52 protein-coding genes and 1 pseudogene (2 of these 53 running past the window's edge) are annotated in these 56,663 nt (G+C 66.7%); 19 read left to right on the top strand and 34 right to left on the bottom strand.

Annotated features, from left to right (window positions below):
• The 8 genes from era to rpoE form a co-directional block, all read right to left on the bottom strand.
• Nucleotides 1-847, bottom strand: partial view of a GTPase Era gene (gene era / locus K5L01_RS01015; RefSeq protein WP_250061123.1) — the 5' portion only. 53 nt of this gene lie to the left of the window's left edge; the window shows 847 of its 900 coding nt (coding positions 1-847); the start codon lies at nt 845-847; the stop codon falls past the left edge of the window.
• Nucleotides 844-1,506 (bottom strand): ribonuclease III, encoded by a 663-nt coding sequence (rnc, locus tag K5L01_RS01010; protein WP_425603805.1) that lies wholly within the window; start codon nt 1,504-1,506, stop codon nt 844-846. Before rnc ends, era begins: the two co-directional genes overlap by 4 nt.
• A 4-nt stretch (nt 1,507-1,510) precedes the next feature.
• Entirely contained in the window at nt 1,511-1,879 is a 369-nt protein-coding gene (locus K5L01_RS01005; protein ID WP_250061119.1) for a DUF4845 domain-containing protein, read from the bottom strand.
• A 28-nt stretch (nt 1,880-1,907) separates the two neighbouring features.
• Complete coding sequence (gene lepB, locus K5L01_RS01000; protein ID WP_250061117.1) at nt 1,908-2,726, bottom strand: signal peptidase I; 819 nt, start codon at nt 2,724-2,726, stop codon at nt 1,908-1,910.
• A gap of 106 nt (nt 2,727-2,832) precedes the next feature.
• Nucleotides 2,833-4,626, bottom strand: coding sequence for a translation elongation factor 4 (lepA, locus tag K5L01_RS00995; RefSeq protein ID WP_250061115.1), 1,794 nt, complete (start codon nt 4,624-4,626; stop codon nt 2,833-2,835).
• A 155-nt stretch (nt 4,627-4,781) separates the two neighbouring features.
• A complete protein-coding gene (locus K5L01_RS00990; RefSeq protein ID WP_250061113.1) occupies nt 4,782-6,305 on the bottom strand; it encodes a DegQ family serine endoprotease in 1,524 nt (507 codons plus the stop codon).
• 128 nt (nt 6,306-6,433) lie between these two features.
• On the bottom strand, nt 6,434-7,291 hold the full coding sequence (locus K5L01_RS00985) for a sigma-E factor negative regulatory protein (protein WP_250061111.1): 858 nt from the start codon (nt 7,289-7,291) through the stop codon (nt 6,434-6,436).
• On the bottom strand, nt 7,288-7,908 hold the full coding sequence (rpoE, locus tag K5L01_RS00980) for an RNA polymerase sigma factor RpoE (protein WP_250061109.1): 621 nt from the start codon (nt 7,906-7,908) through the stop codon (nt 7,288-7,290). Before rpoE ends, K5L01_RS00985 begins: the two co-directional genes overlap by 4 nt.
• A 321-nt stretch (nt 7,909-8,229) precedes the next feature.
• Here rpoE and K5L01_RS00975 point away from each other — a divergent pair, with 321 nt between their 5' ends.
• On the top strand, nt 8,230-10,293 hold the full coding sequence (locus K5L01_RS00975) for a 3-hydroxyacyl-CoA dehydrogenase NAD-binding domain-containing protein (RefSeq protein WP_250061107.1): 2,064 nt from the start codon (nt 8,230-8,232) through the stop codon (nt 10,291-10,293).
• 192 nt (nt 10,294-10,485) lie between these two features.
• On the opposite strand, the gene K5L01_RS00970 is transcribed toward K5L01_RS00975, so the two are convergent.
• The 3 genes from K5L01_RS00970 to K5L01_RS00960 form a co-directional block, all read right to left on the bottom strand.
• Nucleotides 10,486-11,475, bottom strand: coding sequence for a cation diffusion facilitator family transporter (locus tag K5L01_RS00970; protein WP_250061105.1), 990 nt, complete (start codon nt 11,473-11,475; stop codon nt 10,486-10,488).
• 88 nt (nt 11,476-11,563) lie between these two features.
• Nucleotides 11,564-12,379 carry a thiol:disulfide interchange protein DsbG gene (dsbG, locus tag K5L01_RS00965; protein ID WP_250061103.1) on the bottom strand — a complete coding sequence of 272 codons (816 nt, stop codon included), beginning with the start codon at nt 12,377-12,379 and terminating at the stop codon, nt 11,564-11,566.
• 29 nt (nt 12,380-12,408) lie between these two features.
• Nucleotides 12,409-13,212, bottom strand: coding sequence for a TlpA disulfide reductase family protein (locus K5L01_RS00960; RefSeq protein WP_250061101.1), 804 nt, complete (start codon nt 13,210-13,212; stop codon nt 12,409-12,411).
• Between the two features lie 207 nt (nt 13,213-13,419).
• Here K5L01_RS00960 and K5L01_RS00955 point away from each other — a divergent pair, with 207 nt between their 5' ends.
• The 5 genes from K5L01_RS00955 (at nt 13,420) to K5L01_RS00935 (ending at nt 18,414) form a co-directional block, all read left to right on the top strand.
• The gene (locus K5L01_RS00955; RefSeq protein WP_250061099.1) at nt 13,420-14,853 is read left to right on the top strand and encodes a GGDEF domain-containing protein; all 1,434 of its coding nucleotides are present in this window, start codon (nt 13,420-13,422) and stop codon (nt 14,851-14,853) included.
• 193 nt (nt 14,854-15,046) lie between these two features.
• A complete protein-coding gene (locus tag K5L01_RS00950) occupies nt 15,047-16,156 on the top strand; it encodes a hypothetical protein (protein ID WP_250061097.1) in 1,110 nt (369 codons plus the stop codon).
• Nucleotides 16,157-16,740: 584 nt separating this feature from the next.
• On the top strand, nt 16,741-17,424 hold the full coding sequence (locus tag K5L01_RS00945) for a hypothetical protein (protein WP_250061095.1): 684 nt from the start codon (nt 16,741-16,743) through the stop codon (nt 17,422-17,424).
• Nucleotides 17,425-17,559: 135 nt separating this feature from the next.
• Nucleotides 17,560-18,132 carry a hypothetical protein gene (locus K5L01_RS00940; RefSeq protein ID WP_250061093.1) on the top strand — a complete coding sequence of 191 codons (573 nt, stop codon included), beginning with the start codon at nt 17,560-17,562 and terminating at the stop codon, nt 18,130-18,132.
• A gap of 3 nt (nt 18,133-18,135) precedes the next feature.
• Nucleotides 18,136-18,414: a hypothetical protein gene (locus K5L01_RS00935; protein WP_250061091.1), complete on the top strand. Its 279-nt coding sequence runs from the start codon at nt 18,136-18,138 to the stop codon at nt 18,412-18,414.
• A 150-nt stretch (nt 18,415-18,564) separates the two neighbouring features.
• On the opposite strand, the gene K5L01_RS00930 is transcribed toward K5L01_RS00935, so the two are convergent.
• From K5L01_RS00930 to K5L01_RS00905, 6 genes are all read right to left on the bottom strand, one after another.
• A complete protein-coding gene (locus K5L01_RS00930) occupies nt 18,565-19,134 on the bottom strand; it encodes a type 4 pilus major pilin (protein WP_250061089.1) in 570 nt (189 codons plus the stop codon).
• A 131-nt stretch (nt 19,135-19,265) separates the two neighbouring features.
• Entirely contained in the window at nt 19,266-19,862 is a 597-nt protein-coding gene (locus K5L01_RS00925) for a type 4 pilus major pilin (RefSeq protein ID WP_250061087.1), read from the bottom strand.
• A 79-nt stretch (nt 19,863-19,941) separates the two neighbouring features.
• Nucleotides 19,942-20,208: a plasmid mobilization protein gene (locus K5L01_RS00920; RefSeq protein ID WP_250061085.1), complete on the bottom strand. Its 267-nt coding sequence runs from the start codon at nt 20,206-20,208 to the stop codon at nt 19,942-19,944.
• Between the two features lie 11 nt (nt 20,209-20,219).
• Complete coding sequence (locus K5L01_RS00915; RefSeq protein ID WP_250061083.1) at nt 20,220-20,468, bottom strand: hypothetical protein; 249 nt, start codon at nt 20,466-20,468, stop codon at nt 20,220-20,222.
• A 444-nt stretch (nt 20,469-20,912) separates the two neighbouring features.
• Entirely contained in the window at nt 20,913-21,836 is a 924-nt protein-coding gene (locus K5L01_RS00910) for a hypothetical protein (RefSeq protein ID WP_250061082.1), read from the bottom strand.
• The gene (locus tag K5L01_RS00905) at nt 21,829-22,077 is read right to left on the bottom strand and encodes a hypothetical protein (RefSeq protein ID WP_250061081.1); all 249 of its coding nucleotides are present in this window, start codon (nt 22,075-22,077) and stop codon (nt 21,829-21,831) included. Before K5L01_RS00905 ends, K5L01_RS00910 begins: the two co-directional genes overlap by 8 nt.
• 1,068 nt (nt 22,078-23,145) lie before the next feature.
• On the opposite strand from K5L01_RS00905, the gene K5L01_RS00900 reads away from it, so the two are divergent.
• The 6 genes from K5L01_RS00900 to K5L01_RS00875 all read left to right on the top strand — a co-directional run bounded on the left by K5L01_RS00900 (nt 23,146) and on the right by K5L01_RS00875 (nt 31,764).
• Nucleotides 23,146-23,385 carry a hypothetical protein gene (locus K5L01_RS00900; RefSeq protein WP_069139113.1) on the top strand — a complete coding sequence of 80 codons (240 nt, stop codon included), beginning with the start codon at nt 23,146-23,148 and terminating at the stop codon, nt 23,383-23,385.
• Nucleotides 23,386-23,553: 168 nt separating this feature from the next.
• Nucleotides 23,554-25,608, top strand: coding sequence for a type I restriction-modification system subunit M (locus K5L01_RS00895; RefSeq protein ID WP_250061080.1), 2,055 nt, complete (start codon nt 23,554-23,556; stop codon nt 25,606-25,608).
• A complete protein-coding gene (locus tag K5L01_RS00890; RefSeq protein ID WP_250061079.1) occupies nt 25,605-26,882 on the top strand; it encodes a hypothetical protein in 1,278 nt (425 codons plus the stop codon). Before K5L01_RS00895 ends, K5L01_RS00890 begins: the two co-directional genes overlap by 4 nt.
• Before the next feature lie 8 nt (nt 26,883-26,890).
• Nucleotides 26,891-30,151, top strand: coding sequence for a type I restriction endonuclease subunit R (locus K5L01_RS00885; protein WP_250061078.1), 3,261 nt, complete (start codon nt 26,891-26,893; stop codon nt 30,149-30,151).
• The gene (locus tag K5L01_RS00880; RefSeq protein ID WP_250061076.1) at nt 30,148-30,645 is read left to right on the top strand and encodes a hypothetical protein; all 498 of its coding nucleotides are present in this window, start codon (nt 30,148-30,150) and stop codon (nt 30,643-30,645) included. The genes K5L01_RS00885 and K5L01_RS00880 overlap by 4 nt, the downstream gene beginning before the upstream one ends.
• Before the next feature lie 144 nt (nt 30,646-30,789).
• Nucleotides 30,790-31,764 carry an Abi family protein gene (locus K5L01_RS00875; RefSeq protein WP_250061074.1) on the top strand — a complete coding sequence of 325 codons (975 nt, stop codon included), beginning with the start codon at nt 30,790-30,792 and terminating at the stop codon, nt 31,762-31,764.
• Between the two features lie 44 nt (nt 31,765-31,808).
• Here K5L01_RS00875 and mobF read toward each other — a convergent pair whose 3' ends face one another.
• Both mobF and K5L01_RS00865 read right to left on the bottom strand, forming a co-directional pair.
• Nucleotides 31,809-35,432, bottom strand: a complete 3,624-nt coding sequence (gene mobF / locus K5L01_RS00870; RefSeq protein ID WP_250061072.1) for a MobF family relaxase — start codon at nt 35,430-35,432, stop codon at nt 31,809-31,811.
• 14 nt (nt 35,433-35,446) lie between these two features.
• Entirely contained in the window at nt 35,447-35,827 is a 381-nt protein-coding gene (locus K5L01_RS00865; protein WP_250061069.1) for a hypothetical protein, read from the bottom strand.
• A 920-nt stretch (nt 35,828-36,747) separates the two neighbouring features.
• On the opposite strand from K5L01_RS00865, the gene K5L01_RS00860 reads away from it, so the two are divergent.
• The 3 genes from K5L01_RS00860 to K5L01_RS00850 are packed head-to-tail and all read left to right on the top strand — an operon-like array spanning nt 36,748 to nt 37,663.
• Nucleotides 36,748-37,230, top strand: coding sequence for a hypothetical protein (locus K5L01_RS00860; protein ID WP_250061067.1), 483 nt, complete (start codon nt 36,748-36,750; stop codon nt 37,228-37,230).
• Nucleotides 37,227-37,523, top strand: coding sequence for a hypothetical protein (locus K5L01_RS00855; protein ID WP_250061066.1), 297 nt, complete (start codon nt 37,227-37,229; stop codon nt 37,521-37,523). The genes K5L01_RS00860 and K5L01_RS00855 overlap by 4 nt, the downstream gene beginning before the upstream one ends.
• Nucleotides 37,523-37,663, top strand: a complete 141-nt coding sequence (locus tag K5L01_RS00850; RefSeq protein WP_250061065.1) for a hypothetical protein — start codon at nt 37,523-37,525, stop codon at nt 37,661-37,663. Before K5L01_RS00855 ends, K5L01_RS00850 begins: the two co-directional genes overlap by 1 nt.
• A 271-nt stretch (nt 37,664-37,934) precedes the next feature.
• On the opposite strand, the gene K5L01_RS00845 is transcribed toward K5L01_RS00850, so the two are convergent.
• The 5 genes from K5L01_RS00845 to K5L01_RS00825 all read right to left on the bottom strand — a co-directional run bounded on the left by K5L01_RS00845 (nt 37,935) and on the right by K5L01_RS00825 (nt 42,010).
• Nucleotides 37,935-38,354, bottom strand: a complete 420-nt coding sequence (locus K5L01_RS00845; RefSeq protein ID WP_250061064.1) for a hypothetical protein — start codon at nt 38,352-38,354, stop codon at nt 37,935-37,937.
• Nucleotides 38,338-39,225 (bottom strand): hypothetical protein, encoded by an 888-nt coding sequence (locus K5L01_RS00840; protein WP_250061063.1) that lies wholly within the window; start codon nt 39,223-39,225, stop codon nt 38,338-38,340. Before K5L01_RS00840 ends, K5L01_RS00845 begins: the two co-directional genes overlap by 17 nt.
• A gap of 139 nt (nt 39,226-39,364) precedes the next feature.
• Complete coding sequence (locus tag K5L01_RS00835) at nt 39,365-39,694, bottom strand: helix-turn-helix domain-containing protein (RefSeq protein ID WP_250061062.1); 330 nt, start codon at nt 39,692-39,694, stop codon at nt 39,365-39,367.
• Nucleotides 39,691-40,188 carry a hypothetical protein gene (locus K5L01_RS00830; protein ID WP_250061061.1) on the bottom strand — a complete coding sequence of 166 codons (498 nt, stop codon included), beginning with the start codon at nt 40,186-40,188 and terminating at the stop codon, nt 39,691-39,693. Before K5L01_RS00830 ends, K5L01_RS00835 begins: the two co-directional genes overlap by 4 nt.
• The gene (locus K5L01_RS00825) at nt 40,118-42,010 is read right to left on the bottom strand and encodes an integrase family protein (RefSeq protein ID WP_250061059.1); all 1,893 of its coding nucleotides are present in this window, start codon (nt 42,008-42,010) and stop codon (nt 40,118-40,120) included. The genes K5L01_RS00830 and K5L01_RS00825 overlap by 71 nt, the downstream gene beginning before the upstream one ends.
• Before the next feature lie 217 nt (nt 42,011-42,227).
• Between K5L01_RS00825 and mutS the strand changes: the two genes are divergently transcribed.
• Nucleotides 42,228-44,783 carry a DNA mismatch repair protein MutS gene (gene mutS, locus K5L01_RS00820; RefSeq protein ID WP_250061057.1) on the top strand — a complete coding sequence of 852 codons (2,556 nt, stop codon included), beginning with the start codon at nt 42,228-42,230 and terminating at the stop codon, nt 44,781-44,783.
• Nucleotides 44,784-45,615: 832 nt separating this feature from the next.
• Here mutS and K5L01_RS00815 read toward each other — a convergent pair.
• Nucleotides 45,616-46,170: pseudogene (locus tag K5L01_RS00815) on the bottom strand (glutathione S-transferase family protein); the annotation flags it as partial.
• A 66-nt stretch (nt 46,171-46,236) separates the two neighbouring features.
• Nucleotides 46,237-46,929 (bottom strand): helix-turn-helix transcriptional regulator, encoded by a 693-nt coding sequence (locus K5L01_RS00810; RefSeq protein ID WP_250061055.1) that lies wholly within the window; start codon nt 46,927-46,929, stop codon nt 46,237-46,239.
• Nucleotides 46,930-47,236: 307 nt separating this feature from the next.
• Here K5L01_RS00810 and K5L01_RS00805 point away from each other — a divergent pair, with 307 nt between their 5' ends.
• Both K5L01_RS00805 and K5L01_RS00800 read left to right on the top strand, forming a co-directional pair.
• Nucleotides 47,237-48,880: a catalase gene (locus tag K5L01_RS00805; protein WP_425603804.1), complete on the top strand. Its 1,644-nt coding sequence runs from the start codon at nt 47,237-47,239 to the stop codon at nt 48,878-48,880.
• Nucleotides 48,881-49,045: 165 nt separating this feature from the next.
• Complete coding sequence (locus K5L01_RS00800) at nt 49,046-49,651, top strand: DUF937 domain-containing protein (protein ID WP_250063390.1); 606 nt, start codon at nt 49,046-49,048, stop codon at nt 49,649-49,651.
• A gap of 776 nt (nt 49,652-50,427) precedes the next feature.
• Here the strand turns inward: K5L01_RS00800 and K5L01_RS00795 are convergent.
• Entirely contained in the window at nt 50,428-50,835 is a 408-nt protein-coding gene (locus K5L01_RS00795) for an RNA-binding S4 domain-containing protein (RefSeq protein WP_250061053.1), read from the bottom strand.
• Nucleotides 50,828-51,088: a hypothetical protein gene (locus tag K5L01_RS00790; protein WP_250061050.1), complete on the bottom strand. Its 261-nt coding sequence runs from the start codon at nt 51,086-51,088 to the stop codon at nt 50,828-50,830. The genes K5L01_RS00795 and K5L01_RS00790 overlap by 8 nt, the downstream gene beginning before the upstream one ends.
• 353 nt (nt 51,089-51,441) lie before the next feature.
• Between K5L01_RS00790 and K5L01_RS00785 the strand changes: the two genes are divergently transcribed.
• A complete protein-coding gene (locus K5L01_RS00785) occupies nt 51,442-52,920 on the top strand; it encodes an MATE family efflux transporter (RefSeq protein ID WP_250061048.1) in 1,479 nt (492 codons plus the stop codon).
• Between the two features lie 281 nt (nt 52,921-53,201).
• Here K5L01_RS00785 and rplS read toward each other — a convergent pair whose 3' ends face one another.
• The 6 genes from rplS to K5L01_RS00755 form a co-directional block, all read right to left on the bottom strand.
• Complete coding sequence (gene rplS, locus K5L01_RS00780; protein WP_250061046.1) at nt 53,202-53,609, bottom strand: 50S ribosomal protein L19; 408 nt, start codon at nt 53,607-53,609, stop codon at nt 53,202-53,204.
• 137 nt (nt 53,610-53,746) lie between these two features.
• Complete coding sequence (gene trmD / locus K5L01_RS00775; protein WP_250061043.1) at nt 53,747-54,526, bottom strand: tRNA (guanosine(37)-N1)-methyltransferase TrmD; 780 nt, start codon at nt 54,524-54,526, stop codon at nt 53,747-53,749.
• Between the two features lie 5 nt (nt 54,527-54,531).
• Entirely contained in the window at nt 54,532-55,047 is a 516-nt protein-coding gene (rimM, locus tag K5L01_RS00770) for a ribosome maturation factor RimM (RefSeq protein ID WP_250061041.1), read from the bottom strand.
• A 36-nt stretch (nt 55,048-55,083) separates the two neighbouring features.
• Complete coding sequence (gene rpsP / locus K5L01_RS00765; RefSeq protein WP_250061039.1) at nt 55,084-55,344, bottom strand: 30S ribosomal protein S16; 261 nt, start codon at nt 55,342-55,344, stop codon at nt 55,084-55,086.
• 95 nt (nt 55,345-55,439) lie between these two features.
• Nucleotides 55,440-56,234 (bottom strand): aminotransferase class IV family protein, encoded by a 795-nt coding sequence (locus K5L01_RS00760; protein ID WP_250061037.1) that lies wholly within the window; start codon nt 56,232-56,234, stop codon nt 55,440-55,442.
• A protein-coding gene (locus K5L01_RS00755) for an NAD(P)H-dependent flavin oxidoreductase (protein WP_250061035.1) crosses the window boundary here: on the bottom strand, nt 56,231-56,663 show its 3' portion. Its footprint extends 641 nt past the window's final position; 433 of the gene's 1,074 nt are visible here — the last part of the coding sequence; its start codon lies off the right edge, out of view; the stop codon is at nt 56,231-56,233. Before K5L01_RS00755 ends, K5L01_RS00760 begins: the two co-directional genes overlap by 4 nt.

The raw sequence follows: 56,663 nt of genomic DNA, 5'->3' as shown, positions 1-56,663 counted from the left end.
CGCGCACCCGCACCCAGGTCTCCAGGAACACCTTGGCGCCGAACAGCCGCTCCATCTGCAGCCGGGCCTTGCCGCCGATCTCCTTGAGGCGCACGCCGCCCTTGCCGATGACGATGGCCTTCTGGCCTTCGCGCTCGACCCAGATGACCGCGCCGATGCGCAGCAGGTTGCCGTCCTCGGCGAAGCGCTCGATCTCCACCGTGGTCGCATAGGGCAGCTCTTCGCCGAGCTGCCGCATCAGCTGTTCGCGCACCAGCTCACCGGCCAGGAACCGCTGGCTGCGGTCGGTGATCTCGTCCTCGCCGAACATCGGCGGGGCTTCCGGCAGCAGCGTGAGCACGTCGCGCACCAGTGCTTCCAGACCGTTGCGCTTCTGCGCGGAGATCGGGTGCACGCCGGCGAACTCGCGGCCCGCGGTGACCTCCTGCAGGAACGGCAGCAGCGCGCTCTTGTCCTTCAGCCGGTCGACCTTGTTGACCACCAGCACCACCGGGACGCCGGCATCGCGCAGCACCTTGAAAGCCAGCGTGTCCTCCTCGTCCCAGCGCCCCGCCTCGATCACCAGCAGGCCGGCGTCCACCCCTTCCAGCGAACTGCGCGCGGCACGGTTCATCACCCGGTTCATCGCCCGCTTCTGCTGGCGGTGCAGCCCCGGGGTATCCACCAGCACCAGCTGGCCCCCGGGGAAGGTGGCGATGCCCAGCAGCCGGTGGCGCGTGGTCTGTGGCCGGTTGGAGACGATGCTGACCTTGGCCCCGACCAGGGCGTTGGTCAGGGTCGACTTGCCGACATTGGGGCGTCCGATGACGGCGACGCTGCCGCAGCGATGGGAGGGGGTGTCGTTCACTTGGAATCCAGTTGCTCGATCGCGGCCGCGGCCGCCTGTTGTTCGGCCAGCCGCCGGGAGCTGCCTTCGCCCTCGGTGATCGCGGCCGGATCGGTCAGGCGGCAGCGTACCCGGAAATGCCGCGCATGGTCGTCTCCGGTCTCCGAGACCAGCTCGTAGACCGGCAGCGGTTTCTGCCGTGCCTGCAGCCATTCCTGCAGGCGGGTCTTGGGGTCCTTGCCGGGCTTGCCGACCGGCACCGCGGCCATCGGCGCCTCGAACCAGGGCAGCACCCGCGCGCGGCAGGCCTCGAAGCCGGCATCCAGGCAGATCGCCGCCACCACCGCCTCGAAGGCGTCGGCCAGGATCGAATCGCGGCGGTGGCCGCCGGACTTCATTTCGCCCGGGCCCAGGATCAGGCGCTCGCCCAGCTGCAGCTCGCGCGCCAGCGCCGCCAGCGCGCTCTCGCATACCAGTGCCGCGCGCGCGCGGGTCAGCGCGCCCTCGTCGGCCTTCGGCCAGCGCATGAACAGGGCCTCGGCGACGATCAGGTTGACGATGCTGTCGCCCAGGAACTCCAGCCGCTCGTTGTGCGGCGCACCGGCACTGCGGTGGGTCAGGGCCTGCTGCAGCAGGCCCTGGTCGCGGAACGGGTGGCCGATGCGGTCACCCCGCGTCACTGCCCTATTCACCGCGCGAGGTCAGGTCCTGGGCATTCTCGAACCGGCCGACGATGTCCAGGTTGCCGACCAGCGGCCGCCGTACTTCGTAGTTCACGCTCATGCGCACCCCGCCGTCGATCCGGTCGAAGCGGATGCTGTCGCGCTTGATGCTGTCCGAGTAGTTCATGTCCATGCGCCGGTAGAACATCTCCAGCGCGCGCGCCGGATCGGCGTTGCCGGGCTCGCGCGCCAGCGCCTTCATCGACGTCTTGACCGCGTAGAACTCCTGGTACATCGGGAACAGCTTCATGCCGATGTACAGGGCGAACCCGGCCACCGCCAGCACGCCCAGGAACGATGTCAGCGTCATGCCGCCTTGCTTGCGCTTCATAGCCTTCTCCCCCGATATGCGCGCTAGGTTACTGGATGCCCGAGCCGATCCGCGAAGGGTCGAAACCGTCCTTGCAGAACCAGCCACTGCAGTTGAGCCAGATCAGGAAGGCCTTGCCGCGCAGGTTGCGCTCGGGCATGAACCCCCAGAAACGGCCATCGTCGCTGTTGTCGCGGTTGTCGCCCATCACCAGGTAGTGGCCCTCGGGCACGTTCCAGTCGCCCTGCCCGGCCGGATTGGCGCGGCCCAGGTATTCCAGGATGGTGTGCGGACGGCCCGGCAGCGCCTCGCTGAGCAGGGTCGCGCCGTTCATCTCCGCGCCCCGGCCCTTGCCGACGTAGTCGCCCTTGACCTCGTACTCGACCGGCTCGCCGTTGATGGACAGGGTATCGCCGTGGAAACCGATGCGGTCCCCGGGCAGGCCGATCACGCGCTTGATGAAGTTCTCGCCGCGCTGCGGATCGTCGGCCATCTCCGGATGGCCCGGAAACTGGAACACCACCACGTCGCCGCGCTTCGGCTCGCCGGTCGGGATCACCTTGGTGTTGGTGACCGGCAGGCGGATGCCGTAGGCGAACTTGTTGACCAGGATGAAGTCGCCGATCAGCAGGTTGGGCATCATCGAGCTGGACGGGATCTTGTACGGCTCGGCGATGAAGCTGCGCAGCACCAGCACCACCGCCAGCACCGGGAAGAACGCCCGCGAGTAATCCACCACCGCCGGCTCGCCGCCGTCCAGCAGCCCGCCGCGGGCTTCCCGGCGCTTGGCCAGGAACAGCCTGTCCAGCAGCAGGACCAGCCCCGAGCCGAGGGTCAGCACCACCAGTGCGATTTCAAACCATTTCATTGCAGGGTCCTCGTATCCGGAACCGTGCACCGGGAAACGCGGGGCGGGCAACGGCGGCGCGGCGCGCCCCGACCGTACCGGCCCACGCCATCCGGCGCCGGCCCGCTTATTTGTTGTCCATCTGCAGCACGGCCAGGAACGCTTCCTGCGGGATCTCCACGCGGCCCACCTGCTTCATGCGCTTCTTGCCTTCCTTCTGCTTCTCCAGCAGTTTCTTCTTGCGCGAAACGTCGCCACCATAGCACTTGGCCAGCACGTTCTTGCGCATCGCCTTGACCGTGGTGCGGGCGATGACCTGCGAGCCGACCGCGGCCTGGATGGCGACGTCGAACATCTGCCGGGGAATCAGGTCCTTCATCTTCTCGCACAGCTCGCGGCCGCGGCGGTCGGCATGGCTGCGGTGCACGATCAGCGACAGTGCGTCGACCTTGTCGCCGTTGATCAGCACGTCCACGCGCACGAACGGGCCGGCCTCGAAGCGGACGAAGTGGTAGTCCAGCGACGCGTAGCCGCGGCTGACCGACTTGAGCTTGTCGAAGAAGTCCAGCACCACCTCGGCCATCGGCAGTTCGTAGCCGATCTGCACCTGGCTGCCCAGGTAGTTGATGCCGATCTGGGTGCCGCGCTTCTCCTCGCACAGCTTGATGACGTTGCCGATGTACTCCTCGGGGGTGAGCACGTTGGCGCGGATGATCGGCTCGCGGATCTCCTCGACCTGGTTGACCGGCGGCAGCTTGGCCGGGTTGTCCATCATCACGATGGCGCCGTCGCTCTTGAGCACCTCGTAGACCACGGTCGGCGCGGTGCTGATCAGGTCCAGGTCGTACTCGCGCTCCAGGCGCTCCTGCACGATCTCCATGTGCAGCATGCCCAGGAAGCCGCAGCGGAAGCCGAAGCCCATCGCCTCGGAGCTTTCCGGCTCGAAGCGCAGCGCGGCGTCGTTCAGGCGCAGCTTGTCCAGCGCCTCGCGCAGGTCGGGGTAGTCGTCGGCGTCGACCGGGAACAGGCCGGCGAACACGCGCGGCTGCATTTCCTGGAAGCCCGGCAGCGGTTCCGGTGCCGGGTCGCCGCTCAGGGTCAACGTATCGCCGACCGGGGCGCCGTGCACGTCCTTGATGGAGGCGGTGATCCAGCCCACTTCGCCGGCCGACAGCATCCCGGTGACCTTGCGCTTGGGCGTGAACACCCCGACCGCATCGACCTGGTGGTTGCGCCCGGTGGACATCACCTGCAGCTTGTCGCCGGTCTTGATCCGGCCCTGCATCACCCGCACCAGCGACACCACCCCCAGGTAGTTGTCGAACCAGGAGTCGATGATCAGCGCCTGCAGCTTGTCGGTCGCGCGCCGCGTCGGCGGCGGGATGCGGTGGACGATGGCCTCCAGCACCTCTTCCACGTTCAGCCCGGTCTTGGCCGACACCGCCACCGCGTCGCCGGCGTCGATGCCGATCACCGCCTCGATCTCGGCCTTGGCGCGGTCGATGTCGGCGGTGGGCAGGTCGATCTTGTTCAGCACCGACACCACTTCCAGGCCCATCTCCACCGCGGTGTAGCAGTTGGCCACCGACTGCGCTTCCACGCCCTGGGCGGCATCCACCACCAGCAGCGCGCCCTCGCAGGCGGCCAGCGAGCGGCTGACTTCGTAGGAGAAGTCCACGTGCCCGGGGGTATCGATGAAGTTCAGGTGGTAGGTCTCGCCGTTGCGTGCCGTGTACGGCAGCGACACCGAGTGCGCCTTGATGGTGATGCCGCGCTCGCGCTCGATCGGGTTGTTGTCCAGCACCTGCGCTTCCATCTCGCGCGCGGTCAGGCCGCCGCAGAGCTGGATGATGCGATCGGCCAGGGTGGACTTGCCATGATCGACATGGGCAATGATGGAAAAGTTGCGGATGTTCCGCATCGGATCGGCAGACATAGAAGGTGGCGGCGGCGCGGCGCGTCGTCAGGATAACGGCGCATTATCGCATGCCCGGCAGCCCGGCCGCATGCCCGCCGCCGCGGACACCGGACGGCGCCCGCGGGCGCCGCCCTGTCCGCCGGCGGCCCGGCCCGGGCTCAGCCCTCGGCCTTGACCGCCACGAAGGCGCTGTTGCCGCCGGCGCGCACCAGCAGCATCACCACGTCGCCCTTCTTGTAGCCGGCCAGCTCGCGGTTGAGCGCCGCCACGGTGCCCACCGGGGCACGGCCGACCTGCAGGATCACCATGCCCGGGCTCAGCTGCGCCTCGCGGGCGGCCTGGCCGTTGACCCGGGTGATGCGCACGCCCTCGCCCGCCGCCAGCCCCAGCTGGCGGCGCTCGGCGGCGGCCAGCTCGGTCACGTCCACCCCCAGCAGCGCGCTGGCGCCGGCCTGCGGAGCGGCCTCCGCCGCACCGCTCGGCGGCGTGGCGGCACGCGCGGCGTCCTCGGCCAGCTCGGTGAGGGTCACGCTGATCTCGCGCTCGTGGCCGTCGCGCAGGATGCCCAGCCGGACCCTGCTGCCCGGCGCCATCGCACCGATCAGCGGCGGCAGGTCGCTGGCCGCGCCGATCTCGTTGCCGTTGACCGAGCGGATCACGTCGCCCACCTGTACGCCCGCCTTGGCCGCCGGCGAGTCCTCGACCAGCTGGTTGACCAGCGCGCCACGGCTGTCGGGCAGCTTCAGCGCCTGCGCCTTCAGGGCATCCACCGGCTGCACCACCGTGCCCAGCTGGCCGCGGCTGACCTTGCCGGTCTTCTTGATCTGTTCCACCGCGCCCATCGCCAGGTCGATCGGGATCGCGAAGCTGATGCCCATGTAGCCGCCGGACGCGGAGAAGATCTGCGAGTTGATGCCGACCACCTCACCGCGGGTATTGAGCAGCGGGCCGCCGGAGTTGCCCTGGTTGATGGCCACGTCGGTCTGGATGAACGGCACATAGCGCTGTTCGGCATAGGGATTGCTGCGCCCGGTGGCGCTGACGATGCCGGCGGTCACCGAATGGTCCAGCCCGAACGGCGAGCCGATCGCCACCACCCACTGCCCGGGCTTGAGCGTGTTGGAGTCGCCCACGCGCACGATCGGCAGCCCCTTGGCCTCGATCTTCAGCAGGGCCACGTCGTACTGCTGGTCGCTGCCGACCACCTTGGCGTCGAACTCGCGGCGGTCGCTCAGCTTGACCTTGACCGTCTCGGCGCCGTCGACCACGTGGTGGTTGGTGAGCACGTAGCCGTCGGCGGAGAGGATGAAGCCCGACCCCATGCCGCGCCCGCGCGGCCCGTTGTCGGGGCCTTCGCCGGGCATCTGGAAGCCGGGGCCGAAGAAGCGCCGGAAGAACTCGGGCATCTGGTCCATGTCCGGACGGCCGCCGGCCATGCGCGGGTCGCGCCGCGGACCGATGACGGTCTCGACGTTGACCACGCCGGGGCCGACCTGGTCCACGAGCTGGGTGAAGTCCGGCAGGCCGCTGACCAGCTGCGGCGCAGGTGCCGCCGGCCTCGCGGCGGCCGCCTGTTCAGCCGCGGCGGCCGGCGCGGCGGGGGGGTCGTTCTGGGCGCATGCGGCCAGCGGCAGGGCCATGGCCAGCAGGCCGGCCAGGCGCATAGGGGTACGGTGGGTCATCGGCTCGACTCCATGTGAAGGGGAAGACGGCTCCCTGCGTCCGGCGGCGGCCGCCGGACGGGAAGAATCCTGGAACGGGGCGCGCGGCGCCCTCGGCGTGGAAGGACGCCGTGGCCGCGGCGCGGGGATCAGTGCGGAACCTGCGGTTCGTCCACCGCCGGTGCGTCCTGTACCGGCAGCCGCGGCTCGAACGGGTAGAACGCCGTACCGCCGCCCGCCGCCGGCAGGCTGGCACTGAAACCGCTGCCGGTGAGCGCCGGCGACAGCGCCGAGCGCGGCCATGGCCGGGCCTGCAGCGCCATGCCGGCGTCGGCGAAGGGGTCCTCGCGGTGCCGGGCCGGCGCCTGCACGGCCAGCGCGCGCTCGGGGACCGCCTGGCGCGCGGCGGCGGCGCGCGCCACCTGCTGTTGGCGGGTGGCGCTGCCGCGCGGCGGGGCGTTGCCGCTGCGGCGTGCGCTGGCGACCGCGGCGGCCGGCGGCGTGACCGCGGCAACGACCGCCGGGCGCGCCTCGCCCGGCCCCGGCACCGGCACCGGCATCTGCGCCGTGGTGGCGATCACCGTCTCGGGCAGCACCGGAGCGGCCACCGGGACCTGCTCGCGCGCCATGAACAGGGCGACCGCGGCTACCGATGCCGCCAGCGCGGCACCGCCGCTCCAGCGCATCCAGCTGCCGCCCCGGGCACCGCCCGGCGCGTTGCTGCGTGCCGCCGGTGCCGGCTCGGCGGCGACCGCCGCGCTGACCCGCGCACCGAAATCCGCCGGCGCCGGCGCGCAGGCCTGGCCGCGCAGCACGTCGCCCAGCACCTGCCAGCGCTCCTGGCAGGCGGACAACACCTCATCGTGCTGCAGCCGGCGCAGCAGGAACCGCCCTTCGTCGCCGGACAGCTCGCCGTCGACCAGCGCCGACAGCTGCTGCCGGTAGTGCAGTTCGAACTTGTCCGCGGACCGCGGCAGGGCGTCCCCGGTATGCCTGGACCCGTTCATGCGCGGCTCCTCTCGCGGGTCGCGCTGGCCGTGTCCAGCAGCGGCCGCAGCTGTACGTCGATCGCCTCGCGGGCACGGAAGATCCGCGAACGCACGGTGCCGATCGGGCATCCCATCTTCTGCGCGATTTCCTCGTAGCTCATGCCTTCCACCTCTCGCAACGTGATGGCCGAACGCAGTTCCTCGGGAAGCGCGTCCACCGCCTTCATCACGGTCTGTTCCAGTTCCTGGCGCATCAACTCGCGCTCGGGCGTATCGGTGTCGCGCAGGCGCGCACCGGCGTCGAAATGCTCGGCGTCGCCGATCTCCACATCGTCGGTCGGCGGGCGCCGGTTGTGCGCGGCAAGGGTGTTCTTTGCGGTATTCACTGCGATTCGATGCAACCAGGTATAGAACTGGGCGTCGCCACGGAAATTCCCGATCGCGCGGTAAGCGCGCACGAACGTCTCCTGGGCCACGTCCTGACATTCACTCCAGTCGGCGATGTAGCGCCCGATCAGCGCGACGATGCGGTGCTGGTACTTGCGCACCAGGACATCGAACGCCGCGCTCTCGCCGCGCTGCACGCGCCGGACCAGCTCCAGATCCAGCTCCTGCGGTGTTTCAACCTCGGCCATAAAGGGCCGCACTCCTGTCAGCCCAACCGACGTCGGGCAATGAGACCGCCTGGGGCGGAAAAAGTTCAGCGCCCCGTTCCCGGGACACCGCACCGGCTTTCAGACTGTGTTTACGCTTGGCGGTGCGCCGGCGCCGGCCTGCGGCGACCGCGGCCGGCACTGCACGGTGTAAACACCTTCTAACGTGGGTTCGGCTAGCCTATCGGCGTTGATCGGCCGGCGCGAACGCCCATGCTCGACCAGAGCATTGGGATTTGACGCCGGGGAAACAACCTCTGGATCATAGCGATCTTCTCCATACACAACCGGATGGAACCTCCCATGCTTTCAGGTTTCGATGGGCTCCGCTTCACTCACTGGCAGGCCGAGATCCGCGACGACGGGATCGTCGTGCTGGCCCTGGACCGCCGCGATGCGCCGGTCAACGCGATGTCGCAGGACGTGCTGCTGGAACTGGGCGACATCGTCGAGCGGCTGGCGATCGACCCGCCCCGGGGGGTCGTGCTCCGTTCGGCCAAGGCCGCGGGCTTCATCGCCGGCGCCGACCTGAAGGAATTCCAGGAATTCGACCGCCGCGGCACCGTCAACGACGCCATCCGCCGCGGCCAGTCCACCTACCAGAAGCTCGCCGAGCTGCCCTGCCCCACGGTGGCCGCGATCCACGGCCACTGCCTGGGCGGCGGTACCGAACTGGCGCTGGCCTGCCGCTACCGCGTGGCCTCCAACGACCCCTCCACCCGCATCGGTCTGCCCGAGACCCAGCTGGGCATCTTCCCGGGCTGGGGCGGCAGCGCGCGCCTGCCACGGCTGGTCGGCGCCCCCGCGGCGATGGACATGATGCTCACCGGGCGCACGCTGTCGGCCTCGGCGGCGCGTGGCATCGGCCTGGTCGACAAGGTCGCGGCGCCGGCGGTGCTGGTGGATGCGGCGGTGGCGCTGGCGCAGTCGGGCGCCACCCGGCCGTTCAAGCAGCGCGCCACCGCCTGGGCGACCAACACCTGGCTGGCGCGCAAGCTCCTGGCCCCGCAGATGGCCAAGCAGGTCGCGCGCAAGGCCAGGAAGGACCACTATCCGGCGCCGTATGCGCTGATCACGACCTGGGAACGCAGCGGCGGCAGCGGCATCCAGGCACGCCTGGACGCCGAGCGCCGCGCCGTGGTCAAGCTGGCCGGCAGCGCGACCGCACGCAACCTGATCCGTATCTTCTTCCTGACCGAACGGCTCAAGGGCCTGGGCGGCAAGGACCCGGGCATCCGCCACGTGCACGTGGTCGGCGCCGGGGTGATGGGCGGCGACATCGCCGCGTGGGCGGCCTACAAGGGCTTCGACGTCACCCTGCAGGACCGCGAGCAGCGCTTCATCGACCCGGCCATGGCCCGCGCGCAGGCCCTGTTCGAAAAGCGCGTGAAGGACCCGGCGCGGCGCCCGGACGTGGCGGCGCGGCTGAAGGCCGACCTGGCCGGCGATGGCGTGGCCCAGGCCGACCTGGTCATCGAGGCCATCATCGAGAATCCGCAGGCCAAGCGCGAGCTGTACCAGTCGCTGGAGCCGCGCATGAAGGCCGACGCGCTGCTGACCACCAACACCTCCTCGATCCCGCTGGTGGAGCTGCGCGAGCACATCGCCCAGCCGGCCAGGTTCGCCGGCCTGCACTATTTCAACCCGGTGGCGCAGATGCCGCTGGTGGAGATCATCCACCACGACGGCATGGCCGCGGACACCGAGCAGCGGCTGGCCGCCTTCTGCAAGGCGCTGGGCAAGTTCCCCGTGCCGGTGGCCGGCACCCCGGGCTTCCTGGTCAACCGCGTGCTGTTCCCCTACATGCTGGAAGCGGCCACCGCCTATGCCGAGGGCATTCCCGGCCCGGTGATCGACAGGGCCGCGGTCTCGTTCGGCATGCCGATGGGCCCGATCGAGCTGCTGGACACCGTGGGGCTGGACGTGGCCGCGGGCGTCGGCGAGGAGCTGGCCCCGTTCCTGGGCCTGGAGGTGCCGGCGGCACTGGCGACCGTGGAGCCGGGCCGGCGCGGCAAGAAGGACGGCCAGGGCATCTACAGGTGGGAAAACGGTCGCGCGGTGAAGCCGGAGGTGGCCAAGGACTACCAGGCCCCGGGCGACCTGGAAGACCGTCTGGTCCTGCCGCTGCTCAACGAAGCGGTGGCCTGCCTGCACGACGGCGTGGTGGCCGATGCCGACCTGCTCGATGCCGGGGTGATCTTCGGCACCGGTTTCGCGCCGTTCCGTGGCGGTCCGATCCAGCACATCCGCGCGACCGGCGCCGACAGCCTGGTCGAGAAGCTCAAGATCCTGCAGGCGCGCCACGGCGACCGGTTCGCCCCGCGCCCGGGCTGGGATCTGCCGGTGCTGCGCGAACCGGTGGTCTGAGGCCCACCGGCCCGCAAGGCCAAGCCGGATAGCGGAAACGGAGCATTCCCGGGCTCCGTTTCCGTTTGAACCGTGCCGCGGCCGGCGCCCCCGGCGTCAAGCCGGACCATCCGGCCCCTGCCCTGCGGACAGCCGGGCGGGAGCGTGCAGGCCGCCGCGACGCGCCGGCGCCCCCTCACCGCGGCCGTCCCTTCAGCGGTGCACGTGGCCGTGGTGCCCCTGCCTGTCGGCGCCCGGCCGACCATGGTCGTGGTCGTGGTCGTGGTCGTGGTCGTGGCCAGCGTGGTCCTTCACGTCCGCGCAGTCGTCACCACAGTGGTCCAGCTCGACCTGCAGGGTCACGTGGTCGATGCCGAAGCGGTCGTGCAGCAGGTCGGCCAGCCGGCGGCGCAGCGCGTCCGGCGCCTGCCCGTCCCGCATCACCACGTGCACGGTCAGCGCCGGGGTGCTGGACGCCAGCGCCCAGACATGCAGGTCGTGGATGCCCGCCACGCCCTCGTGGGTACGCAGCGCCTGCTCCACGTCGCCCAGCACCACGCCCTTCGGCACGCCTTCGAGCAGCACGTTGATGGCATCGCGCAGCAGCACCCAGGTGCGCGGCAGCACCCACAGGCCGATCAGCACCGCCAGGATCGGATCGACCAGGGTCCAGCCGGTGAAGTGGATGACCAGGCCGCCGGCGATCACCGCCACCGAGCCCAGCATGTCGCTCCACACCTCCAGGTACGCGCCCTTGACGTTCAGGCTCTCGCCGCTGCCGGCGCTGAGCAGGCGCATCGCGATCAGGTTGACCACCAGGCCGAACACCGCCACCCACATCATGCCGGTGGAGGCGATGGCCTGCGGGGCGCGGAACCGCTGCACCGCCTCGAACAGGATGTAGACGCCCACGCCGAACAGCAGCAGGCCGTTGGCCACCGCGCCCAGCGCTTCCAGGCGCGCATAGCCATAGGTACGGCGCGCGTCCGGCGGCCGCCGGCTCAGCCGCACCGCGGTCAGCGCGATCATCAGCCCGATGGCGTCGGTGGCCATGTGCGCGGCGTCGGACAGCAACGCCAGGCTGTTGGTCCAGAACGCACCGACCACCTCCACCACCAGGTAGGAACTGGTCAGCCCCAGCGCCCACCACAGCGGCTTCTCGTGGCGGATCTCGCTGGGCAGGTGGTTGTGGTCGTGGCTCATCGGCGTCGCTCCTGGAGAACGCCGCCAGCTTAGGCAGCGGCTCCGGCGGAGACTATTACATCGCCGCCGGGCGCCGCGCGGGCGCGCCTCAGCGCGGCCCCAGCACCGCGTCCAGGTCGTTGCCCTGGGGCAGGCCCGAGCGGGTCTGCACGCTGCCGTCGGCATCCTTGAAGACGATGCCCGGGGTGCCCTGGAAACCCAGCTCCATCATCGCCAGCTCGTTGTCGCGCAGCTTGGCCTCCACGGCCGCCGGCACCTGCGGCAGTCCCTTGATCCCGCCGCTGGCGAAACCGCGTTCGTTCTGCAGCAGCGCCTGGCCCGGCGAGGCCGCGCCCAGGATCGCCGCCGCCTTGTTGGCGCTGTCCTCGCGGATCACGCCCACCAGGATATGCCGGATCTGCACCTTGCCCGCGTCCACCCACGGCCGCGCCGCTTCCCAGAAACGGTTGCAGTACGGGCAGTTGGGGTCGCTGAAGGCGTACACGATGCGCGGCGCGTCGGCCTTGCCGTCGGCCACCCAGTGGCTGCTTTCCACCCGCTGCCACATCTTGGTACCCATCGGCCCGGACACCAGCTCCTTGAGCTTGGCGGCGCTGGCATCCTCGCCCTGGGCGTTCACCAGGGTGCCGACGATCGCGTACTGGCCGTCCTGGGAGACATAGACCGCCAGCGGCCGCTGCCCGGCCACGCCGGCGTAGCCGGTCAGGCCCACCGGGGTCTGGAAGGTGCCCATGAACTCGACCCCCTGTCCGCGCAGCGTCTTGACCACCTCCGGCTCGGCCGTCGCGGTGGCCGCCGCGGCAGCGGTGGAGGCGGTCGCGGCGGCATCGCCGTCGCGGGCACAGGCGGCCGGTGCCAGCAGCGTGGTCGCAAGCAGGAGCAGGAGGGGACGGGAACGGATCATCACGGTTCTCTTGGAAGGAAAGGGGAAAGTCATTGCAGCTCGCGCAGGCGCGCATTCAGCGTCGCCCGCGAGAGTTCGCCCATGTGCGCGTTGCGCAGGCGGCCATCGGCATCGAAGAACAGCGTGGTCGGCAGCGCCCGCGCGCCGGTCTGGCGCATCAGCTCCGACTCCGGATCCAGCAGGATGTTCCCGAGCGTCAGCTGTTCCTCCTGCAGGAACAGCCGGATCTCCGCCGCGTCCTCGCCCTGGTTGGCGAACACGAAGCCGACCTGCGGGTGCTCGGCCTGCGCCCGTGCCAGCACCGGCATCTCACGCCGGCATGGACCACACCAGCTCGCCCACAGGTTGACCACCAGCGGCTGCCCGGCCCGGGAGGACAGCGGCACCGCGGTGCCCTGCAGGTCGTGCAGCACCACGTCCGGCAGCGCGATGGTCGAGCGCTGCACCGCGAACAGGGCCATGCCGCCGATCGCCCAGAGCGCGGCACCGGCGGCCAGTCCCAGCATCACCGGCTTGCGCGGCGCCTGGCGACGGGTCCGCCACCAGGCGTAGGCCACGGCCACGGCCAGCCCGGCGGCCACCGAATAGCCGCCGTCACCGAGACGGATGATCGACACGGGATCGGGCAGGTAGTCGCCGGCATGCCACAGCACATGCGCCAGCCGCGCCCCCAGCACCCCCAGCAGGAAGGCATCGGTCACCACCGCGCCGACACGGCTGCGCGCACCGTCGGCGGGCGTGGCCAGGCCGCGCGCGAACAGCCAGGCGACGAAGGCCGCCAGCAGCCCGAGCAGGGCCATCAGCGGGAACGGGCCGGCACTGATCACGGACATGGACCGGCCTCAACGGGCATGGGCGGGCGGAATGCAGCGGAACCGGCGGAAGGTGCCGGGACACCGGGGTGCGGACGGAGCCACCGCGGCGTGGAAACCAGGGCGTTGGACGTCAACGGGACAGGACCTTTGCGGACAAGCCCTGAAACAGTACCGGCAACCGCCGATAATGTCTCCCCGCCCGTCCTGCCTGCCCCCACCGTGTCCATGATTCCCGCCCCCCCTCCCACCGCCCTGGACGACAACCACGGCCTGGCCGCCGACTGGCGCCGGAGCCTGGCCGACGCCGGCCCCGAGGCGGCGCAGGTGCTTGCCGCGCTGGCCGCCAGCGATGCCGCGGCGATGGCCGCGCATTTCTACCACGTGATGATGGACGACCCGCGCGCCTCGCGGCTGCTCTCCCACGAGCAGGTGCGCACCCGCCTGCAGCCGGCGATGCAGCGCTGGGTCCGCGACCTGCTGTGCGCGGCGCCGGACACCGTCGAAGGCCTGGTCGCCGCGCAGCGGGTGGTCGGCGACGTGCATGCGCGGGTCGGTATCCCGGTGGACCTGGTGACCCGCGGCACCCGCATCCTCAAGCAGCGCCTGTTCCAGTCGATCGCCGAGCAGGCCGGACATGGCCAGGCGGCCCACGCCGCCATCGCCAGCCTCACCGCCTCGTTCGACATCGCCCTGGAAGGCATGACCCTGGCCTATTCCAGCGCGCGCGACCGCTCCTCGCGCACCGACGCGGCCTACCGCCTGTTCTCGCTGGTGCAGAACGTCGGCGCCGAGCGCGAGCGCCAGCGCGCACTGCTGCTGGACTGGGAAAACACCCTGCTGTACACGCTGGCCAGCCAGTGCGACCCGCTCGGCCTGCCGTCGCTGTCGCGCTCGGAATTCGGGCTGTGGGTCACCCACAAGGGCATCCCCAGCTTCGGCGAGAGCGACGAGACCCGGCAGATCAGCGCACTCATCGCCGACGTCGACCGCGCGCTGCGGCAGACCCAGGCGGACGGCGACGATCCGCGCGCGCGCGCCGCGCGCCTGCAGGAGATCCGCACCCGGGTCGGACAGATCCGCAGCCTGCTGGGCATGATGTTCGAACGCATCGGCGAGATGGACGCCAGCTGCGACGCGCTCACCAACCTGCTCAACCGGCGCTTCCTGCCGACGGTGCTGCGCCGCGAGATCGACCTGGCGGTGAAGTCGCGCGGCAGCTTCGCGGTCCTGCTGCTGGACCTGGACCACTTCAAGTCGATCAACGACGCCCACGGCCACGAGGCCGGCGACCGCGCCCTGCAGCACGTGGCCGCACTGCTCAGCCAGTTCACCCGCGGCAGCGACTACGTCTTCCGCTATGGCGGCGAGGAATTCGTCGTGGTGCTGGTATCGGTGGACGAGTCGCAGGCGCTGGCGATCGCCGACGGCCTGTGCCGGCGGGTGGCCGAGTCGCCGGTGGCGTTGCCGGGCGGGCACACGCTGGCCGTGACCGCCAGCATCGGCGTGGCGCTGTACGATGGCCACCCCGACTATGAGCGGGTGATGGCCCGCGCCGACGCGGCCATGTACCAGGCCAAGAAACGCGGCCGCGACCGCGTGGTGCTCGCCGACGGCACGCAGCCCGAGGCGCCGGGACGGGTGTCGCTGCAACGTCCCTGAACCGCTGCGGCCACGCGTTCCGGGCAGGCCGCACGGCCGCAGTCCACGCCGCCCTCACCGGCACTCCCGAAAATGCAGGGCCGCGGCCGGGCGCCGGGCAGCGCCGGCCGCCGGGACTGGCCGCTCGCCCCCCGCCATGGCCCGGCAGCACCGCGGCCGTCATCGATGCCCCCAGGAGATCCCCATCACCCCCTTGTCACCGCTTCCCCTGTTGCTGGCCACGGCGCTGACGGCCGGCACACCGTCCGCCCCCGAGGCTGGCGCGGACGTGCAGGCGTCCCCCGCCCTGGCGCCGCGCCTGGACCTGGGCGGTGCCGTCCGCTTCAACTACGGCTGGCTCGACTACGGCCCGACCAACCGGCTGCAGCTGGAACTGCTGCGCCTGGACCTGGACGCCGAGGCGGGACCGCTCAGCTTCTCCGCGCAGTACCGCTGGTACGACGGCTTCAATGCCGTCCACCACGCCTTCGCCGGCTGGCGCCTGGACGAGCACGACCAGCTCCGGGTGGGCATCCAGCAGGTGCCCTTCGGCCTGCTGCCCACCGCCTCGCAGAGCTTCTGGTTCGGCTCCGGCTACTACCTGGGCATCGAGGACGACTACGACCCCGGGCTGCTGTTCGTCCGCAGCCGGGACGCCACCACCTGGCACCTGGGCTGGTTCAGCGGCGATGAATACGGTTCCGCCGGCCGCTATGGCCGCTACTCGTTCGACGTGGCCGACACCGCGGCCCTGCCGTACCGCGAGCGCGGCCGGCTGCACGCGCGCGTCGAGCGCTCGCTGCACTGGGCCGAGGGCGAGCTGTTGCTGGGCATGTCGGGCTTTTCCGGCAAGGTGCAGAACACCCGTACCCGGCGCCACTACAGCCACCGGGGCGCGGCGGTCCATGCGCAATGGCGGCGCGACGGCTGGACCGCGCAGCTGCAGTGGGCACGCTACCGCTATGGCGTGCCCGGGCGCAGGATCGCGCTGTCCGCCTTCCAGGCCCCGTTCGAGATCGCCGCGCAGGCCGACGTCCCCAGCCTCAACCTGGCCTACTCGCTGGGCGCGCGCGGCCGCCTGGACGACATCACCTGCTACAACAACCTCAGCATGACGCGACCGCCCGGCCACGCCGCGGGCACCCGCGACTCCTGGCAGAACGTCACCGGCTGCAGCCTGCAGAAGGGCATCATGCTGGCCTACGTGGACTGGATCGCCGGCAAGCACATGTGGTTCGCCGGCGGCGACGGCATCGGCATCGACAATGGCGGCCCGTCGGGCTGGCATTCCCGCCTGAACCTCAACATCGGCTTCTATTTCTGAGCCGGCGCGCAGGATGCCGCGTGCCGATCCTGCGCGCGCAGCCTGGGCCGCCGCCGGAGACGCGTCGTTCCGTCCCCCGCGCCGCCCGCGTGCAGCGCCCTTCTGAGCCTCCGCGGCGCATTCCCGCCGCGGGACCGGGCACCGGTGCCGGAGGCCTGCCGAGCCGGCGTTGCCCGTCTGGCGGGGGTGCCCGCATTCCTTGACCCTGGCCGTCCGGAGCGCCACCCTTCGGGGCTGCCTTCCGACGTATACGCCGTGGCAGGGAGGTGCGCTGCACAGCGGATCGGCCGCCGCCCGGCATCCCGGCGCGGGCATGGCCGGACAGCCGCCCGCCCGAGCCCGGATCAGACAAGACCAGAGTCCATGCAAAAAACCACCAAGAGCGGCTCCGCCAAGAGCCGCGAAGAACACACCCCGCTGATGAAGCAGCAATTGGATTACTGTTCCCGCCGCACTGAGAGTGCTTATTTTTAGCGATATCGTTACTGAACCTGGATCACACCAGTTGCCATGGTCCATCTGTGGCCCATTGGTTCTGGGCTAGCTTGGTGGTCGCCGGGCATCCTCGCTGGCATGCTTGGACCATGACGACGCACACTAATCGCGAAGCGTATTACGACGAAGGCCGCGCCCAAGCGGTGAAGTTGTTCAACGAGCTCTACCCGCGCACCAGCCATGGCGTGACGATGGTGATCTCAGCGGCCGAGCTACGTCAGCGTTTGCACAAGCTCCCACTGACGCAGAAGTTCAAGGCGGCACTGGCTGACCTGTACTTGGCGTTGGATGTGTTTGAGGGACGCGCCCGGCGAAAAGATGAGCCGCCCGAGAGCCCGTTTGAGCTGGGGCCACGCAAGTCCCTCATGGCCGAGCGGGGCAAACTCCTGGAATGGGATGCGGCGTGGCGCCTGAAAGAGGCCGCCCAGGTGATTGCTCAGAAGTTCGAAGCGGCAGGCGCCACCGAAGTCCAGGACTATGGCCGTCGTCTCCGACAGAAACTGCTCTGGCTGGTGGCCCATGGGCAGGTACTGGGTTCCGTCGATGATATGCCCGTCGTGGCCCTAGATCAGGCCGACGTGGCCGAATTGGATGTCATGGAGTGGACGGCCGAGGAAGCGCTTATGCAGCCCTGGCTCGATCCGGATGAGCGTGCCCTGTGGGTCAACCGCTACATTGCCGGCAACCGCTACATCGAAAGCGCCGTCCAGCGTGCCGCCCTCGACCAGGTGGCAGACGCCCCACCCATCCCAGACCCGCCACCCCTGCTGTAATAGGAATTTAGGGGGGCGCCCTCTCTGCCCCTCGGTCTATGCCCTCGCCACCGGGCTCTAGGTGGTAACGCTGCAACCCAGTCGGCCTCGTATCAGGCAAGACCATAGCGTCTCCCAACCAACAGGAGATAGCCAATGGGTCTGGATATGTACGCGTTTTCCCTCGATCGCTCGGCGGCATTTCGGTTTGCAACCGATGTTCTCAACTACCGCATCCCGAAGGATGGGAAGGATCTTCCAACGGGCGCGATTACGACCGGGCGCCCCTCGGAAGTAGAGGCCTACTTGGTAGACCCTAGCTTGAACGGGCTGCTCGGTCTCCTTGCCATGCCGGTGTCACACCTGGCCACCTCGGACATTGGCGCAGCGTTCCTGGATAGCAAGTATGTCCTCCCTGGAAGCACTCTGCTCCATCGCTGGCGCAAGCACCCCAACCTGCACGGCTGGATGCACCGTCGCTGGGCCAGTCCCCTCGCCACTCCGTCGCAAGCTAAGCGCCTGTTCAACCAAAGGCATCGGGTCGTCCTGAGCACACGCTCTCTCATCGAACTCGAACGCGCCGTCTTGCGCGGCAAGCTTCCTCGCACGACGGGACCCGGCTTTGGGGAAAGCGACGGCTCGGAACGAACCGGCGACCTCGAGTTCATCGCAAAGGCACGCGAAGCGCTGGCCGCTGACAAGTTCGTCTACTACACGAGCTGGTGGTGAGCCATGAAGAACACCCTGAAAGCGTACTGCTTGATGACTTACCTCGACCGCCACCCTATGGCCGAGGCCAGCATTGGCGCTCGCATCCGGATTGCCGCTCTGCTGCTGCAAAAGACCGAGGACGCAATCGAACGGCATGGCGTGGCTGACTGGGAAAAGATCCTCCACATCGTGCATAAGGAAGTGCGCCCCCTCGCCCGCTACGACCTTGAAACGGATCAGCTCGCCAAGAAACGGGCAGAAACACACTGCGAGAAACAGAAGGAGGACTGCGATGCGTAAGCGCAAGAAACGGAAACGAGGAAGACCAACGGCGCCCCAGGGCGCCGTTGGTCGTACGCAAAATCTGGAATGAGCAAGCCCGACTCGAACAGACAGAGCGAACAGAAGATTAGCCCCAGGAAATCCACTCAGTTTTACGCATAGGCTCAATCAGTCAGATATGAATACAATATTGGCCTTGCCATTGGTGCCACGACATTTAGTAGCAACCTTCGCCTCGTCCAATTCAAAAATAGGCCTCCCCGGATAAATATTTCGGACAGTAGAGCCAGCCTCCCAATCCTGGGTACTGACATCTACCCTCCCAAAATTTTTGACAGCCGCACCCACCAAGCGGATGCACACGTCAGTTGGAACACCTGTGTAGTCGATCTTGAAATAACGATTCGACCCACCATGCTCGGCCGGCAGAATTGATACCCACCCCCCCCATTGGTTCCGGATCTGACCCGTGCTGATATTCATATCTTTCGGAAAAAGATCAGCATTTTGGGCGACCTCATTACTGAGATGGGTGTAGTTTCCAGAGGTGAACAGCGCCCTGGCACCAGCCTGAGCCGCGGTTAGAACCTTGAGCTCGTAGTCAGCACTACGACCAGCTTGTACGCGCGGGTACACGATGAATGAAGCCACAGCCAGTGCGGCGATGATGGCAAGTACGAGCAGCAGTTCGATCAGCGAGAAGCCGCCCTGGGAGCGAGCCTGTTTGAAGGCTTTCATGGAATAGGTCTCTGAGTAGGTTATGCGTCTCCGCTAGCTGACGGAAAAGCAAAAAACCAACGGCGCTTTTGGCGCCGCTGGTTTCCTCTCGTGCATGGCGCTTACCCGCACATCTGTCGCTGATGGAAAAATCAGTTCGACACGAAAGTGATCGAGGCGCCAACCTGGGCGGCTGCCTTGCAGTTCTTGGCAATCTCGGCTTCGTTCAAAGGAACATTCGCAGGCGAATAAAGATCCTGGACGATTTCACCCGCGCCGCCATTGGCCTTGTCAATCAGCACGGTACCGAAGTTCTGGACCGCAGCACCCGCCAGGCGAATGCACACGTCAGCCGGAACGTTTCGGTACACAAAGCGGAAGTAGCGAACCGGAGTGTTGCCAGTGGCGGTAGCAGCAGCGCCTTTCGCAGTCGACGGACCGACTTCCACTTCACCGTCCCACTGGTTCTTGATCGAGGTTTCCGACAGGTTCATGTTGGCCGGGAAGATCTCGGCGTTGAAGGCGGCAGCCTTGCTCAACTTCGCGTAATTGTTGGTGGTGAACAGAGCCTTGACGCCGGCCTGAGCCGAAGACAGGACCTGGGCCTCGTACGAAGCGTTACGGCCGGCCTGGACGCGCGGATACACGATGAACGCGGCAACGGCCAGGGCGGCGATGATGGCCAGCACCAGCAGCAACTCGATCAGCGAGAAGCCGCCCTGAGAGCGAGCCTGTTTGAAGTTTTTCATGGAATAGGTCTCTGAGTAGGTTTTGCGAGCAGCCCTTACCCAGGGCCATGGCTTGAACCTATACAGAACATGAACGCAGTCAACGCCCCATGCGCTGAAGCTGAGCTTTTTTGCTGCTTTCGTTCGCAGTTTCTGCATTCCCCAATGGCTGATAGACCCACTGTTCGTCGATGGCCTTCTGCAAGATCAGCCGCAGGTAGGTCGACATGGTCATATTGCTTGCGTCAGCCAGGACTTCGATTTGCTCGGCTTGCTCACCGCTCACGCGAGCGGATACCGGCTTGTCCTTGATCGTGAGGTGCTGGTCGGGTGCCAGCCGCCCATAGTTGGCTCCAGTTTCGCGCATGTCCCCTCCGCTCAGGGGCCGCGCGGCTTCGGCGCCGCAGTGGCAACAGCCGTCATCTCGAGCTTGAAAACCCAGCCCTCGTCGATGGCGCGCTGGATGACATGCCGGATGTAGGTGGACTCGGTCATGTTGCTGGCGTTGGCCAAGGGCTCAAGCTTCTCAGCCTGGGCGCCACTGATACGCGTTCCCACGACGCGCGCCTTCTTGATCGGTTCTTTGTCCGGCATGATCTTGCCGGTGTTTTCGCCCTGCTTCCGCATGCTGTGGTGCTCATGGTTGTGATGTAACCACGAGTAGCAGAATGTTGGCGTTCGTCAACGTTGGGCGGAGGTATCGCAACGCGTCAGTAGAGCCGCCCTATCCTCATGGACGGCGAGCTTCACGGCACCCCAGACATTCCGTCGATGGTGTTGGTCCGATCTAGCAACGCAGGCGGCAGGGATAGAGTGCGCGCGGCGGGTGGGCGGTGTCATAGGAGAGGATTGGCGGCCTATGTAAGGGTTTCACCCATAGGCGCGTAGGCTTGCTAGCTTGGGACCTGGCTGACTGTCCTGCGGTGATATTCGCTCGGTCCTGGGCGGCCCTTCGGGCGCGGGCTCTCTGGCCGCGGGCCAAGGCCTTGGCCGCCAGAGGCGGCCTGCCTCCGGCGTCAACCTATGCGCAGGCTTGCCCAGCCTCGTCTTGGTGGTGCATCTCTCGACTGATCACAGCGCCACCGTCGCCCGCGAAGCGGCTGCCTTTTCGGCTGCTGTCCGGCGCTCCTTCGCCCCCGCCGTTCCCTTCGTCTCATCGAGCAGCTTCACCAGCGTGTGCACCTTCTCGACGATCACGTTCTTCTTGGTGCGCTCGTCATCCCACTTCCAGCTCTTCACCAGCGGAGCAATGCCATCCACCGGCTTCTTTAGCTTTTCAAGCGCCCGCTCCAAGTCTTGGCAGAAATGCCAGCGCGCCTTGACCTGCGTGCCGCACAAACGACGGAGCTCGTCAACCGAGAACGTATGCGTGGTGTTTTTCTTGTCTGCCCGACTAGCCTGGCTGGAAATGAAGCCATGCAGCCAGATGGCCAGGTAATGTCGCTTGAACTCGCGCGACCGATCTATGTCGTTCTTCAATATCTCGCGGTCCAGCAGCCTCGTTGCGATCCTTTTACCGAACTTTACAGTCAATACTCGTGTTTCGAGATCCAGGTCACCTACGTCAATCAGACTGTCGTTCTGGTAGCAAACACGATCAGAGATAACTGTTACCACCGCCGCCTTGAGCTCCGTCAGAATGCTGCTGATCTTTTGCTTGAGCTCCTTGTGTTTGTAGTCCTTACCCATACACCGCAGCACTTCGGACAATGGCACCTCAAATGCTTCGCCCCCGAGCTGACCACGTTCTTCTGCGATAAACAGCAGCGCCTGCCACAAGCGAAAATGCTCCATGTTCAGATGTGGTCCCGTGTAGGTAACTGTCGCGTTCACCCCCTTCTTTGCTGTGGGAATTACGCGATGCTTGGAGGATGGACCATTCGGCGCGACGCTGAACAACGCGCTGCGGGCGATCGACAGTGGCAGGGGTGACAGCGTTGCCGCCTTCTTGGCCACCAGCTTCGTGCCGGCTTCCACTTCCTGGCCGTCAGCCATGATGCCCCCCCTTCTTCTCGCTGACCACGCGCTCGACGATGTCGGCCCGATGCTCGACTTTCCACTCCTGGGCAACGGCGTAATCAAGGACGGCGCGCATGTACACGCCCACCTTGACGCCACTCTTCTTCGCTGCTGCCACTAATCGCTTGTCTTGCGACACGGTTAGTCGGGCCACGCGATTGACGGAAAGCGGCTCACCTTGAACGAGATGGTAGGTGCTGGTCTTCTGGGAGGGCATGGGTCTTCCTGATTAGAACTCACCAAGATGCAAGCAGAAAATCGAAGATCGTCAAGCGACCTTGTTTCATTCGTACTGCAGCTTACACAGCCGTAAGTATCTGCCCGCGGCAAGGTGGATATCACCGCGCCCCATCGAGGGTGGATATCACCGTGGAAAGGTGGATATCACCGTGCACAGGGTGGATATCACCGTGCAAGATCGGATCTAGGGTGGATATCGCCGTGCAAAAGGTGGATATCACCGTGCAAAACAGCTCGTTTTGTGGCCATCACCGCTTCGCCTAAGCCCTTGAATTATCAGCAGTCTGAGCAAAGTGCATCGCGCGCGCGTTACGCGCGCGAAGGCTTTAGGCTTTAGAACCTAAAGGATAGAGGGCGCGCTGGCGCGCGCGTCGATCTTTGATCGGGAGGGGAAAGCAACAGCCAAGGCAACAGCAACAGCGCCGGGGGCTGCGCCCCTGCCGGCCTGTGCTGTGGGTGGATATCACCGCACCCATGGGGAACCTCCCCATCACTACGCTCCCTTCGGGAGCGGACCACTGGCCGGTGGCCAGGACCATGGCCGCCTGCCGGCGGCCTGCCTTCGGCCTTGGGCCCTGTATCGCTCTCAGCAGCTCGCCAGCGCCCGCCCACGTGCCAACCCTGCCCAACCTACCCCAGCGCGGAGCAGCGGCGCGCCAGCGCCGCCCAGGCCCTTGCTCTTCCCCAGTTGTCCGGCCGCCGGCAGGCGGCCACATGCCCAGGCAGAGCCATCGCGTCCAGCGCAAGCCGAATTGCGCTCACCGCAAGCCAAATTGCGACCAGCGCAACTAACTTGCGCACTACCGGGCTTTCGAGCCACCCCGCCGCCCGAAAAATACCCCGACCCTATTGAGTAACTACACCGCTCACCGTCAAGGGTAGTACCGCCACAACTTTCGGTTGGAATTCACAACCGCCCCTTGCTTTCGTGTTGCATCACCCGTAGGTTACGGGACAGCCCGACCCACCTTTCGTGATGCAAAACAACCCCTCAGCTGCCAAGCCCCTAACGGGCCGCCCATGTAAGGACCCCACCGCGGGCCCGATGAGCGTTGCCGAGCGCGGGCGCGCCTACCGGGAACGAAAGAAGCTGGCCGCGGCAAAGACCCTGAGCGCCCCCCAATCCATAGCCTCCGAGCTCATCCAGGAACGCACGGACGCCGAGCTTCAGGAGGCCCTGCGCCAGGCCCTGACCGAGGCCAAGCGCCACCCCCGCCGCAAGACCGTCCAGCAGCGACTCGCCCAGATCGTGGCCGAGTTCGCGCGGAGGTACCCCCTTGGGTAACCTTCGTCCGTGCATCCGCCTTCTGGCTGCCCTCCCGGTCTCAGCCCTGGAGACGGCGCTGTGCTTGGATGCCTGTGGGGACTTAACACGCAACACGCGCTCGTCCGTCCGCCGGCCCTCAGGCCGGTCCGGGCAGCACTTCGCCATTTCGATGACAACGCAGGCACCATGACCAAGAACGGCAAGACCACCAGCACCGCACCCGCAGAAGCCCCCAAGGCTTCCGACACCGTCCTGGCCAGCTTCATCTGGAAGAACGCCGAGGACCTGTGGGGCGACTTCAAGCACACGGACTTCGGCAAGATCATCCTGCCGTTCACCCTGCTACGTCGTCTGGAATGCGTGCTGGAACCCACCCGCGAGAAGGTTCGCGAGGCCCATGCCAAGTTCAAGGACAAGGGGCTGGACACGGCGCTGATCCTGCGCCAGACCGCCGCCCTGCCCTTCTACAACACCTCGCAGTACTCGCTTGCCACCCTGGGCGCGACCAAGACCAAGTCCAACCTGGAAGCGTACGTCGCCGGCTTCTCGGACAACGCCCGCGTCATCTTCGATCAGTTCAACTTCACCGACACGATCTCCCGCCTGGCCCGCGCGGACATCCTGTTCAAGATCTGCCAGAACTTCGCCAACACCGACCTGCATCCGGATGTCGTGCCCGACCGGGTCATGTCCAACATCTACGAGCACCTGATCCGCCGGTTCGGCTCGGAGGTCAACGAAGCGGCCGAGGACTTCATGACGCCGCGCGACGTGGTCCACCTGGCCACGACGCTGTTGCTCGATCCGGATGACGCCCTGTTCCGTGACAACCCCGGCCTGATCCGCACGCTCTACGACCCCACCTGTGGCACCGGCGGCTTTCTCACCGACGCCATGAACCACGTCGATGGTTTCGCAGCGCAAGGCAAGGCCCCGCCCGTGCTGATCCCCTTCGGTCAGGAGCTGGAACCAGAAACCCACGCGGTGGCCTTGGCCAACATGCTGCTGCGCCGCCTGGAGACCGAGCCCGCCCGAGACCTGTCGGCTAACATCGCTGGCCCCAAGTCCACTCTGTCCCAGGACGCCTTCGCTGGCCAGCGCTTCCACTACTGCCTGTCCAACCCGCCCTTCGGTAAGAAGTGGGAGAAGGACCAGGCCTTCGTCGAACGCGAGGCCAAGGAAATGGGGTTCGCTGGACGCTTCGGTGCAGGAACGCCGCGAGTCTCCGACGGCTCCATGCTCTTCATCCAGCATCTCGTCTCCAAGCTGGAACGCCCGGAGAACGGCGGAGGCCGTGCGGCCATCATCCTGTCCGGTTCGCCCCTGTTCACCGGCAACGCCGGCCAGGGTGAGTCTGAGATCCGTCGCTGGCTGCTGGAAAACGACCTGATCGACGCCATCGTGGCCCTGCCCACCGACATCTTCTTCCGCACGGGCATCGGCACCTACATCTGGTTGCTGGACAACAGCAAGCCCGCCGAGCGGAAGGGCAAGGTCCAACTGATCGACGCCACGGGCATGCACAGCCCCATGCGCAAGTCCGAGGGCAACAAGCGGCGCTACATCAGCGATGAGCAGGCCCAGGACATTGCGCGTCTCTATGCCGATTTCGCGCCTAGCGAGAACGTGCGGATCGTGGACTACCGCGACTTCGGCTACCGCCGGATCAAGATCCAGCGCCCCCTGCGTCTGGTTGCCAAGATCACCGAGGAGGGCCTGTCTGCTCTGGCCACCAGCAAGGCCTTCGCGAAGCTGGACGAAGACGACCAGGAGAAATGGTTGACCCTGCTGCGCAAGGACCTGGGCCAGACCCATCCTTACGAGTGGTTCACCACGTTGGCAGCGTCTGCAAGGAAGGCTGGCCTCCCTAAGATCAGCAAGCCGCTGGCCAACGCCTTGGAAGGCGCCTTGGGGGTACGCGATCCCGACGCACCCGAAGTCCTCGATGAGGAACGAAATCCGGTACCCGACAAGGAACTGGAAGATTTCGAGAGCGTTCCGCTCGACCAGAACATCGGCGACTACATGGACACCGAAGTCCTGCCCCATGTACCCGATGCCTGGGTGGACGCCAGCTACACCGATGACCGCGACGGCCAAATCGGCAAGGTTGGCTATGAGATCAACTTCAACCGCTACTTCTACAAGTACGTCCCGCCGCGTGACCTGCATGAGATCGATGCCGAGCTGAAAGCCGTGGAAGCTGAGATCGCCGTGCTGCTGGATGAGGTGGCTGAATGACGCCAGCACTGTCCACCCTGCCGATGAAGGACTCAGGCATGGAATGGGTCGGAACCATCCCATTGCATTGGGACGTCCGCCCGTTCTACTCGTTTGCGGCTGAGGTCGTTAGCCCCAACACAGGATTGAAAGAACGCAATCTGCTATCGCTGAGCTATGGCCAGTTGGTGCGCAAGGACATGGATCGTCTCGGGGGGCTTACGCCTGCAAGTTTCGAGGGATATAACATCATCGAGGCAAACGACATAGTCTTCCGGCTCACTGATCTGCAGAACGATCAACGCAGCCTCCGGTCGGCTCGCGCTTTGGAGCGCGGCATCATCACGTCCGCTTATGTCACTGTCAGACCGCAGACCTGCCCCCGCTTCTTCGAGTACCTAATGCGCTCATACGACACCTCCAAGGTGTTCTATGGGATCGGCGGCGGCATACGGCAGTCCATGAAGTTCGCCGATCTCAAGCGCCTCCCAGTCGTTGTGCCGCCCATCAGCGAAATGGAAGAAATCGCTTCCTACCTCGACCGCGCCACCTCCCGTATCGACACCCTGGTCGCGAAGAAGACCCGCTTCATTGAGCTGCTGCGCGAGAAGCGCCAGGCCTTGATCACGCATGCCGTGACCAAGGGGCTCGATCCCGGCGCCCCAATGAAGGACAGCGGCGTGGAGTGGCTTGGGAAGGTGCCTGAAACCTGGGATACCGCTCCGTTGAAGTCGTTCTTGCAGCTACGCCGAGACATCGTTGGCAGCGAAAGTAGCAACACCAAGTTGCTGTCGCTCACTCTGCAAGGCGTGATTGAGCGCGACCTGGAAAATCCCACGGGCAAGATGCCTACCTCATTCGATGGCTATCAGCGGATATCCGCTGGTGAGATGGTCTTCTGCCTCTTCGATATGGACGAGACCCCAAGGACGGTAGGCGTAGCACCTCAGGACGGAATGTTGACCGGCGCCTACACGGTGTTCCGGCCGCAGAGCGAATTGTGGGCGCGCTATCTCTACTACTTCTTCCTGCATGTAGACGAATACAAGCGCCTCAGGCCCTTCTACAAGGGCCTGCGCAAGACCATTCGTCCTGGCCCATTCCTCTCAATCCAAGTGCCGCGCCCGACGGAACGTGAGGCGAAGGCAATCGTCGCCCACCTGGACAGCGCCACCTCTCGCATCGACACGCTGATCGCCAAGACGGAACGATCCATCGAACTGCTGCGCGAACACCGAACAGCCCTGATTACCGCTGCCGTCACCGGCAAGCTCGATCTGCGCCCCGCCGCCTAAGGACAGCCATGCATCCCGTCTTCACCGACACCGCCCACCGCGAAAAGTACTTCGAGCAGTACGTCGTCAAGCAACTGGAAGCACGCGGCTGGAAGGTGGGCGACACCTCTGGCTACGACCAGAACCACGCCCTGTATCCGGAAGATCTGGTCGAGTGGGTGAAAGCGACCCAGCCCAAGAAGTGGGAGAAGTTGGAGGCGGGCAATGGCGACAAGGCATCCGCCACGCTCATGGACAGGCTTGCCCAGGCCTTGGAACGCGAGGGCACAGTCAACGTGCTGCGCAAGGGGATCAAGGTGGCCGGCGCAGGCGAGATTGCTCTTAGCGAGGGCTTGCCGGAGGACGAGCGCGATCCTTCCGCTTGGGAGCGCTACAACGCCAACATCCTGCGCGTCGTGCCCCAGCTCAAGTATCGCCCAGGCAGCACGCTGGCCATCGACCTGGTGTTCTTCATCAACGGATTGGCCGTGGCCACCGTGGAGATCAAGACTGACTTCACGCAGTCTGCGGAAGCCGCCGTCGAGCAGTACAAGAACGACCGCCTGCCAAAGGACAAGGCAACAGGGCGTGTGGAGCCCTTGCTGACATTCCAGCGGGGCGCGGTCGTTCACTTCGCCATGTCTGACAGCGAAATCCAGATGTGCACGAAGCTGGACGGCAAGAACAGCTACTTCCTGCCCTTCAATCAGGGCCGGGACGGCAGCAATGGCGTCTGGACAGGCAACCCCATCCGAGCGGATGGCGAGTACCCGGTGGCGTTCTTCTGGGAGCAGGTCTGCCAGCGCGACAACTGGCTGCGGATCTTCCACAGCTTCGTGTACACCGAGAAGAAGGACGTGGTCGACCTGGCCGGCAACCACTCCCGCAAGGAGACGCAGATCTTCCCGCGCTTCCACCAGTGGGATGCCGTCACCAAGATGATCGCCGATGCCAAAGCCAACGGCCCTGGCATGACCTACCTGTGCGAGCACTCGGCGGGCTCCGGCAAGACCAGCACCATTGCCTGGACGGCGCATGACCTGATCCGCCTGCGCACCGATGCAGGCGTGCCCTACTTTCACTCGGTAATCGTAGTCACTGATCGAACGGTGCTCGACAAGCAGCTCCAGGACGCCGTCCAGCAGATCGACCATCAGGATGACCTGATCGCCGCCATCGGTGATCGGGACACGGGCGAGAGCAAGTCCAAGGAACTGGCCAGGGCCATGGAGCGCGGCACGCCGATCATCGTGGTCACGCTCCAGACGTTCCCCTACGCCATGGAGCAGGTGCTGACCAACGGCAAGCTGAAAGACCGCAGCTTCGCCGTCATCATCGATGAGGCCCACACCAGCCAGACCGGCTCGGCGGCATCCAAGCTGCAGGCCACCCTGGCCCTGCGCGACGCAAAGGAGATGGAGGGCCTGACGGTCGAGGAGCTCCTGGAGAAGATTCAGTCCTCCCGCGTTCGCCCGAAGAACGTCTCCTACTTCGCCTTCACTGCCACGCCCAAGCACGCCACCCTGACCCTGTTCGGGCGGCTTGCCGATCCGAGCAAGCCGCCCAGCAAGGAAAACAAGCCGCAGTCCTTCCACAAGTACCCCATGCGCCAGGCCATCGACGAGGGATTCATCCTCGATGTCATGAAGGGCTACCTGCCCTACAAGACGGCCTTCAACCTGGCCGAGCCCGTCAAGGACGGCAAGCGGGTCTCCCAGAAGGCGGCCAAGCGTGCCTTGGCCAAATGGCTCAACCTGCACGCGACCAACGTCACCCAGAAGGTCGAGTTCATCGTCGAGCACTTCGCTGCCAATGTCGCCCCGCTCCTAGGGGGTACGGCCAAGGCCATGATCGTGACCTCTTCCCGTGCCTCTGCCGTGCGCTACAAGCGAGCTTTTGACGCCTACATCGAAGCGCACCCCCAGCACAAGGCTTTCCAGGCCCTGGTGGCGTTCTCCGGCTCGCTGACGGGCAAGGAAGTCGTCCACAGCTCCGACGAGCAGTTGAAGGACGACCCGTTCGCAGCAGCAGACGACGAGCAGTTCACCGAAAGCAACATGAACCCGCGCCAGTACGGATCCGACCTGCGCAAGGTGTTCGACCGCCCCGAGTTTCGGGTCATGATCGTGGCCAACAAGTTCCAGACGGGCTTCGACCAGCCCAAGCTGTGCGCGATGTACCTGGACAAGAAGATCGCCAACCCCGTGGAGATCGTTCAGACGCTGTCCCGCCTCAACCGTACTGCGCCAGGCAAGGACACCACTTTCGTGGTGGACTTCGTCAACGACCCGCAAGTCATCCTGGATGCGTTCGCCAAGTACGACAAGGGCGCTCGAATTGTCGATGTCCAGAACCCCAACGTGATCTACGACCTCCAGGCTGAACTGGACAAGGCCGGGATCTACAAGCAAAGCGAGGTAGCCGCCTACGCAGCCGTGCGCTTCAAGTCCGCTGCTGCCTTTGCTGCCGGCGAGCAGGCTCAGCACAAGGAGCTGTACGACGCCACCACTGTGCCTACCGAACGCTTCAACGACCAGGTCCAGCAGCGGCGCGCCGCCATCCAGGCGGCTGAGGCCGCCTACGAGGCGGCCAAGTCGCAAGGTAACGAAGCCGGCATGAAGCAAGCGGACGCCACCCGGACGGGCCACGCTGAAGCCTTGCAGCGGTTGCTGGACTTCAAATCCGGCCTGACCCGGTTCGGATCGCTGTACACCTACATCGCCCAGACCATCGATCTTGGCGATCCAGGCTTGGAGGCCTTCGCTAGCTTCGCCCGCATGCTGGCCAAGCGCCTCCATGGTGTGCCGCCCGAGCAAGTGGACGTGTCGGCTCTGGTTCTCACGGGCTTCGACATCAAGTCCAAGGACATGCCCGGTGGCGAGGAACCGCCCAAGGAAGAGGCCGTCATCCTGAAACCCGTTGGCCCCGGTGGCGGTGGCCAGGCTGAGCTCCCGGTCTATCTGCGACAGGTGATCGCGCGCCTGAACTCGATCTTCGGTGAGGCCACACCGCTGACCGACAAGGTAGCCCTGGTGAACCACTTGGCCGACATCGTGCGCGAGGACACCAACACCGTGGCCCAGATCAAGAACAATCCCCGAGACGTGGCGATGAACGGCAACATCAAGGGCACTGTCCAGTCGGCACTGGTCCGGGCTTTGGGGTCGCACACGGACCTGGTGACACAGGTGTTGAAGAACGACAAGCAAGCGCTGGACCCGCTTGTCGGCTTGCTCTACGAGATGATCAAGGCAGGTCAGAACTTCGATCGCGCGGAGCTGGGCGGATGACGTACTTCGAGGGCGTCACCACTGCTATCGCAGTGGTAGCACTGATCGTAAGTGCTGTGGCGATGTATCGGGCTGGCGTAGCCAACAGGCTGGCGAGGGACGCCAATGAACTAGCCCGCGCCCAAGATGCCCTTGCGCAACTCCACTTGCAGCAGGAACAGGATCGTCAAAACAAGGCGTTCCTCTCTCTCGAGATCATCAAGGTCGAGAACCGCAACAAGTTCGGCCACCCCGTCGCGCCCTCTTACAAGTTCAGCCTCAGGAACGAGGGTGCCGTTCCTGCGACTGGGTGCCACTTCGAGGTCCTGACGTCGGACAGCCCATTGGTGGCACAGGACTACGCGGCCAAGCTGCCCGCCACCTTGGCCCCCGGCCAGATCCTCAGTGTGCTGGCTGCTGTCCACCTAGGGACGCCGTCCAGGCTTGATGCCATTGTCTCCTGGACCAACCCTGACGGGTCGCAAGAACGCCAAGAACGGGTCTTGACCTGGTAAATGACTGCTCCCCCAGAAACCTGAACGGACCGAGTTGCGATGCCTACCCAATCCGGTATGATGATCCCCAATAACACCCGCCCCGCCTCTACGGACCTCGGTTCGCAAGCGCACCCAGGCGGGTTTCTATTTGGGGCTTCGTGAATGCGGAAGCCCAAGTTTGCCCGGCGGCTCGCCCGCTGGTGGCAATTGAAGTGGAAGCGCCCTGCCGCGCCCCGCAAAGTCCCCAACAAGGTGCCCCACACCTTCGATGCGCAGGTGACCAAGCTGCAAGATCGCGGCATGTCGATACCCGTGGCGGATGAGCCGTCCACCAAGCATCACCTGGCGCACATCAACTACTACCGCTTGCGCGGATACTGGATGCCCATGGAGGATGCATGCGCCACACAGGGCGAGCATGCGTTCAAGCCGGGCACTACGTTCTCGCAGGTCATCGATCTGTATAGCTTCGATCGCAAGCTCCGGCTAGAAATCAACGATGCCATCGAGCGTATCGAAGTCTCGCTCCGTACCCAGTGGGCCTATGTCCTGGCCACACATCACGGCACGATCGCTCACCGTGAAGCGATCGCGTTCGATGATCGCAAGCATGGTGAGCTGATTGAGCGCCTAGAACACCACTACACCACCCGCAACGAGATCTTCCTCAAGCACTACCTCAACCGCAATGAGGAACCGCCGATCTGGGTGATGTGTGAGATCTTGTCAATGGGCGACCTGTCCCGATGGATGGCCGCAATTTTGCAGCGCCAAGTCAGACAGGAGATCGCCAATGCCTACGACTTGGACGAGTCGGTCTTGATCTCCTTCGCCCAGCACTTGGCATATGTCCGCAACGTCTGCGCGCACCACGGCCGGCTCTGGAACCGTGACCTGACCAAACGTGCAAGACTCCCCAAGCAGCCCGCCGCCTTGGGCCGGCAGTTGAACCGATCTGACCAGAACGCCGCTCGGATCTACAACACCCTGGTTTTGCTAGCTTGGATGATGAAACGCGTGAGCCCCGGATCTGGCTGGATCCAGCGGACACGAGCCTTGATAGAGAGTCAACCACCTGCCAACTGGGTCGCCATGGGCTTTCCTGCTGGCTGGCAGTTGTTGCCGATTTGGCAGTAGCCCCCCTTACTCCACGTCAGCCCTAACTGCAGGGTGATGCGGCGTCACATACCGATTTCCTGATCTGCCCAAGGCGGCCGTGGGGATTGCGGTAGTGTCGGCAGTTGCGGTTGGGTGGGCAAGACACCTGGTCGTTTCCTAGGCGACGACAGGTGGTTTCGCCCTGAGATACCTGGGCCGTGAGCAGCTGCAGCATCAACTTTCGCTTGCTTATCCCGATCCGGGAAGCGGGAAGTCTCCCAGTCGATGTCGTCCAGCGATACGCTGGTGTCAGCACCCAACACTACCGTCTGCTTGGCCAGGTCATCGCCGGCCTTCTCGATACGCACACGCTGCTGGCGATCGCGCTCGATCTTGCGCCGCTGACGTTCGGCCAAGCGGGTGAAGAACACCTCCTGGTCGACCATGATCTGCTGCGTCTTCTTCCAGCCAGCGTCGCCGACAGGTGCCGTCGTCGGCTCGGGCTGGGCGGGCTCTGGCGCCTGATTGGCGTACTCCAAGGACGTGACGATGTCGTCCAGGCTGATCTGGCTGCGTTCCAGAACAGCCAGCCGACGGTACACCGCCCGCTCCCGTAGCGTTGGCATCCGCGTGGGGGCGTTCCGCAGGGCCTTATCGCGCCGGGCCGCCTCACTCCCACCGATGTAGAAGTCATCCAGCCAGGCCATGAGCTCTTGGCCATGCTTGTCCAGATGTTTTGGGGACGCACGCGTCAGTACGGCCTTTCGCTCTTCAAGCTGCTTGAGCTCGCGCATGGCCTTGTCGTATTTCTTCTTCAACGACGCCTCGATGTAGGGGTCATCGCCGCCGCCCATGTCCCTGTAGCGTTGGATATCACCGTCCGGTGCCTGCAAAGCTTCCAAGCGCCCCAAGACTGCCGCCCCCTCTTCCATGCAGCGCTCCTGCCATATGGTCATGGCCTGATCGAACTCGCGCCCGGCGCGCTGAACCTCCTGGGCGTGATCCAGGCTCTTGATCGTCTCGGCCGCCTTGACCTGCTGCACGCCGCTGACCAACGGGTGCTCCTTCTCACCCAGCGCGGTCGGCAATGGCTGATGCAAGGTGGCCGCTACCTCCGGCGCGTTCCGCCGCCTGGCCAGTTCCTTGACTGTCTCCTTTTTGCCCCACTCGTCCAGGGCACCGGCAAGTCGGGCCACCTCTTCGGGGGAGGCGAAGGCGTGGAAGTTGCTCTTGGTGCGCGTCATGGCCACCAGGCCGGCGTTGCGGTCGATCATCCCGCCCCTGGCCAGCCAGTACACGCTCTCCGCACCCAAGCCCTGGGCGCTGTGGGCGGTGCGCGCATAGGCGTAACCGAAGCGCTGGAACTTGGCCGTGTCGACCTCCACCACCCGCCCGTCGTCGTCCATCTTGATCTTCAGGACCAGGCCCCGCTTGCTGGTGGCGCGCTTGAACCCGATCACCGTTCCGATGTCGTTGTTGTTCCACCGGCGCTTGCCGTCCTTGTCCTTGCGGTCGTTCTTCTGGAACCGGATGCGCTCGCCCAGACAGACTTCCAGCTGTCGCTCGTACTCGCCCGACCCCAGGGTCAGGGTTTCGGCAGCCCGTTCGTGGAGCAGGCCGTTGGCCTTCAAGCCGCGGCGGACGTAGTGGTCCACGGCCGCGGCGTCCTTGTGGGTGTGTACGACGATCAGTTTGTCCTGGACGCCCCGTTCATCGGCCAGGTAGGCCTCGGCCATGGCCTTGACCTGTCGCTTCTCCTGCCGGAGGAAGCCCTTGGCCAGCATCTCGTCGACGATGTCCTGGCCGGTCTTCTTGTCGTCGTAGAACGACTCCGCCAGCGCCCGCTCCTCGGGGTTCCGCTGCCGCTGGATCTGGGTGATCTCCGCGGCTCCGAACTTCTCGCACAGCTCAGCGAACGGGCCGCCGGCCTCGATGGCTTCCAGCTGCTTGGGGTCTCCCACGGCCACAAGCTTGCCACCCGCCTTGTCTACATGCTCCTGGATCCGGCGGAAGGTCTTGGCGCCCACCATGCCCGCCTCGTCTAGCACAACGACATCGTCCAGACCCAAGGTGAGCTTGCCACTGTCCAATGCGTGGAGCAGTTCGGCACAGTTGTAGCCCTCGATCCCGGCCTCCTTCTTGAGGTTGTCCGTGGCCGCCTGGCTTGTGGACGTGCCGATGACTCGTCGCCCCGCCAGCTCGAATGCACGGATGTAGGCACCAGCGCTGGCGGACTTGCCGGTGCCGGCCTGGCCGATGATGCAGGCAAGGCCACCCGTCTCGCATAGCACGTGATACACGCTGGCCTTTTGCTCGTCGGTCAGGTGAACCTCCTTGCCGAAGCGCTCGGACATAGCTGCCTCGTGCATGGTGATCGCCGTCCTGGCAGCCGACCGACTCAGACGCAGCCCCGGATCTTCCACCCGCGCCCTAGCCGCGGGCAACACGCCCACCTCGAGGAACCACTGGTCGCGCGAACACCAACGTGCCTGCTTCCGCTTGGGGTCGTCCTTCAAGCGGATGATCGTGCCGTTAGCCTCCCACTCTGCCAGCAACCGGTCGGCCTCTTCCGGGATGTCCAGGCCCGTGCCCAACGGAAGCTCGCGGGCCAGCTTGGCGATCAGGGCCGAGCGGTTCCAGTGGCTATCGGTGGCATGCAACTCGTCGAACCACTGGCGGGCGCTCTTTTGTTTTTCCAGCTCCGTCGACTCCCGCCCCAGCAGGTCGCCCGCCCGGACGAAGTGGCCGGGCGTGAGCGCCGCCAGCTCTTCCAGGCGGCTGCGCGCAGCCACCAGTACCTCGCTGGCGCTCAGGTGCTTGGCGGCCCTGGTCTTCATGGCCGCCTCGCCACCGGTCAGGGTTTCGCCCTTCTCGGCCGCGGCCTGGATCGCCTCCTTGATCTCAGCGCGCCGAGACGAGAACGCGTCGCAGGTGGACTGCTCAATGCCGGCGATCTTGTTGGCTACCTTGCCCGTGTCGCGCTCGTCTTCGTCCAAGATTCGGGTCCGCTCAATGCCGAAGCCCAGTCGTTGGAACCCTTCGGCCAGCTCCCGTGCGAACACTTCCTGGGCGGCCTCCTGGAGGCTGCCGGTCTGTTGCATGAGGTCACTGAAATCGACCGACCGCCACTCGCCATCAGCGTCCAAGGCGACGTTGGCCACCACAGCGTGGCAATGCCATTGGGGGTCACCGCTTCGGCTATCGATGTGATCCACCGCCCGGATCACCAAGCCGTCGATGGCCACGTGGCGCTTTCCGCCCTTCCCGGCTCGGGTATTCACGCCCTTGGAGATCAGGCCCAGCGCCTTGTCGCGGGCCTGGTGGAAAGCTTGGGTCATCTGCTCGCGCTGCTCAGGCGTGGCAGCGACGAACGCCAAGCTGTACTCCTTGCGCGGGGAGAAGGTCAGGTCCAGGCCCATACAGCGGCCGGCCTCGCCCGCGTTCTGGACCAAGGGCGCCCCCGTGCGGGGGTGGTACCCAGCCAGCAACTTGGCGAAGTCCTCGTCTTGATCACGTCCTGGATCGTTCAGGCCCAACCGGTCGGTCGCAGTGGTGTCCCACCATTCCGCGTCCGGCAGGATCGTCTTGCCGTTGGAGCTCTCCCCGGCTTGAGCGTAGTACTCGCGCGTGGTGCGCAGGTACTCGCGGACGGCGTCGACGCTGCCGCTGGTCTTCAGTCTGAGACGGGTGGACTTCAAGATGGCCATAAGTCAGCCACCTATCAGTGTTCGCTCAGGCCGGCCGTCGTCCGGCGGTGTGGAATGTCGGGCAGTGGCTCGCCGTCCAGCAGGCGCAGGATGGCGTTGATGCCGGCGATCTGTTCACGCCGCAGCTCTAAGATCAGGTCGGTCGCCTCCAAGCCTTTGACCAAGGTGGCTGGGCCATGGGTCGTGACTGGGCTTGGCGCGGCGGGAGTGGCTAGCTTGCTTTCCAGTTCTGCAAGGCGCCGCTCGATCCGGTCCAGCGCGGTGTCGGGACGGTTGGCCGAAAGCTTGGCGGCATGGCGGACGTAGTCGGCCGGTCGCATGCCCGCATGGCGGGCTGCTTCGAGGATGGCTTTTTCGTCTTCGCCGCTGACGCGGAATTGGATCAGGGTGCTCATTTGGGATGGGGCGGGAATGCTCCCATTCCAGTTTGCGGTGGGTTTTGAAAAGCGCAATAGCGGGGTGTTACGGGGGTAAGTCTTTGATTTTCAAGCCGGCCGCAGGCCACACGAAACACCGGAGGTGCATTCGTGTATTGCTGCTTGTCAGCAATGACCTAGTCATTGGCTTTTGCGGTCGACGGCTTCATCGTCGGCCGTTCCGACGCCAGACAGCCCCATCGTCTGGCGTCGCCGCCAGCCAAGCTGCGCCCCCCTGCCCAGCCAGCCCAGCCTCGCCCCCCACTCGTCGTTATCCCGCGACAACACGCTGCGCCCACCTTTCCCATCTGTCCAGCGTTGCCTTCTAGCGCTCCCTGTTCTCAGCCAGCCGCCACAACGACTCATCAGACGCTGGCCTGCTGACTTGCCAAACGCGCCTCCCGCCGCAGACTCATTCCAACGACCAAAGCCATCTGCGCCATGCCCAACCGCACGCCAATTCCGCCTGCCGACGCTGCCAAGTTCGCCGACGACATCGTCTCGCGCCTTCCGCCCCACTTCGCCCCGGCCGACGCAGACCGCGCCCGGTTGGTCGGCGATCTGTCGCGCTTCCTTTCCCGCTGCGTCCTGGTCGACCCGCCAGCACTGCCCAAAGATCAAGACAGTCCACCAGCCGCCTGACAGGTTGGCCGACCGCCCGCTGCCGTTGCTTCCGCAAAATCGAAGCCGCCCTCGCTATGCTCGGGCGGCTTGTTGGCGGCCGCGACATCCGTCGCGTCGCCGCCCCAAGACTTTGGCCGCCTGACGGCGGCCGGTTGGTTCTGGCCGCTGCCGCGGCTGCACTCTGTCGCCTCGGCTGCCGCCGTCGGCGTTGGTCTTGCGCGTTTTCAGCTTTCTCACATGCTGCTGGCATCCCCTTTGACAACAGGTGACGCCACATGACCGACATCGACACAACCCAGATCAAGCAACAGGCCTTCGGTGCTTCCAAGCCCACAGCAACTGAGGCCACGGAGACTCATAAGGCCGTCAATGCGCTTGGCACTTCATCGAGGGACGACCTGACAGGAACCGATGAAGGCATCGACGGCCTGACCGGCACTCCCGACGAACCCAGCAAGGGTCGTCGCAAGTTGACCAAGCCAAGGCGCACAGTCGAAGAAGCCATCGAGGATGGTCGCTCGCTCGCGGAGATCGAAGCGCTTCAGGAAGAGTGGAACGCGTACAACCGCCAGGAAGCACTGAGGAAGATCAGCCAGGAGAAGAAGGCGCTGGCCGAACGGATCGAGGCCGGGCGCCGTAAGTTCGCCGACCAGCTCTTGGCTATCGCAGACGAGTACGGGATCACCATCGCCGAGGCCCGCGACATTTTCCGGGCAGCGCTCAAGCGCAAATTCCCGAACGGGGGCAAGGGCCAATGACCGACCACGTCCTAGCCCAGATCTTGGACAAGTCACGCGCCGCCCGTGACGGCCACTTCGGTGTGCTGTCCACGGGCGAGAAGTTGACGGCCGCCCTGGTGCTCAACAAGCCTGAGTGGCTGGCCAAGATGAACTACACAATGGCCGAGGCCGTCGAGCGCGTTGGCCCTGAGTGGATGGCCAGGGTGCCGGCGGCTGCGCGCGTACTGGAGCACGAGGCGGAGCTAGCCGCAGAAGCTGAGGCAATCGAGCAAGCCCGGAAGCGGAACCGCGGCATGGACATCGGGTTCTGATGAAGATGTTCACCGCCACGATCAAGTATCTGTTCCGCCCAATCCCATGGGCTCACCATTCAGCGGTGCCGGCTATCTTGGGCGGGACGATCGGCGCACTACTGGCGGCGATCTTGCGACTGCATTACGGCTTCAATTGATCGCCCGACAATTGGCTAATCAAACCAGTGACACCCGGGATCAGCACGAAGATCACGCCTCCGATGACTAGCAACCAGAAGATCAACTTCAACCACCAGCTAATCCGCTGACTCGTCCAGCGCTTCCACCACGGCAAGGGCTTATGCCCATCGCGCTTGTCGCCACTCTCCACCGAAATTCCCCTTCTGAGTTGTGATTGATGTCCGAAGAAAGCAACCGAACAACCTGGCCCCGGCACTCAAAACGACTGCGCCCCTGTCCGCCCAGCTCTTAATCACTCCGCTCAAGTGCCTCCAGGACCACCCAGAAGCGTCGTCCCGATTGGAATGTCCTAAGCATGGCAAAGACCTCAACAGCCAAGGCAATAGCGACGGCGTAAGCAAGCAACTTTCCCTCGGCAAAGATCGCGAAGAGCGCAATGGCAAGCGCCATGAAATGGAAGCCACACGCCCGCAGGGTGCCCTTCATCAGTACGCCGTAGTGTCCGGTGAGACGCATGTTCGCGACCAGTCGCCGCTCCGGTAGGCTCACCATCATGGCGATTGCCGTCAGCAAGAAGCCGAACAGCACACCAGCGACGGTGGCCAGCGTATTGGCCAGACTGTAAAGGCGAGCAGGATCGTAGTTGGCGCACAGCAAGAACGCCAAGCCGCAAGCTAGCGCAAAGATGGCTTCAGCGACGAAGCGCACCGCTATCGCCTCCGAACGCTTCCCGGATCATTGGTTCAACATCCGCCCAAGCGGACATGAGCGCACCCAACATGGTCTCCGTGGGGGCATACCTACCATCGTGGTCGACCTTGATATGTGAAGCCAAGCGATCGGCAATGAGGTCGATGGGATGCTCGATGCCGTCCTCGATCACCTCGACCCTGGCCGACGTAGCAAGGCCATCTCCCACAAGTTCACGGATAGCTCGCTTCCAGCGAGCCGCCAAATCCGTCTGGTTAGATGGTGACAGGCGGCCGTCAACGCCTGCCTGAAGGGTCAAGCTATCGCCACCGCCTTGCGCGAGCAGGTCAATGATCTGCCGGCTGAAGTCATCATTGGGGTACATGTCAGGGTTGGTAGGTTTTGCAACCCTCATGTGCACCTTCCTGAGTTCCACGCCGCCCCGCATGAGCCGACGCATCGCGTCGGGTTGGACGATGGGATCAGCTACCACGCGAGTGCCAATGAGTTCACTCAGGAACCGAGTGAACTGACTAGGCGTATTGGCGTGCCCGTTCACACCCCACAGGAGGACGTCGTGGGGTGCGACGACCAGAAAGAAGTTCTTCTCGATGAGTCCCTGGTCTTCGGCGATGAAAAGCTCTTCTCCTTCCTCGCCGGGCGCACCCACCAAGGGAAGGTCACCGTGCCGAAACTTACGGAACTGACCAAACCATGCATTTGGTCGCCTGACTTGGCGTGCTCGCCACAGGTCGCGCGTGTAGTCGCCCAGCTGCGCCGAAGCGCCACCCTCCATCCCAGCGAGCTCCCGCAGGACATCCGCAGCGGAGCCAATATCTCCGGATGCGGTGACATTGAGCTTGAAGGCGTCGAAACGATAGACAGGCATGATTAGCTCCCCCCGTAGACTGAGGGCTATCAGTCCCACTAGAAGAGACGCCCCCTAGCCGGGATTATGCAGCAGCCCTGAACGAGCTGTCGCTCCCCCAATGCTGGGCCTGCCACTACGGAGTCTCCCCCCGACGCGTCTAGCGTTGGGTGCGGGCGTGTATAGCTGCAAAATGCGGCCCGAGCGGACGCCTACGGCGGGTCGGTGATGCTGTTGAAGCCATCTGGCTCCGAGTGAGGACGGGCGGCGGGCTCGGCCGGGCCAGTCCGTCAATTGCCTCCGCAAGGTCAGCCACGGGCACGCGCCAACGTCCCCCATCCTTGCGCAGACCAGGAATGAGCGTGCCACGGAGCAGGCGGTCGCGGACATGATCCACATGCTGGCCGATGACTTCGGCCACTTCGGCAGGCGTCAGCACGACCCGACCGGGAAAAAGCTCGCGAATGATGTCTGCAGTGGTGCGGGTCATGTCGGCTCATCCTTCGGTTGACCCGCTATATGCAAGAGTGACGCCCTCCGGTTTTGTGCTTCCATCTGCCCCTCGGCCTCATCGGCCAGCGCGCGCAAGGCGTCCGCATACACCCGCGTCCACGCCGCCCGCTCTTCCAGGTTGGCCCACGGCAAACCGAACGCCTCGCCTAAGGGGAGACCGTCCAGCCGACCGTCGGCAATCGCTGCCAGGAACACATCCTCATCCACGGTAAGCAGGTGACCCAGCACTGCGCCGTCCGCGTCGAACGCCCAGGGCTGCGGCGCGAGCAGGTCGGCCAGCGTTCCGAAGCGCAGACCGGTCGCCCGAGTCAGTAGCCCTTCCAAGGCGTCGGCGGCTGCTTGGTGCCGACGCAGGTCACCCGCCGCGCGCAGGGCCTCAATGGCAGCCTTGGCGCGAGCGTCAGCCGCCGCCCGGCGCTTGGCTAGCGCGGCTCTGGCTTCCTGCGGTGTGCGCTTTGCTTCGATGGCCAAGGGCTCGCCTGGAGGGCAACTTCAATGGAGGATCGCGGTGCTCGTCGAGCATCTGCTTGTCCGGGCCCTTGAGGATATTCCAGACACGGGGACTGGTGGAAATGATCGCCTCCTCTACCTTGGCCATGGCTTCCTGGAGGGCCGGCCACTCCTGCTCGCTGTACCGCTCGGTGACCTTGGCCATCCTTCCCCTCTCGTCCCGATCGGTGTGGTGGTTGAGCAGTTGGCTTACCACATGACCAGGAAGCAGCTTGCCGGCGAACCGCCCGAGCGTCCGGCGCAGGTCGTGAGGGGTCAGCCCGATGTCGATGCCACGCTCCGGATCCAGCAGTCCGGCATCCAGCCGTACGTTGTGGAGGATGGCCTTGCTGTCGGTGTGGTGGCCATCTTTGGACTTGGGGTTACGTGCCGGGAACACCCAGCGCGCCAGGTTCGCAAGCTGCCATTGGATGTGCGCGATCTTCTTGGCGTCCTTCTCCCGCTGCGCCTGGGCCAAGGCCTTGGTCAGTGCGCGCTCCTTCATAACGCTGTCGTCGAACCGCCACCGCAGAATGCGCTCGGCGAAGTAGGCCACCGGAAGCAACTGGAACTGGCCGTTCTTGGTGTCGTGGAGGAACACCTGCGAGCCCCGCAGGCCGGTCGTCGGGTTCTTGGCGTTAGGCTTGGGCGCCAGCCACGCCCACGACGCAAGTCGCAGGTCCAACTCATCGGGCGAACAGCTTTCATAGCGCCGCAGCTTGGCGGCTTCGCTCCGGCGGGTGCCCCACAGCAGGGTTAGCAGCACATAATCGACACCCACGGCGTTGTGGCCGTTTTGCATGTCCCGTCTGCCCACCAACGCCTTCAAGACCGTCGGCAACGTCTGACTACCCGTGGCGCTATCGTCCGTGCCCAAAGGGTTTCGCACCTTGGAGTCCGCGTAGTGTTTGGCCAGCTCCCTTGAGGAACGGTAGCGCTCGTCGTCAGCCAGTGCCTCAAAGGGGTTGTGGACCAGGGCCTGCTGGCGGCCTGTATTGGAAGCCGCGATACGTTCAGCCTTGATCGCCCGGGCCACGGCACGCGACGCGTTGCCCATGGTCTGCTCCGTTGCTGACAGGCCAGCCGCGTGGGCACGGGCCAGCGTCTTCCCCGTCAGCCCCAAACGCACCAAGTCTTCCAGCCTCAAGTTCCACCATGCTCCTTGCTTGGTCAGGAACGCTTTGGTCTCGGGCGACAGACGATTGGATTGAAGCATGCAGGTGTGTCGCAGCCCATTCCATGCCGCCAGAAGATCCTTGGTGGTCAGCGTGGCGATGGGGCTGTCGGCCAGATTGACCTCCGGGCGCCGCAACCGGGCCAGCGCGTCCTTGACGCCTTCCACGCCCCCCGCCTTGGCCCGGCCACGTGCCAGCCGGTCTTCCAAGTGCGCGATGTAGTCCTCCAAGGCCTCGCCCACTGTCTTGCCACGCGCCTTCTGCCGGGCAACTTCGGTTCGTACACGTTCCCGCGGATCCTCACCCGTCTGGCGGATATGGTGACGTTGCGCCCCAGCCAGCTCATGAGCGCGTGCCAAGGTAAGCTCTTGGACTGACCCCAGAGCTAGCCGGCGGCGCACGCCGTTGTGCTGGATACGCAGTTCATAGAAGGCCCCCATGGGACCGACATAAAAGCCAAAGCCTACGGGCGCGCCGGGCGTACCGTCGACAAACCGATACGGCTTGCCCGTAGGGTTGGATACGATCACCACGTTCCCCTGCTGGTCCAGCTCGGGCCACTTTGCGATCGTCAGGGAGCGCAGTTGAGCCTGAGTCAGGCGATACTTCTTCAAGGCGACTTTTGCCATGGTCCGCGTCTCTTCGCGTGGCTAAACAATGGTCCATGATGACCATGCCCGGCGCCTCGCCCTTCGATTGTGGTCCATGTATGGGCCATCGAGGTCGCCACAAAACCGATTCTACCTCCCTTTTGAGCTCGTAATGCAAGTGCCAGACACCTCACAAACCACTGATAACAAAGCAGTTAGGGCGAAACTGACAGGCACGCAAGAACATACCCCCCTAATGAAGCAGTTCTTCGCCGCCAAGACCGATTATCCGGACCTGCTGCTGTTCTTCCGCATGGGCGATTTCTACGAGCTGTTCTACGACGACGCGCGCAAGGCCGCGCGCCTGCTGGACATCACCCTGACCCAGCGCGGCAGTTCCGGCGGCGCGCCGATCCCCATGGCCGGGGTGCCGGTGCATGCCTACGAGGGCTACCTGGCACGGCTGGTGGCGCTGGGCGAATCGGTGGCTATCTGCGAGCAGATCGGCGATCCGGCGCAGTCCAAGGGCCTGGTCGAACGCAAGGTGGTGCGCGTGGTGACCCCCGGCACGGTCACCGACGAAGCCCTGCTGGACGAGCGCCGCGACACCCTGCTGATGGCGCTGTCGCGCAGCCGGCAGGGCTATGGCCTGGCCTGGGCCGACCTGGCCGGGGGCCGCTTCCTGGTCAACGAGGTCGAGACCGACGATGCCCTGGAGGCCGAGCTGGCGCGCCTGGAGCCGGCCGAGCTGCTGCTGCCCGACGAAGAGGACTGGCCGGACTTCCTGCACCAACGCAGCGGCGTGCGCCGGCGCGCGCCGTGGCTGTTCGACGCCGACAGCGGCCGCCGCCAGCTGCTGGCGTTCTTCAAGCTGCATGATCTGTCCGGCTTCGGCATCGACGACCGCCCGCGCGCCACCGCCGCCGCCGGCGCCCTGCTCGGCTATGTCGAGGAAACCCAGAAGCAGCGCCTGCCGCACCTGACCGCCATCGCCATGGAGACCGCCGGCGAGGCGATCGCGATGAACGCGGCCACCCGCCGCCACCTGGAGCTGGACACACGGGTGGACGGCGACACCCGCAACACCCTGCTGGGCGTACTCGACAGCACCGTCACGCCGATGGGCGGGCGTCTGCTGCGGCGCTGGCTGCACCGCCCGCTGCGGCTGCGCGACGTGCTGCAGCAGCGCCACCACGCGGTGGCGACGCTGATCGACCGCGGTGTCGATGCCGACCTGCGCGACGCCTTCCGCGCGCTCGGCGACCTCGAACGCATCCTCACCCGCATGGCGCTGCGCTCGGCGCGGCCGCGCGACTTCTCCACCCTGCGCGATGGCCTGGGCCTGCTGCCGGCCGTCGCCGCGCAGCTGGACCCGCTGGATTCGCCGCGCCTGCAGCAGCTGCGCGCCGAACTGGGCTCGCACGAGGACAGCGCACGCCTGCTGGCCGGCGCCATCGCCGAGCAACCGCCGCTCAAGCTGTCCGACGGCGGGGTGATCGCCGAGGGCTTCGATGCCGAACTGGACGAGCTGCGGCGCCTGTCCACCCACGCCGACCAGTTCCTGATCGACCTGGAGGCGCGCGAACGCGAGGCCAGCGGCATCCCGACCCTGAAGGTCGGCTACAACCGCGTGCACGGCTACTACATCGAGATCAGCAAGGGCCAGGCCGGCAAGGCCCCGGTGCACTACACCCGGCGCCAGACCCTGACCAACGCCGAGCGCTACATCACCGAGGAGCTCAAGAGTTTCGAGGACAAGGTGCTGTCCGCGCGCGAGCGCGCGCTGTCGCGCGAGAAGCTGCTGTACGAGGAGCTGCTCGACACTGTCGGCCAGCGCCTGGAGCCGCTCAAGCGCTGCGCCGCCGCGCTGAGCGAGCTGGACGTGCTGGCCTGCTTCGGCGAGCGCGCGCAGGCGCTGGACTGGTCGCGGCCGGAGCTGCAGGACGCACCCTGCCTGAGGGTCGAGCGCGGCCGCCATCCGGTGGTCGAGGCGGTGCGCGAGCAGCCGTTCGAACCCAACGACCTGGACCTGCACCCGCAGCGCCGCATGCTGGTCATCACCGGCCCGAACATGGGCGGCAAGTCGACCTACATGCGGCAGAACGCGCTGATCGTACTGCTGGCCCACATCGGCAGCTTCGTGCCGGCCAGCCGCGCGGTGATCGGCCCCATCGACCGCATCCTCACCCGCATCGGCGCCGGCGACGACCTGGCCAAGGGCCAGTCCACCTTCATGGTCGAGATGGCCGAGACCAGCTACATCCTGCACCACGCCACCGCGCATTCGCTGGTGCTGATGGACGAGATCGGCCGCGGCACCTCGACCTACGACGGCCTGGCGCTGGCCGATGCGGTCGCCCGCCACCTGGCGCACGTCAACCACTGCTACACCCTGTTCGCCACCCATTATTTCGAGCTCACCGCACTGGCCGACGAGACCCACGAAGGCGGCCCCAGCGGCATCGCCAACGTGCACCTGGACGCGGTCGAGCATGGCGAGGCGCTGGTTTTCATGCACGCGGTCAAGGATGGCCCGGCCAACCGCAGTTTCGGCCTGCAGGTGGCGGCGCTGGCCGGCCTGCCGCGCAGCACCGTGGCGCAGGCGCGGCGGCGGCTGGCCGAGCTGGAGCAGCGCGGCGGCGAAAGCCACGCCGCGCAGATGGCACCGCAGTCGCTGGACGCGCCGCAGCAGTTCGGGCTGTTCACGGCGGCCTCCCCGGCGGCACTGGAAGCCCTACAGGCAATCGATCCGGATGAGCTGACGCCGAAGCAGGCGTTGGAAGCGCTGTACCGGATGAAGTCATTGCTGTGAGCGCGGGCGCCCACTGACAACGCGCTCTGCGCCCAACCGACTGTTGCTGTTGCTGTTGCTACTGCTGTTTCTGTTGTTGTTTCCAGCTTTTGACCTCTCCCGGCCGTAGAGCGAGCCGAGCACCGCAGCGGGCCGAGGGGCGAAGAGGCGCACGTGTCTGAGCGAAGCGAGTTGTGCGCCGTCCCCTCGGCACGCGAGGAGCAGAGGGGACCGGCGGGCGTAGCCCGACGGATCGTGGCCCGGCCCGTGTTTCTCTTGGTTACTTCTCTTTGCACGAGCAAAGAGAAGTAACTCGCGTCCCGAAGGGGGGCGAAAGCCTTTGACTCTGCTCCTGCGTTTGAACTAGCTCCTGCAGGAAACCAACAGGAAAAACGAGAGCCGAGGCGCAGGACTCCAAGACAGAGGCCAAAGCGTGAATCGTGAAAGCAGGAGCTTGAAAGCAAGGCTTTCACTCCTGCTTCGCAGGAGCGAGTTACTTCTCTTTGCTCGTGCAAAGAGAAGTAACCAAGAGAAAGCACGCCCCTGCCTCCGCGCCCACGGCACTACGTGCCTCGGGTCCACTCCGCCGGCGGGATTTTTCTACGAGACATCCATGTCCCGTAGAAAAACGGCGTGCATCCCTGCACTCCGCCCTTCGGGTTTTTCCCACCGACTCCGTCGCTGCGGAAGGGGGACCTGGAAGTCCAAAGCAGAAGCAACTGCAAAAGCACAAACACGGGCAACGGCAACGGCAACGGCAACGGCCAATAGCGTGTTGCGCTCAGGCACCCTCCGCCCGTTCCTCCACCAGCGCATCATCCCGCGCATTGGCCCGCAGCGCCGCCGGACGCTACAGATGCGCCGCCGCATACGCCTCGAACGCCGGTGTCGGCGCCAGCTCACCGACGCGCATGTAGTAGCCAAGCAGCGCCGCCAGATACAGGTCCGCGACGGTGAACCGGTCACCGACCAGATGTTTCCGGCCCGCCACCGCGCCCTCCAGCGTGCGCATCAGGTCGGCCTCGCTGCCGTAACCGGCTTCCATCGGAGGCGCCAGCGCACCGTGGCGGCGGGCGCTGAGGAAGGCCTCCAGCGGACCGGCGGCAAACAGCACCCAGCGGTAGCAGGCGCCCCGCTCCAACGCACCGGACGGCGGCAGCAGGCCGCGCTCCGGCACCTGCTCCGCCAGATGCAGGCAGATGGCCGCGTTCTCGGTCACCACCGTGTCGCCATGCCGCAACGCCGGCACCTTGCCCATCGGGTTGATCGCCAGATAGTCGGGCGACTTCATGGGGGTGCCGTAGTCCAGCAGCACCTCCTCGTAGGCCAGCCCGGTCTCCTCCAGCATCCAGCGGGCGACACGCCCGCGCGAGAAGGGATGGGTATAGAACGTCAGCATCGCCGTCATCGGCAGGCACCTGGTTTGGAAGACGCCCCAGTCTGCGCGGGCGCTGCTGACAGCCGCTGTCAGTATTCAACCGTCCTGGCGGTAGCCGCGCTGCGCGTGCCAGCGCTTGAGCAGGCGGTGGCGCTGGTCCGGATAGCGCCGGCCGGTGTCGTGCAGTCCGACCACCCGGTCGGCACGGAAGTGGCGGAAATCGCCGCGCATCTCGCACCAGGCCGCCAGCAGCCGGACCTCGGCCAGGAAGGCCATCGCGAACGGCCAGATCACCCGTTCGCTGGCACGACCCTCGGCATCCCGGTAATCGATCCGCACCGCGTTGCCGGCGCGGATCGCACGGCGCAATGCCGGCAGCCATGGCTCCGGCGCCGTGGGGGACCATTGCGGCGCGTACAGACCGCTGGTCTCCACCTGCAGGCGCAACTGCCCGGGCAGCACCCCGGTCACCCGGTCCAGCGCGGCGCCGGCCGCCCGCGCCAGGTCCGGATCGGCATGCGAGGCCACCCAGCGCACGCCGAGCACGATGGCCTCCAGCTCCTCGGCCGAGAACATCATCGGCGGCAGCAGGAAGCCGCCGCGCAGCTGGTAGCCGATGCCCGGGTCGCCGGCGATGTCCGCGCCCTGGCTGCGCAGTGCGTCGATGTCGCGGTACAGCGTGCGCAGGCTCACGCCCAGGTCCTCGGCCAGCTGCGCGCCGCGCACCGGCAGGCGCCGCCGCTGCAGCGCGTCCAGCAGGTGCAGCAGGCGAGTGGCGCGTCCGCTCATGCGGTCTCCTTCCCCGGCGGATCGGTACGGACCGCGGAGTCTGGCAGATGACCAGCCGCATGCAAGCAACCACCGTGTCAGCCCCGGCCGCACGCGGCACCGACCGAAACGCTCCGCTCGCCGCACCGCACGGATGGCCGCCCACGGCCGGCCGGCTGGACGCCGGTGCCCCCGCATCGATGACGAGCAAAACGCATCGCCATAGACAAAAACTATGACGGCGAGCGGATCATTCGATTTTCCATTTCACCGCCCCGTAGCTATCGTCGTTGCACGCTATCCACCCGCCAGCCAGGAGCCCGCGACCATGAACAGCAACGACGGCAAGCCCACCTGTCCGTACCACACCGCCCCCACCCCGGCGCAGGCCGCGCAGTCGCAGCGCGACACCCGCACCACGCCGGAGCACAAGCACGGCGACGCGCCGGTGACGCCGATGACCACGGCTTTCGGCGCGCCGGTGGTGGACAACCAGAACAGCAGGACCGCCGGACCGCGTGGCCCGCTGCTGATGGAGGACGTGTGGCTGCTGGAGAAGCTGGCCAACCTCAACCGCGAGGTCATTCCCGAGCGCCGCATGCATGCCAAGGGCTCCGGCGCGTTCGGCACCTTCACCGTCACCCACGACATCACCCGCTACACCCGCGCCAAGATCTTCTCGGCAGTGGGCAAGCAGACCGAGATGTTCGCCCGCTTCACCACCGTGGCCGGCGAGCGCGGCGCGGCCGACGCCGAGCGCGACATCCGCGGTTTCGCGCTGAAGTTCTACACCGAGGAAGGCAACTGGGACCTGGTCGGCAACAACACGCCGGTGTTCTTCCTGCGCGACCCGCGCAAGTTCGGCGACCTCAACAAGGCGGTCAAGCGCGACCCGCACACCAACCTGCGCAGCCCGCGCAACAACTGGGATTTCTGGACCCTGCTGCCGGAAGCGCTGATGCAGGTCACGGTGGTGATGAGCGACCGCGGCATCCCCCGCAGCTTCCGCCACATGCACGGCTTCGGCTCGCACACCTACAGCTTCACCAACGACGACGGCGAGCGCTTCTGGGTGAAGTTCCACTTCCACAGCCAGCAGGGCATCGAGGCGTTGACCGACGCGCAGGCCGAGGTGCTGGCCGGCAAGGACCGCGAGAGCCATGGCCGCGACCTGTTCCAGGCGATCGAGCGCGGCGACTTCCCGAAGTGGACGCTGTTCGTGCAGGTCATGCCGGAACAGGAGGCGGAAACCTACCGCATCCATCCGTTCGACCTGACCAAGGTGTGGCCGAAGAGCGACTATCCGCTGATCGAGGTCGGGCAGTTCGAGCTCAACCGCAACCCGGAGAACTGGTACCAGGACGTGGAGCAGTCGGCGTTCGCACCGAGCAACCTGGTGCCGGGCATCGGTGTATCGCCGGACAAGATGCTGCAGGCGCGGTTGTTCGCCTACTCCGATGCCCAGCGCTACCGGCTGGGCGTCAACCACCACCAGATTCCCGTCAATGCCGCGCGCTGCCCGGTGCGCAGCAACCACCGCGACGGCGCCCTGCGCACGGACGGCAACTACGGCGGCCTGCCGCACTACGAGCCGAACAGCTACGGGCAATGGCAGGAACAGCCGGAATACCGCGAGCCGCCGCTGCGCATCCGCGGCGATGCCGACTTCTGGAATTTCCGCGAGGACGACGCCGACTACTTCAGCCAGCCCGGCGCGCTGTTCCGCAGCTACGACGCCGCGCAGAAGCAGCGCCTGTTCGACAACACCGCGCGGGCGCTGGGCGATGCACCGGACTTCATCAAACAGCGCCACGTGGACAACTGCAGCAAGGCAGACCCGGCCTATGGCGCCGGCGTGGCGGCGGCGTTGAAGGCGCTCGCGGAGATGCCGCCGGCCGACCCGTTCAAGCCGGCCCGGCCGGAAGCCGAGTTCCCCCGGGCCACGCCGGGCGCGGAGGACATCGCGCTCTGACGCCGGTACGGCGGGGGCAGCATGCCCCGCCGCGGTCCCCAGCCGACGGGGGCCGCGGCATGCACGGCCCGCCCCGCCGTTGCCGGTACCACGGCATCCGGCCCGCCCCTTCCCCGACCCCGCGGCGCTACCATGCCCGGGTTCACCTACCGCAAGGACCACGCGATGAGCCTCACCGACGACCTTCTTTCGCAACTGCAGGGTGCGCCGCTGCAACAGGTATCCCGGCAGCTGGGCATCGACAGCCAGCAGGCCTCGGGCGCCATCGGCGCCGCGCTGCCGCTGCTGATGGGCGCACTGGGCAACAATGCCGCCAAGCCGCAGGGGGCCCAGGCACTGCTGGGCGCCCTGCAGAACAACCACAGCGGGCTGGATATCGGCAGCGTGCTCGGCACCGTGCTGGGCGGCGGTGGCGCGCCATCCGCTGACGGCGCCGGCATCCTCGGCCACATCTTCGGTGGCAACCAGGGCCGCGCCGAGGCCGGCCTGGCGCAGGCCACCGGACTGAGCGGCGAGCGCGCCGGCCAATTGCTGAAGATCCTCGCGCCGATCGTGATGGCCTTCCTGGCGCAGCGCATGGCCAGCGGCGGCCAGGCCGATGCCGGCGGACTGGGGCAGATGCTCGGGCAGGAGAAGCAGCGCGCCGTGCAGCAGGGCGGCCTCGGCGGCGGCCTGCTCGGCAGCCTGCTGGACCAGGACGGCGATGGCCAGGTCGGCGTGTCGGACCTGATCAAGCTGGGCAGCGGCCTGCTGGGCGGCGCCAAGCGCTGAGCCACCCTCCGCTGCGGCAGTTCCCGGAACGCCCCCATGCGGGGGCGTTTTCCGTGCTGGCTGGTGTCAGGAATCCGCATTGAAGCGCGCCCGGACGCCGTGTCCGGAGGCGTCCGCGGCAATCCGCCCCCTGCAGGGCAGCAGCAGGGTGGCCCGCGTCGACGCGGCACCGCCCCGTGCCAGCGGGCCGCGCAGGCCCAAGGGCGTCGAGCGGGCGGGGACCGGCGACGGCGCCGCCGCCGAGCGGCAGCCCACCGGTGCGGTCGAATGCGGGGAGCGGGCGTCCGTTGGCGGCGGCGCGGAGGAAAGGGCCTTCCCCGATCAGCGCGCCGCGGAGCCACGCCCGACAGCGCATCGAAATGCGCGGCGATGCGTCCGGCAATGGCGGCGTCTACCGATGCCCGGCCGGCGCGCCGGTGCTGCCGGTGCCGGCCGTGGTGGCGACCGGGTCGCGGGTGCGCCCGACCCCGGCGAAGTCGGCACCGTTGCGCACCAACGCCAGGCGCATGGTCCTGGAACAGTGCCGGTGCCAGAAGCGCGAGGCCGGACGTGACCGTCTCGAAAACACCCGGCTGGGTGCCGGTGGCCGCCGGCAGGGCCGCGGCGGACGCTGTCGGCCCCCTGGCGGCACCCACCGCGCTGGACGGCCTCAGCCAGCCGATCTGCGGGCGCGGCCGCACCAGCCGGGCATGCCACCGCAAGAAGGCCGGTCCCGTCGGACATGCTGCCCGACCGCGTCGACCCCCCCGGCATCCCCGGCGGCGCCCTGTCGCGGCTCAGCCGGCGTCGATGTCGCCCAGGGCGCGGATCAGGCGGCGCGCACGCTTGTCGGGCCGCTGCCCGGGCGGAAGATAGCCATCCCGGGCGGCCGCGCGCAACAGCCGCTGCGCCTCGCGCGCCTGGCGCGAGGCCTCGCTTTCCAGGTAGAGCGCCTGCGCCACCGGTGCCGGTCCACGCAGGTCGCTGAGACCACGCACGCTGACCTCGAACGTTTCCTCGCCCCGCTGTATGCGCAGCACATCGCCGAGGCGCACGCCACGCGAGGACTTGGGCCGCTGTCCGCCGATCTCGACCTTGCCGGTCGCCACCGCGTGCTTGGCCAGGCTGCGGGTCTTGAAGAAGCGCGCGGCCCACAGCCACACATCCAGCCGCAGGGTGGCCGCCGGGGAAAGTCCGTCAGTCATTCTTCTTCTTGAAATCCACGTCCATCGCGGCCTTTTTCGAAGGCCCCACCGTCCAGTTCAGTTCGCCGTCCGGGTGGCAGCGCCGGTCCCGCAGCGAACGCACGCCGCCCGCGCGCTCGGCCGCGGACGATTCGCCGCCCACCAGGCAATCCGGGCGCTCGGCCGGACGCACGCCCGCATCCATGAGCCGCTCGGAGCTGGCGCAGGCCGTCAGCCCCAGCACCACCAAGGCACCACTCATCGCTTTCAGCATCGTTCTCTCCTTGCCAAGGGCCTGTCGCCCGGTTGAAACCATCGCGTGGAACAGGCGCCCCTGGAACGCGGCGCGCACCTGGCCGGTACACCGGAAGGCCTTCCGCCGTCGAACCTGTACCCTGCGGAACGGCCGGCGCCGCTGCCCGCCGGGGACGCGTCCGAAGCGGCACACAGGCCCTTTCCGCCGCCAGCAGCGACCACACGGGGGGCGACCGGAGGGCGCCCGTCGGGGCTCCATCGAGCGCCCCAGTGTCCACCGCGGCATCTCACCGCCCCCGCATCCTAGCGTCGGCCACGACCGCCGTCACACCGGCAATGCTAGTGTCCGCGTTCATCCGACGACCGATGCCCATGACGCCTGCCGCTCCTACCCGCTCGCTGACCGAAGGCCCGATCGGACGCAGCCTGCTGCTGTTCTCGCTGCCCATTCTTGCCGGCAACATAGCGCAGTCGCTGAACGGCTCGGTGAACGCGGTCTGGGTGGGGCGGTTCCTTGGCGAGGCCGCGCTGACCGCCACCGCGAACGCCAACAACATCCTGTTCTTCCTGATCGGCTCGGTGTTCGGCTTCGGCATGGCCTCGACCATCCTGGTCGGCCAGGCCGTCGGCGCCCGCGACCTCGCCCAGGCCCGGCGCGTGGTCGGCACCAGCGCCAGCTTCTTCATCGGCCTGTCGGCGATCATCGCCGTGGCCGGGTGGTTCGCCACCGAGTGGCTGCTGGCGGCGATGGACACCCCCGCGGCCTCGCTGCCGCTGGCCGCCGCCTACCTGCGCATCATCTTCCTGGCCGTGCCGGCGCTGTATGCCTTCGCCTTCCTCAGCGCGGCCCTGCGCGGCGCGGGCGATTCGCGCACGCCGTTCCGGTTCCTGCTGTTGGCGGTGGCGCTGGACATCGCATTCAACCCGGTGCTGATCTTCGGCCTGGGGCCGTTCCCGGCACTCGGCATTGCCGGTTCGGCCTGGGCCACGCTGGTGTCGCAGGCGCTGTCGCTGGCCGCCCTGCTGCTGTACATGCGCCACAAGCGCCACGTGCTGTGGCTCGGACGTGCCGACCTGGGCCTGTTCCGCCTCGATCCGGCCATCCTCCGCGCCCTGCTGGTCAAGGGCATCCCCATGGGCCTGCAGATGGTGCTGATCTCGCTGTCGGTCATCCTGCTGATGACCATGGTCAACCAGTACGGCACCGACACCGCGGCCGCCTATGGGGCCTCGCTGCAGCTGTGGAACTACGTGCAGATGCCGGCGATGGCGATCGGCGCGGCCTGCTCGTCGATGGCCGCACAGAACGTCGGAGCGCAGCGCTGGGACCGCGTGCGCGGCACCGCGCGCAAGGGCGTGCTGTTCAACTTCGTGCTGACCGGTGCGTTGATCCTGCCCCTGGTGCTGCTGGACCGGTATTCGCTGGCGCTGTTCCTGCCGCAGGGCAGCGCGTCGCTGGAAATGGCGCGCCACCTCAACCACATCGTGATCGGCTCGTTCCTGTTCTTCGGCGTCAGCTTCGTGATCTCCGGCGTGGTGCGCTCCACCGGCGCGGTGGTTCCCCCGCTGCTGATCCTGGCCGCCTCGCTGTGGGGGGTACGGGTGCCGTTCGCCGACCTGCTGCAACCGTACTGGGGGGCCGATGCGATCTGGTGGAGTTTCCCGATCAGTTCGCTGGTGTCGATGCTGCTGTCGCTGGCCTATTACCGCTGGGGCGGCTGGCGCAACGCGCGGATGACCGCCGCACCGCAGGCGGCCGGCCTGGCGACGCCCTCGGAGGTGCCGGCCTGCCCGCCCTCGCCGGTTGCCGATACCGACGCCGAGCTGCCCGCCGCCGACAGTGCCCGTTGACCTCCACGCACCGGCCTTCCCACCCGCACTGCTGGGGAACGGCTGGACGGAAGCGGCAACGCCGGGCGCCACGCCTACGGCACACCCCGGGAAAGCCCTGTCGGACGATGGCCGTGCACCCACGGCGCCGGCGACGGTGCGCCCGACCCCGCGAGGCAGCAAGCTGCTTCGCGGCGTGCGCGAGCGTCCTTGCCTGTGCCGACGGGACGGCTCCGGAAACACGAACGGCCGCCCGGAGGCGGCCGTTGCGGCAGCAGGGCCCGACCGGGCCCGCGGCGGTATTACTCGGCGGCCTTGGCAGCCTGGCGCGCGGCCTTGGCCTGCGCAGCGGCGGCCAGGTCTTCCTTGATGCGGGCAGCCTTGCCTTCCAGGCCACGCAGGTAGTACAGCTTGCCGGCGCGCACCTTGCCGCGGCGCTTGACCACCACCGAATCGATCAGCGGGCTGTGGCTCTGGAACACGCGCTCCACGCCGTAGCCATGCGAGATCTTGCGCACGGTGAACGACGAGTTCAGGCCGGCGTTCTTGGTGCCCAGCACCACGCCTTCGTAGGCCTGCACACGCTCGCGGTTGCCTTCCTTGACCTTCACGTTGACGATGATGGTGTCGCCCTGCCCGAACTTCGGCAGCTCGCGGGTGGCCTGGGCGGATTCGAACTCCGCGACGATGGATTTGTTCAGCTTGCTCATGATTGCACCGATGGATTCGGGGTGGTCGTGTCGATTCGACAGCGTGGGCTTATGCAGTCACCGGATTGCGCTGCACGATTGTTGTTCTGTCCAGCAACCCACGCCACGCCGTGGCCATGGGAACTCGCTATTGTAGCCTAGGATTTTCCGGAGGCGCCAGTACCCGGCGTCCCGGCAGCGGCCAGCGCCTGCCGCGCCTCCGCCAGCCGCCGGCGATCGGCCTTGTCCAGGGCCGCCTCATCCAGCAGGTCGGGCCGGCGCAGCGCGGTGCGCAGCAGCGACTGCCGCCGCCGCCAGTCGGCGATCGCGGCATGGTTGCCCGAGCGCAGCACCGCGGGCACCTCGCCCAGCGCGTGGCTGGCCGGCTGGCTGTAATGGGGACAATCCAGCAGGCCGTCGCCCTCGAAGCTGTCCTGCAGCGCCGATTCGGCGGTGTTCAGCGCGCCCTCCTGGAGCCGGGTGACGGCATCGACGATCACCGCCGCCCCCAGTTCGCCGCCGGACAGCACGTAGTCGCCGAGGGAAATCTCCTCATCCACCTCGGCGGCAAGGAAGCGCTCGTCCACGCCCTCGTAGCGGCCGCACAGCAGGATCATCCTCGGCAGCGCAGCCAGTTCGCGCACCCGGGCCTGGGTCAGCGGCCTGCCCTGCGGGCTGAGGTAGATCAGCGGGGCCGGAGCCGGATCGGCCCCGCGCACGGCCGCCAGCGCGGCCCGCAGCGGCTCGATCAGCATCACCATGCCCGGGCCGCCACCGAACGGACGGTCGTCCACCCGGCGGTAGTTGCCCTCGGCATAGTCCCGCGGATTCCAGCCATGCAGGTCGACCAGGCCGCGCTCGTGGGCACGGCCGACCACGCCCAGCGCGGCCGACTGGGCGATGAATTCGGGGAACAGGGTGATGACGTCGATGCGCACCGGGGTCAGAACTCCGGGTCCCAGTCGACCACGACCAGGTTGGCCTCGAAATCGACCGACCTGATGAACTCGTCCATCACGAACGGCACCATCCGCTCGCGGTCGCCGCGCACCACCAGCACATCGTTGGCGCCGGTGCTGAACAGGTGCGAGACCCGCCCCAGCGCCCCCCCGTCCACGGTCCGCACGTCCAGGCCTTCCAGATCGACCCAGTAGTATTCGTCCGACTTCGGCGGCGGCAGGGCGCTGCGCGCGACATGGATCTCGGTCCCGCGCATGGACTCGACCACGTTGCGGTCGTCCACGCCGGGGAAGGTCGCCACCAGGGTCTTGCCGGCTTCACGCCCGCGCACCCCGCTGATCTCCGACTCCTGCCCCGAGGGGCTGCGCAGGATCCACGGCTGGTAGTTGAAGATCGCCAGCCGCGGCTCGGTCCAGGACTCGAGCTTGAGCTCGCCACGCACACCAAAGGCGCCGGACACCCTGCCCAGCAGGATACGGCGCTCGGAATCCTTCTTCATGACGGCCGGGCCGCGCTTGCGCGCGGCCCGTCAGGATCAGGCCGTGGCGGCCTGGGCCTTGGTCGCTTCCTTGTACAGGTTGCGAACCTTGTCGGTCAGCTGGGCGCCGTTGGCGACCCACTTGTCGACCGCGGCGACGTCCAGCACCACGCGCTTCTCGGCGCCCTGGGCGACCGGGTTGTAGTAGCCAACGCGCTCGATGTTGCGGCCGTCGCGGGCGCTGCGCACGTCGGTGACGATGATGTGGTAGAACGGACGCTTCTTGGCGCCGCCGCGGGTCAGTCGGATCTTGACCATGGTGGTTTCCTGTATAGCCCAGTCGCCAGGATGGCGAGGTAAGCCGGCGATTATAGCGGCGCCCCCGGCCCATTCCAAGCCCGCCCCCGCCGCCTTCACAGCGGCTGCCAGGGGGTCTGCGCCAGCGCCTGCCGCAAGCACTCCAGGAGCGCCTCCGAGCGCGTGAACCCCTGGTCGCCGATCCGTGCCAGCGGCCACAGCCCGGTGGCGTTGCAGGCCACCGCACCGGAGAAGTCCGCCAGCGCCGCCAGCCGCACCTCCCGCCACGACGGCGCCCGCCCCAGGCGTTCCAGCCCCGCCACCAGCAGCTGCTGGGCGGTGCCGCGCAATGCGGACGCCTGCGGCCACACCACCGTGTCGCCATCGAGGAAGGCGACGTTCCAGGTGCTGCCCTCACTGACCCGCCCGCCCGCGTCGATGAACAGGACGTCGTCGAAGCCCGCGCGCATGGCCAGGCGCCGTTGCTGGAACAGCGGGAAGGTGCCGACATGCTTGAGCTCCGGCTGCGCCCGCTGGTAGTCCACCGGCAGGACCGCCCGCGCCTCGGCGGACACGCCCGCCGGCGCGCCGATGCCGACCAGCACGTCCACCGGCACCGGCCGCAGCGGCTGGCGGAAATCGAACGCGCGCGAGAACACCGTGATACGTACCGACGCATCCTGCACGCCGCAGCACTCCAGCGCCTGCCGCAGCCAGCCCAGTAGTTGCGCCTCGTCCAGCACCGCGTCGAACAGCGCGCGCGTGCCCTGCTGCAGGCGCTCCAGATGCAGCGCCCACCCCTGCGCACAGCCGCCGCGCACCTGCAGCGACGTGAAATGACCGTAGTTGACCAGCGCCGCTCCCAGCACGGCGGCATCGGCCGGAGCGCCATTGCAGAACAGCCGGCTCACAGCAGCGCCTGCGCCTGCCGCCACATCGCCTGCAGGCTGTCCGCCACCGGCCCGCGGCGGGCCATCCAGGCCGACTGCCCGGCCCACGCCTGCATCGCCTCCAGCCGGTCCTCGGCCTGGGCCTGGCGGCGCATGCCCGCGGTGAGCCCGCGCTGCACCGGGTACGGTTGCGGTGGCGGCGCACCGGGGGCGGCCGCGGCGCGCACATAGGCGGTTTCGATGGCACGCCCGAGGCGGCCGCTGAAGGCGCGGGTCGGCCGGGCGTGCTCCGGCTCGGCGGTCGCCAGCGCCCGCTTCCAGCTGTCGGGAACCGTGGATTCGTCGGCGGCCAGCCAGGCGGTGCCGACCTGCACCGCGCTGGCCCCCAGGACCAGCGCCGCGGCCACGCCGCGGCCATCGCCGATGCCGCCGGCCGCGATCACCGGGATC

The organism is Stenotrophomonas mori (assembly GCF_023556335.1).
Classification (GTDB): Bacteria; Pseudomonadota; Gammaproteobacteria; order Xanthomonadales; family Xanthomonadaceae; genus Stenotrophomonas; species Stenotrophomonas mori.
This window is presented reverse-complemented; position numbering and strand designations above follow the sequence as displayed.

Coding starts and splice junctions, on each gene's coding strand:
- dsbG (WP_250061103.1), bottom strand. CDS start 12,379: ATGATCCGTTCCCGTCCCCTCCTGCTCCTGCTTGCGACCACGCTGCTG.
- lepB (WP_250061117.1), bottom strand. CDS start 2,726: ATGAAATGGTTTGAAATCGCACTGGTGGTGCTGACCCTCGGCTCGGGG.
- K5L01_RS00795 (WP_250061053.1), bottom strand. CDS start 50,835: ATGACTGACGGACTTTCCCCGGCGGCCACCCTGCGGCTGGATGTGTGG.
- rpoE (WP_250061109.1), bottom strand. CDS start 7,908: ATGGCCGAGGTTGAAACACCGCAGGAGCTGGATCTGGAGCTGGTCCGG.
- K5L01_RS00840 (WP_250061063.1), bottom strand. CDS start 39,225: ATGCCTGTCTATCGTTTCGACGCCTTCAAGCTCAATGTCACCGCATCC.
- K5L01_RS00835 (WP_250061062.1), bottom strand. CDS start 39,694: ATGACCCGCACCACTGCAGACATCATTCGCGAGCTTTTTCCCGGTCGG.
- K5L01_RS00930 (WP_250061089.1), bottom strand. CDS start 19,134: ATGAAAGCCTTCAAACAGGCTCGCTCCCAGGGCGGCTTCTCGCTGATC.
- K5L01_RS00890 (WP_250061079.1), top strand. CDS start 25,605: ATGACGCCAGCACTGTCCACCCTGCCGATGAAGGACTCAGGCATGGAA.
- K5L01_RS00865 (WP_250061069.1), bottom strand. CDS start 35,827: ATGAGCACCCTGATCCAATTCCGCGTCAGCGGCGAAGACGAAAAAGCC.
- lepA (WP_250061115.1), bottom strand. CDS start 4,626: ATGCGGAACATCCGCAACTTTTCCATCATTGCCCATGTCGATCATGGC.
- K5L01_RS00860 (WP_250061067.1), top strand. CDS start 36,748: ATGACCGACATCGACACAACCCAGATCAAGCAACAGGCCTTCGGTGCT.
- K5L01_RS00885 (WP_250061078.1), top strand. CDS start 26,891: ATGCATCCCGTCTTCACCGACACCGCCCACCGCGAAAAGTACTTCGAG.
- K5L01_RS00800 (WP_250063390.1), top strand. CDS start 49,046: ATGAGCCTCACCGACGACCTTCTTTCGCAACTGCAGGGTGCGCCGCTG.
- K5L01_RS00855 (WP_250061066.1), top strand. CDS start 37,227: ATGACCGACCACGTCCTAGCCCAGATCTTGGACAAGTCACGCGCCGCC.
- K5L01_RS00940 (WP_250061093.1), top strand. CDS start 17,560: ATGGGTCTGGATATGTACGCGTTTTCCCTCGATCGCTCGGCGGCATTT.
- K5L01_RS00805 (WP_425603804.1), top strand. CDS start 47,237: ATGAACAGCAACGACGGCAAGCCCACCTGTCCGTACCACACCGCCCCC.
- K5L01_RS00900 (WP_069139113.1), top strand. CDS start 23,146: ATGAGCGTTGCCGAGCGCGGGCGCGCCTACCGGGAACGAAAGAAGCTG.
- K5L01_RS00920 (WP_250061085.1), bottom strand. CDS start 20,208: ATGCGCGAAACTGGAGCCAACTATGGGCGGCTGGCACCCGACCAGCAC.
- K5L01_RS00905 (WP_250061081.1), bottom strand. CDS start 22,077: ATGCCCTCCCAGAAGACCAGCACCTACCATCTCGTTCAAGGTGAGCCG.
- K5L01_RS00915 (WP_250061083.1), bottom strand. CDS start 20,468: ATGCGGAAGCAGGGCGAAAACACCGGCAAGATCATGCCGGACAAAGAA.
- mutS (WP_250061057.1), top strand. CDS start 42,228: ATGAAGCAGTTCTTCGCCGCCAAGACCGATTATCCGGACCTGCTGCTG.
- K5L01_RS00960 (WP_250061101.1), bottom strand. CDS start 13,212: ATGTCCGTGATCAGTGCCGGCCCGTTCCCGCTGATGGCCCTGCTCGGG.
- K5L01_RS00810 (WP_250061055.1), bottom strand. CDS start 46,929: ATGAGCGGACGCGCCACTCGCCTGCTGCACCTGCTGGACGCGCTGCAG.
- K5L01_RS00990 (WP_250061113.1), bottom strand. CDS start 6,305: ATGACCCACCGTACCCCTATGCGCCTGGCCGGCCTGCTGGCCATGGCC.
- K5L01_RS00910 (WP_250061082.1), bottom strand. CDS start 21,836: ATGGCTGACGGCCAGGAAGTGGAAGCCGGCACGAAGCTGGTGGCCAAG.
- mobF (WP_250061072.1), bottom strand. CDS start 35,432: ATGGCCATCTTGAAGTCCACCCGTCTCAGACTGAAGACCAGCGGCAGC.
- K5L01_RS00945 (WP_250061095.1), top strand. CDS start 16,741: ATGACGACGCACACTAATCGCGAAGCGTATTACGACGAAGGCCGCGCC.
- K5L01_RS00935 (WP_250061091.1), top strand. CDS start 18,136: ATGAAGAACACCCTGAAAGCGTACTGCTTGATGACTTACCTCGACCGC.
- K5L01_RS01005 (WP_250061119.1), bottom strand. CDS start 1,879: ATGAAGCGCAAGCAAGGCGGCATGACGCTGACATCGTTCCTGGGCGTG.
- K5L01_RS00925 (WP_250061087.1), bottom strand. CDS start 19,862: ATGAAAAACTTCAAACAGGCTCGCTCTCAGGGCGGCTTCTCGCTGATC.
- K5L01_RS00985 (WP_250061111.1), bottom strand. CDS start 7,291: ATGAACGGGTCCAGGCATACCGGGGACGCCCTGCCGCGGTCCGCGGAC.
- K5L01_RS00850 (WP_250061065.1), top strand. CDS start 37,523: ATGAAGATGTTCACCGCCACGATCAAGTATCTGTTCCGCCCAATCCCA.
- K5L01_RS00880 (WP_250061076.1), top strand. CDS start 30,148: ATGACGTACTTCGAGGGCGTCACCACTGCTATCGCAGTGGTAGCACTG.
- K5L01_RS00895 (WP_250061080.1), top strand. CDS start 23,554: ATGACCAAGAACGGCAAGACCACCAGCACCGCACCCGCAGAAGCCCCC.
- rplS (WP_250061046.1), bottom strand. CDS start 53,609: ATGAGCAAGCTGAACAAATCCATCGTCGCGGAGTTCGAATCCGCCCAG.
- K5L01_RS00955 (WP_250061099.1), top strand. CDS start 13,420: ATGATTCCCGCCCCCCCTCCCACCGCCCTGGACGACAACCACGGCCTG.
- K5L01_RS00875 (WP_250061074.1), top strand. CDS start 30,790: ATGCGGAAGCCCAAGTTTGCCCGGCGGCTCGCCCGCTGGTGGCAATTG.
- K5L01_RS00785 (WP_250061048.1), top strand. CDS start 51,442: ATGACGCCTGCCGCTCCTACCCGCTCGCTGACCGAAGGCCCGATCGGA.
- K5L01_RS00790 (WP_250061050.1), bottom strand. CDS start 51,088: ATGCTGAAAGCGATGAGTGGTGCCTTGGTGGTGCTGGGGCTGACGGCC.
- K5L01_RS00970 (WP_250061105.1), bottom strand. CDS start 11,475: ATGAGCCACGACCACAACCACCTGCCCAGCGAGATCCGCCACGAGAAG.
- rpsP (WP_250061039.1), bottom strand. CDS start 55,344: ATGGTCAAGATCCGACTGACCCGCGGCGGCGCCAAGAAGCGTCCGTTC.
- K5L01_RS00825 (WP_250061059.1), bottom strand. CDS start 42,010: ATGGCAAAAGTCGCCTTGAAGAAGTATCGCCTGACTCAGGCTCAACTG.
- rimM (WP_250061041.1), bottom strand. CDS start 55,047: ATGAAGAAGGATTCCGAGCGCCGTATCCTGCTGGGCAGGGTGTCCGGC.
- K5L01_RS00975 (WP_250061107.1), top strand. CDS start 8,230: ATGCTTTCAGGTTTCGATGGGCTCCGCTTCACTCACTGGCAGGCCGAG.